This window comes from Streptomyces justiciae (assembly GCF_015163075.1).
Classification (GTDB): domain Bacteria; phylum Actinomycetota; class Actinomycetes; order Streptomycetales; family Streptomycetaceae; genus Streptomyces; species Streptomyces justiciae.
The window spans coordinates 57,672-115,342 of sequence record NZ_JADDXU010000024.1; the positions used below are offsets into that span (position 1 = coordinate 57,672).

A 57,671-nucleotide genomic window follows, 5' to 3' on the forward strand; every position below is an offset into this window, starting at 1 on the left:
GAGCGGCCCACAAGGATCCCAGCAGTTCATCAATCTCGGTATGTACACCGACTCGCGTAACGGGCTTCCTGTACCTGTCGCAGGAATGCCGTGATGGAGAGTGGAAAGGAGGAGGGCTCATGGAGGGCCAACCGCTGATCGTCCAGCTGCGGGACCTCATGCCGCCGCACGAAGGTGCCGGAGACTCGATCGACTGGGAAGAAGCCGAGCGCGCCTGGGGAGCCGGATTCCCCCAGGACTACAAGGAGTTCGTTGCCCAGTACGGCGACGGTGAGGTCGACGCTTTTCTCACCTTCCTCGTTCCCGAGTGGACCGAGGGTTCCGTTCCCTGCGGCGCTATGGCGGAGGAGACGGCCGAGGCGCGGCGAATGTGGCTGGAGAAGCCTCCGGCGGGCTACGGCTCGCCGGCCACACCACCGGTCGTCGCCTGGGGCGTGAACGCGCGTGCGGACCTGCTGTGCTGGATGACCGGTGAGCAGGATCCCGGGCTGTGGCCGGTCGCCGTATGGAGTCGCGGCACTCTTGCCTGGGACGTCCACGACTGCGGCATGCTGGAGTACCTCGTGCGTCTCTTCCGCGGAGAGATCGACACCATGTGGGCGGACGACGGGGTACGGCGCTTCGTGCACGTGAGGGAGGCTCAACGTCTCCTCGCGGCCGGCATTAACCCGGACACGGGAGAGCCCAATCCATACGCGGGCATGTTCGGCCCGCCGCCCGGGCGGTCCCAGAACGAATGACGGGACCCGTCCTCGGCGATAGCTGACCGGCCGGTCAATCTGCCTGGACGACCCCGTTCGCCGAGCTCAACGCACACCACCGCCGGACTTGTCCGGCGGTGGTGTGCGCCTGTCCCACCGGAATGTGACCCGTCTCGACCCGCACATGATCAGGCCCTCAGTCGTAAGCACATGACATTCGCAGCTATTTGTCCACCTAGTGGCCCATGCAACCCGCGCTGCTGTATAACGGCGCCGCGTCGTGATCTCCAGGGAGTGTGCGCATGAAAGCCCGTGTCTCTGTGGCCGCGCTGACGGTCCCCCTCCAACTGCTTCTTTCCGTCTCGCTGGCCGGGTGCTCCGAGCGTGAGGCCACAGACGTGGTGGGCCAGGCGACGCCGACGGGGTCCAAGGCCAGCGAGGAGCCGCGGGGAGCGGACAAGAGCGGGCAGACGACACCGGTGAAGCCCAGGACGGCAGAAGAGTTCCTCGCGGCGGCCAAGGCCACGATGGCAGGAGAGAAAGGCTGGACGTTCAACGTGAGGGGGAGCGAAGACCTGGTCCTGCAGGGAGAGAAGAACACCGCGCTCTACACGGCCACTGTGCGGCGGGCGATGAGGGAGCCGAGGGCGCTCCACTCCACCGGCACGATCTACACCGACGGGATAGGCAAGCCCGAAGAGATCTTCGTCCTCGACGACACGGGTTACGTCAAGGAGGGCGGATCAGGCGCCGCCTGGAAACATGGACCCCTCACCGACCCTGAGATCGGAAACAAGGTGGAGGACCCGGTCGCCGCGCTCGACGCGTTCGAGGCGTACGCCAAGGACGGGGGAGCCGGCGGGGGGATCTCCCTCATCAAGTCGGCTGATCAGGTCGAACTCCAAGTCAGTACGTCCTCCAGCAAGTTGGCCGCCGTTCGGGAGCTGGGCGTCGTCAAGAAGGCCGTGCGCGAGCTGAATCCGACCCTGAAGAGGTTGCGTGCGGCGGGAGTCACAGCTTCCGAGAATCAGATCACCGTGAAGCGCGTCATAGAGTCGGTCGTCCTCGACGCGTCGACGCATCGGATCAACGCGCACAGCTTCCAGTTCACCTTCCTCATCCCCTACAGCGGGCAGAGCATTCGTTACAGCCAGATGGTGACGGAGTCGACCGAGGGGGCATTCGAGGGCGCCATCACGCTGCCAGCGGGCGTGAAGTAGCAGCGGAGCGGAGATTGGTGCTCGTCGACCGCTCAGCTCAAGCCCTCACGATCCGGAGTACCGACGCGATCAGCAGGACGGGCGAGAGCCCCGCCCCGATGATGATCAGCGGCATGGCCACCCACAGGAGTGGGTGATCACCGGCCTCGTAGGGCATGTCCTCTTGCACGATCATGAACCACACCAGGTTCAGGGCCGTGCCCGCCATCAAGGTGATCCAGTACAGGCCGATCCCGGCCGACCACAGCCGGACCCTGACGGACGGCACGGTCATCAGCCGCTTGCGGTAGATGTGGAGCCAGGCCATCGCGCCGAAGAGCAGGAGCGTCACGGGGAAGCGCGACCAGGGACGGCTGAAAGCACAGCACCCGCCCGGGCGGGCGGGTGCTGGACGGCGGGCGAAGTCAGTCAAGTCCGCGACGGTGAGCTTCCCGACGGATCCACGCCGCCTGGCGGCCCGCCTGCTCTGCCCGGTCACGTGCCTCTCCGGACAGATGATCGGGAATCGGCCTGGGCTCGCCGTTCGGCTCAAGCAGCAGGTGCGCTTTGTGAGGCAGAGGCAGCAAGTCCGCGCTGGCGTAGCAGTCCGTCCAGCCGATGTTGTGGCCTGACGGTGGGCACACCGAGTCTGCATGAGCGGTGGCCAGCAGGTGGTGAGCGGCCTCGCTGCCAAGTTCCGTCTCATGCGGTTCTGGCAGAAGGCGAGCGATGAACTTTGCGGCGTTGACGCGGCCTATAGACACGAGTTCTCCTGAACCGTCCAGCGGTCGCACCCCGACCGCGTAGGCCCCGCGCCTACCGATCAAGCTAACACTTCGGGGCCATCCACGGCGACGGGAATCGGCAGCCTCGTGTAGCTGCGTACGCTGACCGGTGTGACGGTCGAACCGCAGTGCTTGGCCGATGAATTGACCGCAGACGGGTTGGTGACAGAGCCTCAAGTGAGCCGTGCTGACGGCGGCTCCGATCAGCCAAGCGTGTGACTCACTCGACAGGGGCAGTCGGCGTAGGGGCGGGTACGCTGATCCGGCGTACGAGTTGTGCGCGCAACAGCGAAGGGCCCGCCTCGGTCGCACCCGTGGTCAGGCCCCCGCCGTGCAGTTAGTGAGCCCGGCCGCCTACATTCCGGCCGGGCTCACTGCGTGAGTCACCAACCGTACGTCCGGTTCCACGTGTGGGCGCCCTAGCGGGCGAACTGCCCCACACTTGTGGCGATCGCCACAAGAAGGCCGCCGGCTGCCAGCCAGACTTGCCACTTATCCGGGCTGGTCCACTTCTTGCCGGGCTTCTCGTTTCGATTCACCTATGCCACCTCCGTTCCTTCAGCGACCCCGTACTTCGGGATCGAGACCGCCGAACTCAGCAAAGAGATCGACGAGTTGGAGGAGAAGGAACGGGCGAAGCGAGATTCACCTTACGAGGAGGGGAAGGCCTGCGCGACCATCAGAAGACGTCCGTAACACAGCGTGATCTACGCGCCACTTGAGGCCCCGGCGCTGGACATAATCGGGCGTGGCCAGGCGGGTTGAGCGGTGTGTCTGTTACGCAGCGTCATCCTCCCTGAATGGCGTATATACCAAAAGGTCCACTAGTGCACGAGTGTCCCCAAGGCCGATTGGTCCGATATGCCTGTTATATCGACAGGGTCGAGAGCAAACTCACATGGAAGTGACGCCGATCACCTCGTCGCACGATGAGATGTGCCGATTAAACACAGCAACGTTGCTGGCTTCGGTGATCTCACCTGTGCACACTGTCGCGACGACGCCACCAATGACGACGGCGTCGAACTAGGCCTGACTACCCGCGCCGCCTGGACGTCGTAGGGCAGCTGAGGCACGCACGCCCGGACATCACCGTCCACGACTCCCTGCAGGCCACAGTGCACGCCGCAGCCGAGCTCCTTCCCATTCCCCCCGTTCCCCAGTCCTGACACCGACGGCGGCAGGAGCCGGTGAAAGCCTCGGCTCGCCGCGCACAGCCAAGGCTGTGGTGCCACACTGGCTGCGTGCCCGTCAGGCTCCCCCGTCTTGGCGGGCACAGCCGCGCTCCGGCCGGGCGGGCTGGGTGCTCAGTTGCCTTCAGCGAGCTGGGGCGGAACTGCGGGCCACCGGCGGGTAGTGAGCCCAGCCCGAGGAGTTCGCCGGCGACGTCCCTCCGCACAGTGCGAGTCGACAGCGGGTGGCTTCCTCGATGGTTGGCAGAGGCCAAGATCTTTTCCCCAAGTAGGGCCAGGACACGGTGCGGCCGTTCGAAGTCGGCGTCCGGCCTCTGGTTTGGCCCGGGGCACGGCGGGAGACTGGGGAATTCGGTGTCGCTTGATCGGGGGATCAATCCATGGACATGGCCAGTCAGATTCTCCCGCTCGCCGGTGTCGTTGTCGGTGCTGCCATGTCATTTCTGGTGACGAGCCTGAATGAGCGGGCCAAGTGGCGGCGCGAGCAATCCGTGCGGTGGGACGGACAACGTCTGACGGCTTATGCCGAATACGCGCATGCCGTCAAGGATCTCGCCTACCAGTACAGGCGGATCGCGGTTGCCCGGGGGCTGACTGACGGTCCTCACCCGCTGGAGCCCACTGCCGTGGTGCTTGACCGACTGGGGGACGCGGAAGTCCACCGCACTGCCCTGTCCGAAACACTGCTCCTCCTGGCAGACAGGAACACCATCGCCGCGATGAAACGGATGAACCAGGGTTTGTGGCTACTGGAGGCACTGGCCCGGGCGACTCCCGGCCAGGACCACAGTGGCAGCTGGGACCAGGCCTATGTGGACTATCGCGCCGCGCGACAGGAGTACATCGAGCAGGCACGCCGGAACCTCGGCGTGATGGGATCCGTGCAGCCCCTGCCGGGGTGACCTGATGGGTCTATCGCCCGTCAAGAATGTGCTGGAACCGTCCAGCATGTCCCGACGCCAAAGTGTCCAGGATGTCACCGGACCTCACACCGACAGTGCATGATGACGCCAGCCTTGCGGCAGCTGCGTCTCGCGGCGCCGCGTCCGGGTGGCACGTTGGCGTCACGCCGTTCCGAACAGGGGCACGTCGCCTGGCTCCATGTCGGTGCTGATACGGGTAGCCCGTACCGGATGGCGCCACCGTCCCGCCTGGTCTCTGGCGACGTCCACGGCGACCTCCGCCACGACGTCCGGCACGACCAGGCGCACCGACAGGTGCTCCCGCGATCCCCATCCCACGCTGAAGGTGCGCCCCGTCCAGGGGTGGCCGGCGTCTGCGGTGCGCAGCTGGTCGGCGAGGCCATGCCGTACGGCTGCGTTCAAGGTGGTGGTGCGGCCGGTGTACCGGAAAGCGCCCCTCGTCGTCGTAGCGGCCCAGCAACGCGGTCGTAGGGGCGTGCAGGCTGCCGGTGACCGCGCCGACGATCGACTCTCGTTCCCCAAGCGCTTCGCAACCATGAGCGCCCTCCGTTATGACGTCTATCAGTCGACGGATCAAGGTCTGACGCGTGCTGGTCTCTGCTGTGTGATTCTCACATTCGAACCGACGGCCGTCTGACGTCGGAACGTCAGACGGCCGGATCAGTCAGCTCTCCTCGTCAGCCTCCTCGGACGCCTGGGCACCCCTATGGTGCCGGCGGTCACGAAGGAAGCGGAAGATTTCGGCCCCGAGGGCGCAGGCTGCTGCGGCTGCCCCAAGAGCCGCGCTGAGTACGTTCACTACTGGGTCCCTCCTCCGGGACCCTGGCCATGCCGCCATCAGGAGGACATGTCTAAGGCCCCGGCATGTATGCACATACCTGGTCTTAGCCACGTCCTGTCCGAGGTGGTTAGAGGGGAGGTTAATGTCCGGACCCCGCCGCTACAAGGCCGCCCAGTAGCGCCAACCTCCTGGCCTGGTCAGGGACTTGCGGGATCAGACTGCTGATGTGGCACCGCGCTGTTGGCGCTAGGCCCCGGACGGGGCACGGCCGACTGCAAGACGCTGGTCACCTCAGGGAGCTGCGCGGCGGAGAACTTCAAGATCAGGGCTGCCTGGAGCTGGGCCTTGAGTGCCGGATCGTCAACGTTCTCTAGAAGCCGAATCGCCTGACCTGCGTCACGCTCCACCTTCATGTCCTGTCGGAGCGACTGGGTTTGTGCCTCCATGTGCTTCAGCGCCAGGTCCGCCCGCCTGTGGAACAAGGTGCCGATGACCGTCATCACGAGACCCGCCACGCTCGCCGTGACGGAGGCGTACTGATCTCCTGTGCTCTCGGCCCTGAGAATCGCCATGCCGACGCCGGAGATCAGGACAAGACCGCCCAGGATCGAGCAGGTCAGGCTGACACCGAAGCTCCGGCGGGCCTGGGTGAGTCCGTAGGCGTAGTACTCGATGAGGAGCTTGGCGAAGTGCGTCTCGGCCTGCTCTTCCACGTTGGCACGGGAACCGACGTCTGAGTCTTCCTGCCTATCGACGCTTGCTTGCGTCTTCTCGCCGAGAACTTCGGCTTGGAGGCGCCGCCGCTCTCGTTTGACCATCCAGCTCTCACTTGCTTGGCCGGCCAGCGTCAAAAGCGCACCCGCGACAAACAGGGGGAGCGTTGCAAAGAAATCAGACACCACCCCGCCCCCTTCCCAGAGGTCCCAACCCAGCATGGGCAAGATGCCCAAGAGCCTGGCCAATCACCCTTCACCACGCGAGGGTGAGGGGTGAGCCAGCCAAGGAGAAACGCCGCTGGTGTCGACAGTCATCTGACTTACGCGGGCTCGTCGAGGGCCTTCTCCAGGCTCAGTTGCTTCTGTGCTGCGTTGGACTGCACAGCTTCGATCCTGCCGTGCTGACCGTCCCCGAAGTCGTAGTGTCCTAGGGTCCAGTAGTCGGACCAGTCGGTGAGGGCGTCGAAGTTCATGAACGTCGCGACCACGACCTTGGCCCCCTGCAGGGCCGAACGGTGACGGGGACTTCCATCATGGTGACGACGTCACCCAGCTCTGCTGGTGGTTGGCGGGAGACACGTGTCTGAGCCGTGAGAGCTATCATCCGAACCAGATCGGCACCAGCGCCTACGCCCAGGCATTCATGACCATCGGCCCCACCCCCGCCGTCAGAGCAAAGGACCAGTGAGCACGGGCATGTCCAACCACGGCACTGTGACGCGGCAGGACCGTGTCACAGTGCCGTCCCCAGGATGCCTCCTCGCCATCATGGCGCCCCTCCTAGCGGTGGTGCTCGCTGCCGCGGTCCTCATGGTCATGTACAACCGCCAGGAGAGCGCGAACGACCGCAACGAGAAAGAGGCCCTGCAAAAGACAGCTACTCAAGCACGGTTATACGCGCACGAAGTGCTGGAGAACGACGAGTATCCCGGCGAGGCAGCCGTGCGGGACATCGCAGAACAACACGACGGACGACTCACCTCCTACACGCGATCAAGTGGCTCACTGACCACCACCGTCCGCTTCTTCGCGGAGTACAAGGACACCAGCATGTTCGGCGTCTCCTACTCCCGAGCCCACCGCTGCTACTCCGTCAAGTTCCGGAAAAACACCGGCGGTGAGCTGCGAGAGACGACTACTCCGCTCGAGAAATGCGGTCCCGCCTGATCGGACGGCAGAGTCGTCGCGAGGCGGCGCATCTGCAAAATCCGCATCCCGCCTACGGGATGCGGGGAGAGCCGCGCTCCTCCTCGAGAGCAACCGCGTGGCACAAGTCGCACTCCGGATCGGTACAAGTCTCGACGTGCTCATTAATCTCGGTATCCATCTCGTGCTTGCAATCAAGGCACACAGCTTTCCCCAATGAGCTATTGGAATGAGCCTGGGGAGTACTCCCTCGCGAGCAGGGCTCATGCGTTGGTCGTGTGGCGCCATTGCGTGGACTACCCGTGATAGGAAGGCGGTTCTCATCGCCTGCCAGTCTGCCGAACCGGGCAGTGATCCGCTGCGGTGCGTGGACAAACGTTTGGAATCCACCGCGCGCAGGCCCGGCCGCCGGCCTTGCGGCCCTCCCGGCAGACTCCGGCAAGTTCGTGGCGCCCGCACCGTGCCGCCCATCACGCTGATCCCCGGCAGATGAAGACCCGGGACGCCACCACGGCGCCCCGGGCCCGCCCATGCGAACTTCCGGTGCACCCTGAAGAGTTATAGGTACCTCCTCTGCGGCAGGCTCACTACGGTGGCCGCGGTTGTCAGACCACACCGACCACGCGCAGTAGTAACAGGGGGAGGACCCTCATGGGTAAACGCATCGTCACCGTCCTCGGCATTCTCGCGACAGCCTTCATGCTCGCCATCACGCCGGCTTCCGCGCGTACCATCGGCCCCGGCGACACGATCTACGACGACGTCCCCGGTCACTTCTACTACGAGCGTTCGTGCGAGACCTACTACAGCCTGACCATCTCCCGTACGAAGGCCGTGGCCGGCAAGGACATCTACTCTGGCCACTGCGCGGGCCACGTCTGGCTCCGCATGATGGGCGACAGTCTGGGCGAGTGGAGCAACGACCCGACGTCGATCACTCGGACCAGCCCCAAGGGCAAGTTCCGCTGGGCGTACATCAAGGGCTGCGCTGACTGCTTCGCCTACATCGTGTACCCGTAGGTCCTCTCCCCGCGAGCGGTTGACCAGCGTCGCCCCGGAAGAAACAGGCGGCCCGTGCGGAGCTGTGCATGGACACGATCAAGCTCCGCGAGGACGCCGAACTGGCAGTCGACTCTGGTGAACCTTTGGAGGCCGCCGTGGCGCTGGTCAACGCGATCGACGGGCGGGCGGTCCAGCTGCGAGACCGGGTGGCGTTGAGACGGTTTGGCGGGCGGTGACCGTTCGCGCAGTGGCCGAGTTTCTTGGTCAGCGCGGTCTTCTCCGCTGGGTCGGCCGCCTGCCGTACGGCATCACCAAGTCGTTCGCGGACATCATGGACCTCGACGCCGGCATCCTGGCCATCGCTTCGGGCATCCTCAACATCAACGGAAAGGAAGGCATCATCGCGGCTCCCGGCAAGCTCCTCGGAAACTCCCCGCCTAAGACCTCCGAGCTCACGGCCGAGAACCAGACGATCCTGCCCACCGACATCTACAACCCCACCCGGCCCGCAACCGAGCAAGTCGGTGTGAAGGGCACCGCCGCCGACGACGATAACCAGGACTGAGCACGCTGACGGCTGACATAGGCCGCGGACACCCGCCACCGCCGTGCGGAGACGGAGGTCGTCTGCCCAGCGGGCAACGCTGACACAGCTCGGCCATCCGGCTGGCTCCGCCGACGGCCCGCCTCTCCCGATAGGGGCGGGCCACCACCCGCGCCATTCGCTTCACCCCCGGACGCCGCACGGCAGAGTCATAGGGATAGACCCGTAGTGAAGCCGGCAGCCGAACTTTTCGCCAGCGCATCCCCAAGTCGGTCAGTGCCTGGTGTCGTTCGGGGTGAGCTGGGTGGCGCGGCAGCGGGTGTTGGAGATGAACGACCCTAACGAGCTCGTGCATGGTTGGCGGTGGCACGTCGAGACCTTGATCGTTGATCATGGTTTGTGTGGTGGGGAACCGGACGCGTGCAGCGGTCATTCGCAATCAGCAGATCACCGGACTGAGTCCAGAGGTGATCGCCGAACTCGTGGCGGAGATCGGCCCGTTGAGGCAGCAGAGGCACCAGGCGGCACTCGCCTCGCGTCCACGGCGGAGAGCTGTCGGCGCCGGCGCCAAGCACAAGCTCGTCTTCGTCGACCGGCTGTTGGCCACGCTGGTTCACCTCCGCCATGGCGCCACCCACGACGTGCTGGCCTGCTGGTTCGGTGTGGACCGCTCCACCATCACGCGTGCGATCGGTGAAGTACGGCCGCTGCTGGCCCAGCGGGGCTGCACCATCGCTTCCGGCCTTCGACTGCGCACGCTCGCCGAGGTGATCGACCACCTCGGCGAGAACGGGAGGAGCGGAATCATCGACGGCACCGAGATCCGCGTCCGTCGCCCGGCCGCCGGACGCAAGGACCGGGACAAGTTCATCTCGGGCAAGAACAAGCAGAACGCCGTCAAATCCATGGTCTTCACGGACGCGGACGGCCGCCTGCTGTACTGCAGCCCGGCTGAGCCCGCGAGCTGCGCGGACATCACCCACGCCCGCAAGTTAGGGCTGGTCAGACTCCTGTCCGGCGGTCCTGCGGTGGAGATCCTGGCGGATGCCGGCTACCAGGGCCTGGGCGCCCAGACCGGTGGACGCGTGGTGACGCCGCCACACCGCAAGTTCAAGAAGAACGCCCCGGACTGGTACGAGGAGATCCATGAACAACGGCGCAAGGCCCACTCCGCGCGCCGCATCCGTGTCGAGCACGGCATTGCTCATCTCAAGAACTGGCGAGCCCTCGCCCGCCACCACGGTCGGCGTGAGCACATGAGCGACATCATCCAAGCGGTCGCCGCGCTGCTCTCTCACCAGCAGTCGGCCATCCTCACGACCGATGAACGAGTGTGAACACAGGCCAGTTCGCACCCCTCGACGTGCCACCGCCAACCATGCACGAGCTCGTTAGTCCGAGCAGTTCGCCGTCGACGTCTTCGCGGTGCTGGCGCGGTACTCGGAGGTGGCCTTCGCAGGCATAAAACTGGCGGGCTGCGGTCATGTTCCGCTCCCACTGCTCCTGGCGGGCGGGCGGTCACGCTGCTTTGGTGAAGATGCGTCCCGTGTCATCGATCCAGACATGGAGGCGGAGCGTCTGGTCGTGCATGGCGGTTCCGCTGATCCCGGCCGCCACGCCGGCCACCCCGACCGCACCGCCGGCGGTGGCAGCCGCGGTACCCCCAGTAAAGACAGCCGCGCCCGCCGCGATCATGGGGAGTCCGATGAAGGCGCCGATGATCGTAAGAGTCAGCAGCGCACCGAAGATGATCATTCCGATTCCGCTCAGCACGCCCAGGAGACCGACCCCGCCGGCCGTCGCACCGGCGGCGACACCGGTGGCACCCACCGCGACAGCTGCAGCACCGTCGGTGCGCTGAATCTGGGCGAGGAGTACGGCGCCCGGCATGCGGTGGACCTCGGTCCACCCTCGTGCCGCCATATAGCCGACGAACCGCGTCAGCTCCGCTTCCCGCTGCTCAGCCTCGATCGGCCTGCCGTACCCCGGGAACACCACCCGGGCCGGAGCCTGAGCACCCCACTGGGGCGCCTTCCGCTCCTCAGCGCTACACTATCCGGCCCCGGGGGACGCTGCACGCAGTCACTCATGGCTCTGCTCTCCGCCCGGACCACCTATCACCTCCCATTACACACCCACCCGACAGCACAGGCCTGCGAGCTGCCGAGCAGAAGATCAGCACCTTGGAGCGTCAACAGGCGGCCACAAGGCAGAAGCCGCTCGGAGCCGCCCCTGTGTCGGCGGCGGGTCCTCCGCGCACCCCGCTGGCGCCGGTGCGGGAGGTCAATGGGGCGGGGCGGTGGTCAGGCCTCCCCGAAGTCCTCCTCAGACTCCTCCGGGTGGAGGACCCGGTTCGCTTTCCTCACGAACGCATCCAGTGCCTCCTGCATGGGCAGCAGCCCGCGCAAGACTCTTTCCCGAGGATCATCCTCCTCGGCCCATGTCACCGCGTACGTGCTGATCTTCGAGGCGTCCTGAGAGGTCAGGTAACCGGCCTGGACGGCGGTATTGAGCGGCGCGGCGGGGTCGACATGATCCCTGAGCAGGCTGACCAGTGTGGCCACGTCCTCAAAAGTGGGTGCACCCCCGGGCAACCTGTCGCGCTCCTCCTGCCAGCGCGCCCGCAGGTCGGTATTGGCATTGCGTGCCCACCCGCGCGCCTGCGAGCGCCAGTCCTGCGGTAGGGCCCGGGCTGCGCGCCGGATCTGATCCATCTCCTGTCTCAGGGCTAGGACCGCGTGCAGCTGATCGCCGTCGCCGGTCAGCATCAACGCGTCGAGCTTGTTGAACGCGGCCACCACACTTGAGTGCCAGCTTTCCCTTACCCGGCACGCTATGGCCTGGTCAATGAACAGCTTGGCCGCCTCCCGAACGGATTGCGGGCCCTCAATCGACACGACGTCATACGACCACCGCGCCCGGTCCAACACCTGGGTGTAGGCTGCCGTGTCGGCATCCAGGGCAGGCCCGTCGGCCATGACGTACTGGTGCACCCCGTCCGCCAAGGCACGGGCGTCGCGGGCGAACTCCGCATAGACCACGCGGCGTGCGTTGATAGCACCCTGATCCGCGATTCCTTGGTTCTGTGTCTGCGCGGCGGCCACTGCGCTTTTTCCACCCGCGCGGCCACCCCAGTAGGCGGCCAGAAGGGCGCCCACCAGGGCTATTACCGCCGCCGCAGCTTCCGGGGATGTCAGCGCAGCCCACATCACGCCCCACCTTCCAGCACTGCCCACTTCAGACCGAGCGCGGCCAGTTCCGAGCGCCGCTCTGCAGACAGCTTTCCAGCCCGGCGGCGGGCGTTGTCGAGGAACGCGCCGATCTTGACTGGCGCCCTGTCCACGGTCTCGATCCGCTGCGTGAGTAAAGCCCGCACCAGCCTTGGACGGAGGACTGCGAAGCCAGGTCCGGGCAGGCTCCCGCCCCCATACGCTGGTCTATCCAGTACGAGCAGCGTGGTGTCGGGGGACAACGATGGGCACGGGTGTAGGGGCGTCTGACCGTGCGTCGGGCACGGTGTGGTTTATCAGTCATGCGGGTGCGGATCGGGCGTGGGCGGAGTGGATCGCCTGGCAGCTCCTCGATGCCGGCCTCGAGGTGGAGTTGGACTGCTGGGACTGGGGTGCGGGCGAGAACTTCGTGCTGAAGATGAACGCCGCTCTCGAGCGCGGCCGGTTCCTTGCCCTGTTTTCGCCCGCGTATTTCGAGCCGGAGCGGTTCACGACTCCGGAGTGGACGGCGATGGTGGCCCGGCAGGAGAGGATCACTCCGGTTCGGATCGCTCAGGCGCCCACACCGCCGATCCTGAGTCCCTTGATCGTCACCGATCTGTTTGGCCTGGACGACCATGCCGCCCGCGAGGCCTTGCTGCGTGCGGTGAACGGGCTTGCCCGCCCTACCCGGGCGCCGGGGCGGCCGCCGGGGATGTTGTCGAGGGTGGGTGGGAGTGGGCCGCGGTTGCCGGGGAGTCTGCCGCGGGTGTGGTACGTGCCAGCCCGTAACGCTGCTTTCACCGGCCGCGACGCCATGCTGGTCCACACACGCGAAGCACTGGCGGCGAACAGCCGGGTGGCGGTGCAGGCCCTGCACGGCCGCGGTGGGGTGGGGAAAACCCAGTTGGCGATCGAGTACGCGCACCGGTTCGCCGGGGAGTACGAGCTGGTCTGGTGGATCACATCGGAGGATCCCGCGCTCATCCCCGACCAGCTCGCAGCCCTCGCCGTCCACACCGGTGCAGCACCCGCGGGCACGCCCTCCGCCGAAGCAGTCTCAGCCGTCCTTGCCGAACTACGCACCCGCTCACGCTGGCTGCTGATCTTCGACAACGCCGAAACCCCCGACGCTCTCGCTCCGTTCCTGCCCGGCGGGCCGGGGCATGTGCTGATCACCTCCCGCAACCCGCACTGGACCAGCTACGCCGTTCCCGTCGACGTCGACACCCTCTCCCGCAGCGAGTCCATGGCCCTGCTGCGCGCCCGCGGCGCGGTACTGACCGACGCGGACGCCGACGACATTGCCGCCACTCTGGACGACCTTCCGCTCGCCCTCGCCCAGGCCGCAGCCCTCCTGGTACGAGGACTGTCGGCGGAGGACCTGAAGGAGGAGCTGGCGGTGAACCTGGTCGAGGTGATGGCGCACTATGCTCCGCCCGGCTACCCGAAGGGGCTGGCTGCGCAGATCCGCCTGACCCACTCGAGCCTGAAGGCCGAGCATCCCGGCGCGGCCGCGGTGGTGGATGTCCTGGCTCTGCTGGCGCCCGAACCCTTTCCCCTGACCACCTGCGCCGGCCATCTCCCCGAGCAGGCTTCCGCTCTCCTGACGGAGACGGTGGGTTCGCGGCTGGCAGCGGGCAGCGCGGTGGAGGCGATCGCCCGGCACGGTCTGGCCCGCGTCCAGGACGGCACTGTTCAACTGCACCGCCTCACCCAGGACATGCTCGCGCAGCTGATGACCGGTCAGGAGCACGCCCTGGCGGTGGCGGATGCGGAGGCCCTCCTTACCGCGGCCTTCCCCGGCGACTCAGCCGAGCCGCGGTGGTGGCCGGCCTGGCAGGTCCTGCTCCCCCACGCCCTCGCCCTCGACCCCGCACAGCTCACCACCAGCAGGGGACGCAAGGTGGTGGAGGATGCGTGCTGGTATCTGATGGACCGTGGTCAGGCCCGCCCCGCCCGGGAACGCTTGCAACGGCTGTATGACAGCTGTCTGCAGCAGCTGGGCCCTGACCACGCCGACACCCTGCGCGCCACCCATTATCTGGCTCGCGCCTACGGCGACACCCAGGACCATGAGCGTGCCCGCGCCCTGGACGAAGACACTCTCGCCCGCCGCCGACGCCTTCACGGCGATGACCACCGCCACACCCTGGACAGCGCCCACAACCTTGCCATTCGGTTGCGGGAGTTGGGACGAGATGAGGAAGCCCTTGCCCTGGACGAGAAGACCCTGGAGACACTGCGTCGGGTGTTGGGTGGGGAGCATCCGGACACGCTTGCCACGGCGTCCAACCTGGCTGTCGATCTGGCGGCGGTGGGTCGGGTAGACGAGGCGGTGGTGCTGGGGGAGGAGACGCTGGCGGTGCAGCGTCGGGTGCTGGGACCAGAGCATCCGGACACGCTGCTTACGGCGTCCCAACTGGCTGCTGATCTGGCGGAGGTGGGTGGGGTGGACGAGGCGGTGGTGTTGGAGGAGGAGACGCTGGCGGTGCAGCGTCGGGTGTTGGGTGGGGAGCATCCGGACACGCTGCGCACGGCGTCCAACCTGACCTTCGATCTGGTGGCGGTGGGTCGGGTAGACGAGGCGGTGGTGCTGGGGGAGGAGACGCTGGAGGTGCAGCGTCGGGTGCTGGGTGAGGAGCATCCGCACACGCTGAACACTGCCAACAACCTGGCGGTGTATTTCCGGCATGCAGGTCGGGTGGACGAGGCGGTGGTGTTGGGGGAGGAGACGCTGGCGGCGCGGCGGCGGGTGCTGGGTGAGGAACACCCTGAGACTCGCCGTACGGCCGGCTGGCTGGCGGAGTTGGGTGAGGAGCAGGAAGAGCCGGGTGCGAGTATTTGAAAATGATGTCGTCTACTGCCGCTATGCACCCTCTGTCAGCGAGTGAACCCGGTACGCGGGTCCCTCACCGCCCCAGTCGTTTACCAGCGCATCCCCAACTCATCGAGGGCGTCGCGTCGTTCGGTGCTGAGCTTGTCGGCGTGGCGGCGGGCGTTGGAGATGCATGACCCCAGCCCGAGCCATTCGCCGTCACGTCCTCGTGGTGGTGTTGGGGTACGCACAGGTGGCCTTCGCGGGCGTAAACCTGGCGGGCGGCGGCCATGTTCCGCTCTCTGAACGACGATCTGGTACCGCGCCAGCTGCAGGGGGTTGGCGGAGGCCGCGAGCGTGGTCGCGCCGGTGGGTAGGCCCGGGCACGTCGCCGCCTCCCGCGGAAACTGACGCGGGCCCACGCCCTGGGGCGGCTACCGTGTCCACCATGAGCATGTCCGGCCTGAGCGCCGACCCGATCCCCCTGCACATCGATGGCGAACTCCCGGCGCCCCCGGCCCCCGACGTGATCGGCACGTCCGCCGGGGCGGGCCGGCGTCCCGCCCCGGCGGTGCGGCTGGGACGGGTGGACTGGGCGGCGCTTGGGGTGGAGCCACGGTGGAAAGGGCAGGAGACGGGCGACTGCCCGGCCGTTTTTTCCCCCGTCCGCGGACCCGCCACCGGCCTTGAACCCTACAAGCGCTACGCCGCGGGAGCTCGGCAGCGCGGTGAGACCGCCCTCGTCGTCGCCTGCATCGGTGCGGGCGAACGCAGGCACAACGTCTTCTCCGGCACCGTCGCTCCTGGCATCCACCTGCCCCACCGCTACGGCTCGATCTCCGCCAATCCGCTGCCCCTCGGCGTGAGTCCCGCACTCGGAGACGGCCTCGACCACGCCGAGCACGACCTCGGCGCTCGGCTGCTCAACCGTCCCCCGGGCACCTGGTTCCGCCTGACCTACCGCAGGGAGTCCGGGTTCTCGCGCCCCGGAGTTGCCAGGGTGTGGCCGCCGCCGGGGGAGGGGGAGCTACGCCCGATCCTGGTCGATGGCCTTGGCGACCCGGTAGCGGGGGTGTGGGTGCCGGAGGGCGGCGGTGCCCGGTGGTTCGTGGTTCCCCACGGCACCGACCAGCGACTGCTGGTGGAGTGGCTGGTCCAGCGCGCGCTGCCCGCGTACGTGCCGGGCGCGCTGACCCGCGCCCGCTCGACCCTGGTGCGCGATCCAGCGTTCGCCACCGACGCCGAAGCCCGGCTGGTCGAGGCGATCGACGAGGAACAGCGAGCCCACGAGCGGCGCCAGACCGAGATGCAGCAGCAGCTCGCCGCGCTGCGGGCCGTGGCCGATCCGCTGCGCGACGGTCTGCTGTTCGGCACCGGCCGCCCGCTGGAGGACGCGGTGCACGACGTCCTCGTGGCGGCCGGCGCCACAGTGACCCGCCTCGACGACGTGTTCGGCACCAAGTCGGCGGACCTGCTGGCCGAGTACGGAGGCCGCCGAGTCCTGGTCGAGGTGAAATCGGCGAACAACCGGCCACCCCAGAGCCTGCCCGACAAACTGCTCAAGCACCTGAACACCTGGCCCGGTCTGACCGGGACCGAACCCGTTGACGGTGGCGTCCTGGTGGTGAACCACCAGATCAAGCTCCCACCCGCGCAGCGGGACACCGAGGTCTACACCGACCGCGCGTTCGCCGACGCACTGACCGTGCCCGTGGTCGGCAGCGTCCGTCTCTTCAACTGGTGGCGCCACGAAGACTGGGAGGCCGTGCGAAATGCCGTCTTCGGCGACACCGACGTCGCGCAGGCTCACGAGATCGCCGAGCCGGACGCCGATCCGAAGGCGTCCGGGCGGCCCCACCTGCTCCGGTAGCTTGCAGGCGCCGGAGCACAACGCCTCGTCCGGAGCACCATCCGGACGGCGCGTCACAACAGGGCGAACGTAGGTTGGGTGGCACTAGCTGGTCCGACGGTCGATTTCGTTTTGCACGGTTGCGATGGCTGTGAGAGCTCCTGTGATGGCGGCGCCTTGCTGGCGTGAGCAGTCCAGAAGGTCGTCCAGTGGGATGCGTTTTGTGCTGAGTTTGCGCCGGAAGTCGTCGGGGAGGGCGGTCTTCCTGTAGGCGTCTACGTGGGCGACGACGGTACCGAGCGGTAGGTCAGGGAAGCGGCGTTCTGCCTGTTTGATCCGGCTGAGGAGCTCGCTGAGGATGGTCAGATTGGCTTTCTGTGCGGCGGTTCCGGCCAGCTTGTCGAGGACGACGACGGTTTCGTTGAGTAGTTCGTAGTCGGCCTGGAAGCGCTTGGCCTGCTTGGTGCGCCGGCTCTTGCGGACCTGATCGACAGAGAAGTAGGTGGTGACGGCCAGGGTGGCGAGGCTGATGACGGCCGCCCAGGTCCAGGAGCTGGTGAAGGTGTCCTGAGTGGCATCGCTTCCGAGCATTAGGTGGAAGCAGGGGGGCAGCCGCGTTTCCGTCGTGGTGGATGCTGCGCAGTGCATCATCGGGCCTTAGAGGTCGTATCAGTTGGTGAGGCGGCGGTGACAGATGAGGGCTGCAGCTATGCCGACGAAAGCAAGAAAGTGCTCTGCCTTGCGTTCGTAGCGGCGGTGGAGACGACGGCAGCCGGCAAGCCAGGACACGGTTCTCTCGACGACCCACCGGTGGCATCCGAGCCGTTGTGAGGACTCGATGCCCTTGCGGGCGATGCGGTGGCGGATGCCACGCTCGCGGAGCCAACGGCGCAGGTGGATGTAGTCGTATCCCTTGTCTGCGTGGAGTTTCGCGGGCCGTCGTCGAGGTCCGCGGCGAGAACGGATGGGCGGGATCCCGCGCACGAGCGGCTCCCAGCCGAGGCTGTCGTGCATGTTGGCGCCCGAGACACCCAGCGAGAGAGGAAGTCCGTTCCGGTCGGTGATGAGGTGAATTTTCGATCCCAGTTTGCCGCGGTCGGTCGGATTCGGTCCGGTCAGCGGCCCCCTTTTGCCGCCCGCAGGCTCACCGAGTCGATCGCACACCGGGACCAGTCCAGCTCTCCTCGGGCGCCCAATTCGTCGAGGACAAGGCGGTGGAGCTTGGCCCAAACGCGGGCTTCGGTCCAGTGGGTGAACCGACGATGGGCGGTCTGCCACGATGCCCCGAACAGAGGTGGGAGCTGCCGCCATGTGCAGCCAGAGGTGGCAACGAACAGAATTGCGGCCAGAACTCCGCGGTCGTCAGCCCTCCGACGTCCACCGCCCTGTGGACGTACCGGTACCTCGGGCATCACTCGGAGGAAAAGCTCCCACAACCTGTCTGGCACCAGCCGCCGCACCATCTCCATGCCATCACAACGAGGACCCCGGCCAACCGTCGACAAGCGGGCTGTTCGATGCTGGCACAAACGATTCCGGAAGCGTCTTCGAGGGACATGACCGCCATGACCGACTACCTGCAGGCCGTCTTCGCCATGCTCGGCCCAGGAGAGGAGCGCTACGCCGACCCCGCGGCCTGGCTCAGCCTGGAAGAGGCACTCGGCAGGACCTTTCCGGCGGACTACAAACAGATCGTCGACGCCTACGCGCCCGTGCAGATCAACGGGCACCTCACCCTGTCGCACCCAGCATCAGGCTGGTGGAACCTGGGCGAGGAGATCCGCTCGACATCGGAAGTCTGGGCCGACAGCAAATGGGACTCCTACATCACTGGGCCAGACGACGATCCGCGCGTCTTCTGCCAACTTCCCCAGCTCAGCTTCGGCACCACCGAAGGCCTCATACCCATCGCCGCCACCGATCAAGGAGCTACGGTCTTCGTAGCCCCGTGGGTTCACGCGTTCCCCAATGGTGTGGTGGTACAAGGGTCGGAGGGCGACTGGGTCGGACACCCCATGACCTTCGCTGAGTGGTTGTACCGCTACCTCATCGGCGAGGAGATGGCCGGCTGGGACAGCAAAGCCTTCTATCCCGGTCCCGTGTGGCTGGAGTACCCACCCGCAGGACCAGGCCAACCCACTCGCGAGGCATACGGCCCAGACCGCGGCATGTGACTCCCGCACCAACTGAGACGACCTCTTACCGAGTCACGGTTTTTGCCTCGCCCAGCTCATCACAACCGGGTCACTAGAGAGAGCAGGCGGCAGTTGCGTTGCTGTTGTGAAGTGCGCCAACCTAATTTGCTCCTTGGTGAGTCCGATGGCTTCGCTGAGATCGGCACCGTCCAGGCGCGCTCCAGCCAAGCTGGCCCCACGAAAATCTGCCGGTTTCCCCCTCAAGGCAAGACTTGACGCGGAAACGCTCAATCCGGATAAATTTGCAGCTTCTAGGTCGGCATTCCGAAAACTGACAAATGGTAGAGAAAGATTTACGAGTGATGCATTCTTGAGGGATGTGTTGCTGAAATTCATTGACTGGAAGACCGTACCGTTAGCAACTCGATCAACCTTGAATCCATCCAGTTGTGCACCAGTCAGGTCCCAGTTAGAAATATAGCAATCGCCTGATAGATGTACGTCCACCATCCAAGCATTCTGAAAGTTCACGTGCTCCATGTTGACGTCATGTAGCGATGCGCCCTCTAGGTTGATGCCACGCATGTCTCCGCTGAGTGTGACAGCGGACAGGTGTGACCGCGACAGATCAGCTTCGGCAAGGAAAGCATTCTTCATACTTGCGTCCACGATTGAGCAACGCGACCAATTAACCTGCGATTCATCGCCCACGCCTTTCTTCCTGTTGGCAATTACTGAAGCGGCGGCCTTTAGGTCTTCCGGCGTCGTTGTCTCCTCTAGTTGTTTTGACCTCACGCAGTGTGTGTGCATATAGGACGAAAGCACGCTGGTGATTGTTGGTTGATCGCGTGGCGAGTCGCGCATTATGCGTTCGAGCGCGTAAATGCCACCGAGTCGGACATCGAGCGAACTGTTGCCGAGCTGTTCAACGGCTGCCGTGTATCGCTCAGTAACTTGTCCTTGCTCGCTGATGTCAAGCTCGCGTTGGCGATTTTTGAGCTCGTCGCGTGCTTGCCTGGAAGAAATTCCAGTGAAGAGGAGGGCGGCAATGGCCGCAAGTGCGGTTGCAGCCGTAGCAGTGTGATTTATGCGACTTGCCCATACCCCCTGTCCGGCCGTTTCCCCAATGAGGGATGACGTAGAGGGTGATCTTGATTGAGACCTTCTTGCCTTCTGTGGGGCTGCAGCGCCTCGTGCGGCGCGTCGTAGCTGCTGAATGCGCTGTGTACGGCTACCTAGCTGGGCCATTCCATTATTAGAGCGGTCAAGCCTGACGGAAGAAGTAGTTCCGGCATGGTTCCCGTGGTTGCAGATTTGAACTATTTCTTGATCTTGATTGAGGGCCATGCGGCAGCACTTCATGGCCTCATCGATCACCACGCATGGTGGGGATGCCAAGGGCCACAGCCGTATGCTGTCGGTGGCCCCGATCGAGCTGGCTGAGCTTCTCCTCGGCGCCAGCCAGGCTGATCTGTAGACCTTCAACCTCGCCGAGCCAGCCTTCCGTCTCGGCTTCGGCGATTCGGGCAATCCAGCCGGGCGCGCAGTGCGCGCAACTGGGGACAAGCGTGGCGGCCGATGTACTGCACAAAGCGCGTTTGAAGCTGCTCGACCACCTCCTGGTCGCCGACGCGACAAGGTGCGAGAGCTGCGGCGCGGAACCCGGTCAGGTGTGCCGAACCACCTCGGGGAAGGACGCCACTGCGCCCCACGCCGCTCGCGTCCGCGCCGCAGCAGCCTTGAACGCGGCAGCACGAGACAGTCAGAACCGGTAACGAGTCCGTCGCCCGGCGGCGCGAACGCCCTGCCCAACAGAGCCTGACCAAGAGCGACCTTCGCCCGCGCTGGGTGGTCCCCCGAACGAGGGACGGACCGGGCCCTCGAATCTGGTTAGTCTCAGGGGAAGTTGAGCGCCTGCTGCGCACCGTCGACGAGCGGAGAGCATCATGTCGGCCACGGCTGCAGTCAGTGAACACGACCTGCGGGCCATGCTGGCCCATCGCAGCGGCCTGGAACCGGATGCCCTCTGGGCGCCCGTCTATGACGTGCCCCGCGCTTTCGGACTGTCCTGGCCGCTGACCAGGGACCAGAGTGAGCAGGTCCTGACGGACCTGCTCGACACCTTGCGCCGCGTCCTGCCGGCACCCTGGCCAGATCAGGACGAGGAGCTCGGGCAGCGGTACAGGTACCTGGCGGAGATCACCGACCGCTATGAGCGGTACGACACCCGCCGCATCCTCGAGCGCATTCAGCACGCCGGGATCACGCCCGCCAGCGCGGCCTTCGGAGGCGACGACTACGACCCGAGCCTCGCCACCGAAGGTGAGACGGCGTCGTGGGCTCGCGCCGTACGTGCTGCCGGACCCAGACCGTGTTACCGGATGCCCGACCCCTACGTGGGAGAGGGCGAACCGCCGGTGGACCGCGCCCTGGGGCTGAGGGAGAGCACCGCAGACCCGGCCGCCTACCACACAGCCCTGCGTGCTGCCGTGCGCGAGGACCCACGGCAGATCGACTGCTGGGCACACCTGGGCATTGAGGCCTTCGAGCGGGCCGGCACGGACGCTGACGCGTTGGCTGAGGCGCTCGGCTACTACCAAACCGGTGTTGCCGTCGCCGAGTTGTCGCTGCCACCCGCCTTCACCGGCGTCCTGACCTGGGGCGAACTCGACAACCGGCCCTTCCACCGGGCACTGCACGGACTCGGGCTCACGTGGTGGCGGCTGGGTGAAAACGCCAAGGCGGCCGCCGTGTTCGGCAACAGCCTGTGGATCAACCCCGACGACAACCAGGGCATCCGCACCCTGATCGGCCAGGTGCTGGCGGATGCTCCGTGGCGCGGCGAACCCTGACCGAGGGAAGTCAACTACCGCGAACGGGCGTATGAGACGTCGAGGTAGCCGGAAACTGACCGTTGATGTCCGCCTCCGCAGTGTCGACGGCCAGTTGCCACCGGGTCTTGATGGTGATCCAGTCAGTGGCGTAGGTGCAGCGGTCAGTCTGCTTCGGCTTGGAGTGCCAGTACCGCGTCGCCGAGTCGCACGTCCCAGCCACGGCGCGCGGGCACCGCTTGGGCGCCGGTGATCCCGGCCTGGGGATCGGTCAGCGCCAGGGCGACGTCCTCGTGGAAGGGGAAGCTGTTCCACGTCAGTTCCCACCGGTTTCCTTGGCCCCACAGACGTCGGCCCGTCCGGCTCCACGCCAGCGTGCGATCCAGAGGGTCCATGAACCAGTTACCCAGGGCCCATCGCTGATTGGGATCGCGCAGCCCGATCCGCGAGGTCAGCCCCGACAGGAGTACCAGCGCCTCCTGCGTCATGGGCGGCACGTCGGCCAGGGCCTCGAACTCCCGGCCCGTCAGGGCGTGGTGCACGCTCCACACCCGGTGGTCCTCTTCGAAGTCTCCTGCGAAGGCAGGGGTGGGAGGACGATCGGTGAGCGTCATGCGGGCGCCGGTGATGAGATGGCGAAGGACGAAGGCGTCAGCTTTTGCCTCCTGCAGGCGCAGGCCGGGAACACCTCCCCACCTGCCTCGCGGCACCAGGTACTTGAGCACATTGCACGGCGTGGGTGTGATCACGACGAGGTCATCGCGCCGGGGCGAGAAGGTCAGGTCGTAGTGGGTCAGTGACGCCATGCCCCATGCACCGGGCCACTGCTGCAACGGGTCTGTGTTGAAGATGCCCAGGGCAAGCAGCGCGCGAAGGTGCATCTGTCCCGGGTCGGGGCTGTCGAAGCCCAGGTGGCTGCACCCGCGGGGAACTGCCAGGGCGGCCGCCTGGTTGTGCTCGCCGGAGAAGGCACGGCGGAGAGCAGCTGTGGAGCGGCGAGGAGAGTGAGGCGTGCGAGAGTCCTTTGAAGCCGCCCGGCCGGCAGACAGAGTCACGCATCGCTGATCACGCGGAAATCAGGCGACGTGGGCGCCCCACACCCTCAACGCGTATCCGGGACAGCCGGGCACCACGGACATGCATGCCGGGTCGTCGCAACCGGCAGAAAGCACACTCTATCCACGAACAGTCGTGTACTCGCGACATTGAGACCGACGCGTCGCCACCGCTGCTTGCTTGGCGAGGCGATCCCTGGCCGTTGGCTGCCTAACTTGCCTCGGCCCCGGCTGCATCATCAGGTCGCTCGTCATGCCCTCTCGCCAGGCGAACGCGGCACGGTTCAACTCGGCCGTGGTCGTAGGGGGGCGGTCATCGAGGGTGCGGCCCCACTTGAGGTTGGAGTACCACACGGGCCGTCTGGTGGCTGGGTCCCAGAATTCGAGTGCACGTTGATGCTGACCGGTCTGTTCGGGCGTGTAGATGGCGGAGAGCGGTGTACACCGAGGTCTTCATGCGACCGCGGCCGCGCCACAGGGTTCATGGGGGTGCAGCGGGCGGGGCGGTGATGGAAGTGGCTGGGGGCGGATCGGTGATCGCTACGCCGGTGGCGGGTGGTGCGTTGGTTTGTACGCGCTCAAGGTGTCCCAGGCCGGCATTCGGGTCGGTGATCTCGTCGAGGAGTCTGTCGGTCTGTCGGCGGTGCATGGATGCCGTGCGGAAGGCGGAGATGCCGGTGAGGATCTCGTTGATGCCCCGTGCCGTGGCCGTGAGCGCGGGCGGGAGGGCGATGGCGAGGGCCACCCAGAGGGGGGCGTCGCCGAGTGCCGTCAGGCCGGCGGCGGTCATGGTGAGCAGGTCGGGGATGCTGGGCGAGGTCATTGGAAGGGCTCCGACGTTCGGTCCCGGGGCAGGCCAGGGCAGAAGAGCGCGGTGGGTGGTTGTACTTGTTGGCGGCACTGTGACGGGGCGCGGTGTTAGCGGCGCAAGTCCGGTGCTGGGCGGTCACTTTGACCAGTCGCGTCGCTTAGCTGCGGCCGCCCTGTGCGACAGCACTCTCCTGCTCTGCGTGGTGGCGGCCGTCCGCCGGAGGTGCCGGGCGCGCTGAGCGGCGGCTGCGGATGTGGTGACGGCAGTACCAGCGAGCTGGGCCGGAACCTCAGCGATGAGTCCGTGGAGGATCAGGTGAAGGGCCTGCTGAAGTGGATCTGGCATCGGTAGGGTCTCCCAAACAGGCGTGCGATCGCGACGTGTTGGCCCTGGACGGGGTATGGGCGGTGGGCGCTTCACACGGTGCCCGGGCTGGCAGGGGCGGCTCCAGTTGTCCGGCGTCCGGGCTGGACAGGGCTGGATAGGCCACTGGAGATGAGGAGTGGAAGGTTGTCCGACGCAGGCCGGCGCACCAAACAGTGGGGTCCGTTGAAAGGCCCTACCAAGCAGGCGAACGCCACGGCCGCTCTGTTACGGAGCTGGCTGGACAATGCGCGGCTGCGCCTCGACGATGTCAGGCCGCTGCTGACACCTGAGCACTTCAGCAACAATCGCGTTCCCAGCCGTTCGACCATCGGTGAGCGGCTTGCGGGGGTGCGCCTGGAGGAGGACTTCGTCCAGGCGATCGCTGATGTCTGCTCCGGAGACGACGCCGCGCTCAGGGAGCAGCTGTTGCAGGAAGCTGCCGCTGTTGCCGCCCGGGAGCATGGCATCCGGCCGCCCCACGGCGCCGCGCGGAACCTGGACGCCGCGGTGCCGGCGAGTGAGCTGGTGGCCGAGCAGCGGCGGTCGCTGGCCTTGCAGGACCGACTGCTGCGCGCCATGGAGCGGGCTGTTGAGCTGGAGCATGAGCGCACCGGCGCCCACCGCATGGTCTGCGTGCTGCTGACCATGGTCGACAAGCTCCAGCGCGACATCGCCGCCCTGTCCGTCAAGCGCGACAAGCTGCAGGGGCGTGCAGACGAGCACCATCAGCTGGACACGGTGCGCAGGCAGCTGGCGCGCAGCGAAGAACAGCGGCGGACGGCAGAGGCGTCCCTGCAGCGAGCCCAGGACGAACGCAGCAAAGCCGACCGTCTCGCCGCGGAAGCCGCCGAGCAGATCCGCACTCTCACCGCGGAACTCGAACAGCTTCGTCAACAGGCCGCTGGACAACCGGATAACTCCCCGCCGCTCACCATCTCCGATCCCGCGGACCCGATCGCGCAGGACATGGAAGCGGCAGCAGACGACATCGACGATGCGCTGGTCAAAGCATCCCGGCACCTGGACGACGGAGCCCGGCGTCTCGATGACCTGGCGCGCGAACTGCACCAGGACAACCCGCCGGATAACTCGACCGGCCCGGCCAGTGCGGGCGAGGAGACCGCGGAGCCCGATGCCAAGGCGGACGTAGACGTCCTGGCACAGGACATCCTGCAGATGCTGCGACGCATGAGGGAGGGCAACTCCAGCTTCGTCGACCTCGCCCTCACTGCGGCAGCAGACTTCATCGTCGGGTTGATGGATGTTGTCCTGCGCTACGGAAAGGACGAAGAGGACTGGGACATGGCGTACGGCCTCCTGGAGGTCGCAGCAGCCAAGGCAACGCCGGCCCACATCTGTGCCCTCATCACCGAGCTGCACGCCAGGGGCGGAGAGATGTACGCTCACCGGCTGCTCAGCGTGATCGCCACACAACGCCTGCCCCTGCACATCGTCGACATTGTGGCCGCCCTGCGCGAGTCACAGCAGCCCGCAGCCGCCTATCAGTTGCTGTCCGCCGTGGGCCGGGACCGTCCCGCCTGGTACATCCAGCCCATCTTGTGGCGTCTGAGCAGCTCAGACGCCACATGGCTGCTCGACGCAGTGACAGCCGAACGCACGCCCTTCGACATCGCCCAGCTCCGCGCGATCCTGCGCAACAGCGGGCCCGAGCAGTACGCCGAACTGCTCCCCGATCTCACGTTGGGCCAAGCCTGGGCAATGCCCAGCATCCCCTACCGCTCCGCCACGCGGCAGCTCGTCACCTGACGCCTGATTCCGGAACGCTGTGACACGCGGGACCGACGCTGTCAACCTCATCGCGTCTGCCGGTGGAACGTGTGCTGGTAGCGCTGGCAGAGCTGATAGGGACGATTCCCCGACTGGAATCGGTTGGTGGGATGCTGATGCGCATCGGGCCCTGCTCCTTCGTTGATAGCCGCGGGTTGGTAGGCAGACCGACCAGCGGCATTGACTGTGTGTCAGGTGAAGGACAGGGCCAGGAATGTGCCTCGCCTGGAGCGTCACGGTTGGCCGAGGTAGTGGACAGGAAGGCGGGCGCCGACGAACTGTCCAGCTGCCGCGGCTTCCCGCATGAGGCGCTGTTTGGCCCTCTGGTCGTCATGCGACTGAAACGATCACATTGCGCATGAACCAGGCGACAGTTGCATCACTGCGGACGAGAACCGCCCGTATTGAGTCACGGGTAGGTCGTAGCACGACCCGGAACGTGAAATTGCACGATCAGAAAAGGTCATAGATATATGCCGCCCACCGGGCCGGGGCGGGCCAGCGACTGTGCCTTGCAGCGTTCCCATCGGCTGTCCGTCGTGTCCAGACAACTCAATCCGAGCCGCACCTGCCCCCGCGCACTCCGCGTCCGTGGGCAAGGCGACCGATCCGCGGTGACCGGCCTATGCCCGGCGCCACGATCTCGACCCAACCCGGCCGGTCCAGTGGGAAGTTGAGGTCCTCGACCTCGATGTCCTTGATGTCGTCGACCAGCACACCGACCGCGCCGCCCTGGCCGCCGTCCTCGGGGAGGCACTCCGGCGGTCGGCGGCTGTCGGGGTGAATGGGCGCATCTGTGCGAGCGGGGTGTCGTTGGGCCCCGGGTGGGCCTGCCCGGGGCCCGCCTTGGCGACGACAAAGGATGCATCGTGTACGTGAAGAAGATGTGGGGTGCGAGTGTCACCGCGCTGGCTGCCCTGGCCCTGCTGACCGGCGCTGCGGACACCTCGGCGCTGACCGCACCGGCCGACCCTGATGATCCTTTCGCGGGTTTCATGGAGTTCACGGAGGATGGCCCGTTCGTTGCGCCCGACGACGCCACCGCTTTCACTGTGCATCTATGGGGGGCGGGTGGCGGCGGAGCTGGAGGAGGCGGCGTCGGTCAGGGAGGCCGCAGCCTGTGGGGAGGTGGTGGCGGCGGGGCCGCCGGTGGAGGCGGCGGAGGCGGCGGCTACTACGTCGAGTGCCGGCTGACGGGAGTCAGGCCGGGCACCGAGTTCGATGTCCACGTCGGCCGAGGCGGCAACACCGCCGATTCCCCGGACGGGGACGACCTGGTGCCCACCGCCGGCGGCGATTCATGGGTCACCGTCGGCGGTCGCACCGTCGTTCTCGCCCGGGGCGGTTTCGCCGCCGCTCCTGCCGCCAAGGGCGGGGATGCCGTCGGTCGGCGCCACGGCGTCGGGGGCAAGGGGGCAGCGGGCGGGTATCTCGGGCCCGGCGCGAACTGCACCTCCACTGCCGGGATCGACGCTGACCGCCTCGCTTCGCGGGACGGGGGAAGCGGCACCGCGGGCGGCGACGGCACCGACGGCGGCGTAGGCAGCGCGGGCCGGGGCGGCAACGGCGGCCAAGGCGGCAACGGCGGTGCCGGCTTCAACGGCCACGGCGGCGGAGGCGCGGGCATGGGCGGGAACTGGGGTATCGGTGGCCAGCCCCTGTACGGCAGCACGCCGAACGGGGTCGCGGGGACCAACGGCACCGCCGGAGCCGGGGCGCTATTGCATCAGGGAGCCAAGGGCTACGCAACGATCACCTGGTAGAAGGGCACAGGGCCGAACCCGGGCGCACCGGCAGGCCGAGCCGCAGCCCCGGTGCCCCGGATCCTCTATGGCTCTGCCCGACCTTTGGTGCCACACTGATCGAGTGCCCGCCAGGCTCCCCCGTCTTGGCGGGCACAGCCGTGCTCCGGGCCGGGCGCGCGAGGTCGTGCTCATGGCACGAAACCCCGGCCGTCCCCATGACAAGCCGGCCGGGTGCACTTCGTTGATCAGCCGGTCCAACGAGTGACGGACGGCTGGCGTCACGCGGTTCCGAACAGAGGCACGTCACCTGGTCCCATGCCGGTGCGGATACGGGTCGCCCGTACCGGATGGCGCCACCGTCCGGCCTGGTCTCTGGCGACGTCCACGGCGACCTCGGCGACGACGTCGGGCACGACCAGGCGCACCGACAGATGCTCCCGCGACCCCCATCCCACGCTGAAGGTGTGCCCTGTCCATGGGTGGCCGGCGTCTGCGGCGTGCAGCTGGTCGGCGAGGTGATGCCGTACGGCCGTGTTCAGCGTGGTGGTGCGGCCGGTGTACCGGAAGTGCCCTTCATCGTCGTAGCGGCCGAGCAAGGCGGTGGTGGGGGAGTGGAGGCTGCCGGTGACCGCGCCGACGATCGCCTCGCTGGTGTGCCGAGCCTTGTACTTGGTCCCCCCGCGCCAGCCCGCCACGTACCTGGACTCCAGAGGCCGGAACACCAGACCCTCGATGCCGACCGCCGGATAATCGGCCAGCCATCGGGCCGCCTGCTCGGGGTCGGTCGTGGTCGGGCACAACGACCACGGCGCCCCCAGACCTTCCTCGAGGAACATCGCCTCCAGCGCGGCGTAGCGTTCGCTGAAGGGGCGGCCGGTCATGTCCCGGCCGCGCAGACGAAGCAGGTCGAACGCGACCAGGTGCGCCGGGAACTCGACAGCCGCGCGGGCCGCGCCCGCACCGCGCTGGTGCATGCGCTGCTGGAGCCGCTCGAACGCGAGCCGGCCCGCCTCCCACACGATCAGCTCGCAATCGACCGCCGTATCGTCCGGCAGCCGGCGCACCGCCTGCTCGATCTCCGGGAAGGCCCGGGTGAGATCGGTGCCGTTCCGACTCTGCACGGCGACACCACCATCGCCCCACTTGCCGGCGAGTGCGCGGTAGCCGTCCCACTTGGCCTGAGCCGCCCACCCCTGGGGCAGGGCCGGGTCGTTGACCGGCACGGCGCGCATCGGCTCGGGCAGCGACCAGCGGGGCGGCGAAGACGAAGACATGGTCGACGCCTTCCACACCCGAGCCCGGTACCAGTCCCGGCTCCCCCGGACGGGCGACGGCTTCGCCTGTGGGGCTGGCTGCGGCCGCGAGTTCGGTGGAGTGGCCGGAGGGGCTCGTGAGGAAGATCACGACAGTAGAGTGGCGGCACCGGTGATCGAGGTGGGTGATGGCAGTGCAATGGCGGGAATTCGCCGAGGAGATGGCCCAGCTCGCGCGGAACCTGCTGGCGCAGGAGTCGGTGCAGGGAACGCTGGACGAGATCGCGGCGTCCGCGGTGCGGCTGGTGGAGGGCTGCGACGCGGCCGGGATCCTGGCCCTGCGCAAGGGCCGGGCGGTCACCCTGTCCTCCTGCGGGCAGATGGTCACAGCGGCCGACCGGCTGCAGGGCGAGCTGAGCGAAGGACCGTGCTTCGACCTCGCCCGCGGCGCGAAGTCGGGCGGTGAGCGGGTCTACCGCATCGCGGATGTGACCCAGCCGCAGCCGACCTGGCCGCGGTTCGCCGCCGCGGCCCGCGATCTCGGCATCGGCAGCATGACCGGGGTGCTGCTCTACACCCACGACCAGGACTTCGGCGCGCTGAATCTGTACTCCCGCCATCCCGGCGCCTTCGGCAAGGACATCGAGACCGCCGGCTGGCTGCTGGCCTCGCACGCCGCCGTGGCCCTGGCCGACGCCCGCACCATCGACCAGCTCGAGGACGCCATGAAGACCCGGCACGCCATCGGCGAGGCCATGGGCATCCTGATGGAACGCCACAAGCTGAGCGAGGACGACGCCTTCGACGTGCTGCGCCGCATCTCGCAGCAGCACAACATCAAGCTGCGCGACGTCGCCCAGCGGGTCCGCACCGACCGCAGCGAGAACTGAGCACCCGGCACAGCTCCCCCGGTGACGGTCGCGGTCCGGGTCCTGCCCGGCGCTACTTCTACCGGGTAGAAGTCGCTGGCCTTCTTGAACGCGCGCCCAGCCTGAGGGAGCAGGGCAGGGCGGCGACCGAGGGGAGCGCTCGAGGCCAGCAGCTGGGGATAGCGCCCCTGGCCCGCAATATGTCCGGGGTTGGAGTCTCGTGCGCTGTTCGAAATCGGGAAGCCCGCGTTGCCGTCGGCCCGTAGGATCCGGATCATGGGTGCGCAAATCGCCAAAGAGCACCATCTGGTCCCGAAGTTCTGGCTACGGGCCTTCGCTGAGGAAGGTCACATAACCGGGCTTCACCGCGACGGACGGGAACACCGGACACCGGTCAAGAGTGCGGCCAAGGCCAGGAACTTCAACACCGACCCGCTGGTTCAGGGCATGCAGCGGGTCGCCCTGGAGACGTACCTCGCGGAGAAGGTCGACGATCATGCCGCGCCCGTAGTGCGTGCAGTGCGCAGCGGGACCTGGCCCTTGGACGCAGAGCGTCTGCAGGTTCTGCGGCGGACGCTGGCTTGGCAACTGGTGCGCACGCAGATGTTCAGGTCATGGAACGCCCAGGTGGGCGCGCACTTGGCGCCGGTGGTATGGGCACACGAGATCATTTCCCTCTACCAGCGTCGGCTGGGTCGGCCGTTGACGGATGAAGAGGGCGTCGCGGTCTTTTGGGACGCATATCACCGGGCCCCAGATCCCAGACTCTTCAACGACGACCGCTGGCATCTCCGCGCACCCATTCAGGGGTTGAGCTTCGCGATGGACTACCTGGAGGCCCCAGAGCGGCACCTGGTTCTGGTGCAGGCCGAGACCCCCTGCCTGATCCTGGGAGACACCGGTGTCGTCATCCGCCGTACCAGCGGCACATACAGCATCGCACCACCTCTGCTGGGGGCGGCCACCGAGCTGTTCGCCCCGCTGTCCCCCACGCATCTGCTGATCTCCACCCGGGCGCCGGAGCGATATCAGGATGGTGTCCTCACCGCGGCGCTCGCCCGTCAAGCCAATAGGGGCGCGGCGGCATGGTGCCAGAATGCGGTCTACCGTCTCGCCTCGATGAGGTGGCCCCGATACCTGCGGCTGGCGCCGGAGCCTCCCGCAATACCGGCTCCACGCATCGCGGCAGCCCCATCGACTGGCCGAGAGCACAGCAGCGGCGCCCGTCGGCCCGTGCTGAAGGACCCGGAACTGCTGGCCTTGCTGGCACAGTTCAGCGCACCGACCTAAGGCAACTAGTGCGCGTTCGGGTTCACTCTGCAGAGTCCATCGCGTCGCGCGAGCCCGGCCGCGCTGCGCGACCGGGCCCTGGAGTGACCTGTGGTGTTCTCGACTTTCTGCTGACTATCCCGCCGAACCGCCCAGCTGGGGGCCCGATCACACCGCGGCGGCTTCCTTCTCCTGCCTCCTGGCCTTCACCAGAGCGGCGAGCGGGGACCGCTGGCCCTTTCCGGCTCCTCGGCCCACGTCACCGCGTACGTGCTGATCTTCGAGGCGTCCTGAGGTAACCGGCCTGGACGGCGGCATTCAGCGGCGCGGCGGGGTCGCCGTGATCCCTGAGCAGGCTGACCAGTGTGGCCACGTCCTCAAAAGTGGGTGCACCCTCGGGCAACCTGTCGCGCTCCTCCTGCCAGTGCGCCCGCAGGTCGGGAGAGGCATTGCCTGCCCACCCCCGTGCCTGCGAGCGCCAGTCCTGCGGTAGGGCCCGGGCCGCGCGCCGGATCTGATCCATCTCCTGTCCCAGGGCCAGGACTGCGCGCAGCTGATCGCCATCACTGGTCAGCATCAACGCGTCGAGCTTGTTGAACGCGGCCACCACACTTGAGTGCCAGCTTTCCCTTCCCCGGCACTCCACTGCCTGGTCAATGAACAGCTTGGCCGCCTCCCGAACGGACCGCGGGCCCTCAATCGACACCACGTCACACGATCACCGTGCCCGGTCCAGCACCTGGGTATAGGCTGCCGTGTCGGCATCCAGGGCAGGCCCGTCGGCCATGACGTACTGGTGCACCCCGTCCGCCAAGGCACGGGCATCGCGGGCGAACTCCGCATAGACCACGCGGCGTGCATTGATAGCACCCTGGTCCGCGATTCCGAAGCGTTGCTCAGGCTCGTTTGCTGCCCCATCACTGATCGGCAGCTCAGGGCGTGCAGCTCAGGGGGTTGCGTTGGCACTGGAACTGCTGGGCGCTGCCTGGATGTCCGTGGCTCATGCCATGATCCGGCCTCATGGGTGACCGATCGCTTTCGTCTGCCTGGCTGGCCTCGTGGACAGACAGGGTCTCTGGGGCTCTCGCGGCCATGACAGGTGAGTTCGAGCGTCGGCACGGCTTTCCTCCTGGTTCCAACCAGGTCCGGCCGGCCGACCATGACGGTCAAGCCGCGGCTCGCATGCTCGCCCAAGTCACCGCTGCGCCAGCTGATCTGGTCACTTTCTACGGGAGCGTCGGCGGTGTGAGCTGGGAGGACGTGGGCAACGGCTACTTCCTCGATCGGGCCGGTGATGTCCTGCTGCGGCTCCTGGAGTACGGCGTCGTCGACGTCGGTACGGACCAAGAGGCCTCTGGCCTGGTCGTCGGCTCGAACGGCGGTGGCCAGATGTACGTCGTGGGGCCCGATGGAGTTGTCTACCGGACGCGGACGGCGTCGCTGGACAACCCGGAGTTCGACAAGGTGGCCGATGACCTCCGCCAGTTCCTGGAGTTACTGGAGCGCTCCCTGACAGGGTTCAACGCCGGCGGCGATCCGGGATACCTGTAAGCACGGGCCCCAACGCCCATTCTGTTAGGTGCTGTTAGTCAGTAATTGCAGTATTCGTTTATCTATGTTCGGAGTGTCGTGATATCGACGTTGTCAGGCAAGGTAATTGGGCGGGCGCAGAGATTTCTGGAGCCTGGTGAGCAGGTCCGGCGGGTGGTGTTGGCTCAGGGCGGGATCGATCCTCGACTTCGGATGGTGTTCTTCATGGTCGGGCTGGTCGGGGTGCGGGTACTTTTCACTGCGATGGGGGCGGCTGAAGGTGCTGCCGGTTATCTTGCCGGTTTCCTGGGCGGGCTCGCCGGGGTGCTCCTTGCCAACGGGTTCACCACTCGGCGCGGGGTGCTTGTGACGGACCGGAACGTTGTTGTGCTGGAGTACGGGCGGTTCGGTGGTGTGAAGCCGATCCGGGTGATTGCCCGACTGCCGCAGGGGACGCGGATCGGTCCGATGTCCGGGACTTGGGCCCCCATCGAGCTGGCCGGTGAGCGGCTCTGGGTGCACAAGAAGTGGCAGGGGGACGCGGCCGCGTTCACACCCGCGCAGTTGGGGTAGCGCCGGGCTGGGAACAACAAGACTTCCCACCATGCAGGCGTGGAACTGCTGCGAGCTGCGGCATGTTCCGCTCCTGCAGTTCGTCCTGGCACCGCCGCACCGCCGCACCGCCGCACCGCCGCACCGCCGCACCTGTCGTGTGGTGCCGGGGGGCCGACGCCGAGGCTTTCCAGGAGGTCAGCTCTTCTCCCGCCCGGCTTCCTGCCCGTCGACCTACACCAGGTCGGTGTTAGTTCGATCGTCCGATGCCATCCAGTACGGACGTCGCCCCGAGGCGGCCACGGACGCGAGGTGACGACAAGCCTGCCGGTGTGACAACCGTCGTGCTTGGGCTCATCTGGTTCACCCGCGTTGCCGGGCAGGCTGCCGCCGGCCTGGATGTGCGGTGCTGGCATCGGCTCGGATCAGGCGATGGGGGTTGCCTGGTGTGCCGCTAGGCTCCCTGCGAACTCGAGCCCTGGCATATGCCGGGGCTGTTGATGCGGGTGCGCCCGGAGGCGGGCACCTGGGGGAGGTGTGGATGATGCGAGGGTTTGCGCTCGGAAGACGGGTTGTTGCGGTGGCGGGTGTGGCGGCGCTGCTGGTGCTGGCTGGCGCGTGCGGCAAGGCCGGCGGGGACGACGATGGGGGAGGGGCGAAGCCCGGGTCCGGCGTGCCAGCGGGTGCGGCGTCGCAGGGGGCTTCGGGGGTGTCGGCTTCTGAGGGGGAACGGGGCTCGGTCAGAAGGCCCTGGACCGTCTGGCGCTGAGCGGGCAGGACGTCCCTGGTTATGGCGTCACCGCGGTCTCGGGCAAGGGCCATCCGGTGGACCGTGGCAGTGTGACGGCCTCCCGTGCCGCTACGCCCGCGCCGTGCCGGCCTGTGTATGCGGCCGCGCAGCTGGGCAGTCTGCACGACTTCAGCGCGCAGGTCGTCCAGGACGTGGTGTCCGACTCGGATGGACTGGGGCAGCATGCGAGTGTGAGCCTGGCGTCCTACACCCGTGCCGACGCCCGGTCGGTGATGAGCGAGCTGCGGGCGGCGCTCGCGCAGTGCACGAGTGCCGACATGCGCCCCTCACCGGCGCATCCCGATGCCGGGCTGGGATTTACCGGTGCCCAGTCCCGCCCGGTTTCTGGCTACGGCGATGAGGTTGTGGCTTTTGACGCGACCCAGGTGATTGTCGGCAGCGGCGCCGGGCCCAAGATTCCTGTGACCGTCCTGGTCGTTCGCCAGGACGCCACGATCGCCACCTTCCTGTCCCTCAATCCCGTCCAGCCGCCAGCCATCCCCCAGGACGTCCTGGATGCACAGCTGAAGAAGCTCGCCTGACCTGAGGTGAGCAGGAAGGGCAATGGGGTCTGAGCCCTGGTCGGGGCCCAGCCCCCCGTTACTCCTGAAGCGACATGGTGATGCGCCGGGCGCTTCGTGTGTGTCAGGCAGCGGATGTCGTCTGATGGCATCAGGCCGCGAGGTGCAGACGCTGTCAGGTCTGGTTGCAGGGGGGCGTGCGGCGGGCGGCGTTTCGCCTGGAACCTCCCGGCTGGCGGTCACTGTGGGTCTGTGACCTGGGGTTGTGTGGTTGTGATCAGGGTCACGGGTGGGGAGGGGAACCGTCCGTTTGGTCCCCTGTTCACAGGATGTTCATGGCAGTTACTGTCTCGCTTCACTGATCAACTTTCGGGTCTGGGCGGCGTCAGCGTGCTGGGGAGCACGGCCGTCCGGACCTGGTGATCGGGTATTTCTCATTGGTCTGCGGCTTGCGCACTCGTGTGCGGGGCTGCGTGGGGCGGGGGTTCGAGTGGCTGCTCGGCGTGCGCGTTGGTTGTCCGTGACGATTGCGGGCGCCGTGATGGCGGGCTTGTTGTCGACCGGGACGGTGCTGTCTCCGCCGTCGGCGGTCGCGGACTCGGGGAGCTCCACGCCCCTGGTGCCGTCGCAGTCACTGGGGACGGTTCCGGCTCAGAAGGCCGAGGAGGCGGGCAAGGCGCTGCCGGAGCCGAGCTGGCCGGCTGCGGCTCAGGTGACGGTGGATCTGTCGCAGGCCGCACCCGGAGAGCCGGGCACCGTCACACCGGAGCCCTCTGCCTCCGCCACGCCCAGCCAGGACGCCGCCACCGAGGTCGCCGACATCGTCGAGGTGGCACCACTGCTGGAAGGCGAACAAGCCACGACCCAGCTTGCCAGGACCCGGCTTGCCGCGGAGGAGACACCGTCCGCCACCACCCAGCCCAGCGCGTCGGAGAGCGCCGAGGCGACGGCCGCGCCCGCCAGCGGCGAGCCCAGCTCCGATCCGTCGTCGCAGCCGTCGCCGTCGGCGTCGGATGGTGCAGGCGAGCCAGCCGGGGATGCGGTGTCGCCGGAGCAGGTCGATGTGCGGGTGCTGGACCGTGAGGAGGTCGCTCCGGCCGGCGGTGTCGGTCTGGGCGTGCAGGTCACCCGCACCGACGGGGTCCCTTCGGCCGGCCAGGTGCAGATCGCGATCGACTACTCGGGCTTCAAGTACGCCTACGGCGGTGACTTCGCCTCCCGGCTGCGGCTGGTGAAGGTGCCGGACTGCGCCCTGCAGACACCGGACGCGGAGGGCTGCAGGGAGCGGGAGTTCGTCCCCGTCGACAACGACACCGCCGCGGGCACGTTGACCGCGACGGTGACGGCCGAGCCGGACGGTGACGGCCTGTCCACGCAGTTGGGCGCCGACTCCGGCTCCACGTTCCTGCTGAACACGGGCTCGTCGTCGGACAAGGGCGACTACCGCGCCTCCACCCTGTCCCCGACCGGCTCGTGGGAGGTGGCCACCGGGTCGGGTGCGTTCACCTACAACCTTCCCGTCAGCCTGCCGAAGCCGGCGATGGGTTCGGCGCCGTCGCTGGCGATGACGTACAACTCGCAGTCGGTGGACGGCCGTACCTCGGCCACGAACAACCAGGCGTCCTGGGTCGGCATGGGCTGGGACCTGAACGTCGGTTTCATCGAGCGCCGCTACCGCAACTGCAGCCAGGACGGCCTGTCCACGATCGGTGACCTGTGCTGGGAATCGCCCAACACGGCTGCCGAGCCGGACGGTGCGGTGTATGTCATCAACCTCAACGGCGTGTCCTCGACGCTGGTGCAGGACAACACCGGCACCGGCTCCTACCACCTGCAGGACGATCCGGGCTGGCGGGTGCAGCACCTGGACGGCGGGCACGGCGCGGACGACGAGTACTGGGTGATCTCCACCCCGGACGGCACGCACTACTACTTCGGCTGGGGCCGCTCGGAGCGCACGAGCGCGGCCACCGGCTCCGTCTTCACGGTGCCGGTCGTCGGCAACGATGCGGGGGAGCCCTGCCACGACCAGTTCCCCGAGCCGTGCACGCAGGCCTGGCGGTGGAGCCTGGACCGCACGGTAGACGCCAACGAGGTCGAGTCGGTCTACTTCTACGACAAGGAGAGCAACTACTACCGCTCGGTCGCCACCACCGACAAGGCCCGCTCCTACACCGCGGGCGGCTACCTGAAGGCCATCGAGTACGGCTGGCCCACCCAGATCACCGGGTCCAAGCCGACCGGCCGGGTCGAACTGACGCATGTGGGCCGGTGTGTGGAGCGCATGTCGGACGCTGATCCGCTGCGCAACGAGCCGGGCGCCTGCCCCTCGATCGCCTCCAAGCCGACCTCGTACCCGGACGTGCCGATCGACCTGATGTGTGACGGCACCTCGGCGGACTACTACTGCGCGGGCAAAACCTACTATCCGACGTTCTTCAGCAAGGACATGCTGTGGGACATCAAGACGTTCGTGCTGAACACGGACATGAACGGCTGGGATCTGGTGCAGCAGTACCAGACCAAGCACGCTCTGCCCAACCCCGACGGCACGATCGGTAAGACGCTGTGGCTGGACTACGTCCAGCGCAAGTCCTACGGCAGCGGCACGGACATCGTGCTGCCGGTCATCAACTTCAACGGCGTCGACCTGGACAACAAGGTCGGCTCCACCGAGCTCAACTTCCGCCGGGTGAACGAGATCCACGGTGATCTGGGCGCCACGACGAAGGTCGACTACGGCTCGCCCAACGCGTGCAGCATCGATGCGCTGCCGAGCGAGGCCTCCAATACCAAGGACTGCTTCAGGCAGAAGTGGACTCCGGAGGGCGAGACCGAGGCGAAGACCGGCTGGTTCAAGAAGTTCCTGGTCATGTCGGTGACTGTCGACCCGACGGTCAGCACGAGCCAGGACGGCGCTCCGGAGATGACCACCAGCTACGACTACCAGGGTGGTGCCGGATGGCGCTTTGCCAACGACCCTCTGACCAAGGACGCCGACGAGTCCTGGACGGACTGGCGCGGCTACCAGAAGGTCGAGGTCACCTCCGGCACCGGCAAGGTCAAGCACTCCACGTTCCACTGGCTCTACCGCGGCCTGGACGGCGACCGCACCGCCAAGGACACCTCCACCACCCGCTCCGTGAAGGTCTACGACGGCGAAGGCACCGCCTACACCGACTCGCCCTGGCTGCAGGGCAAGACCATCGAAACCTCCAAGCGCGACGACACCGGCAGCTCCCAGCAGAGGGTCTTCCACCATTACTGGGATCACGTCACCTCCACCTATGAGGGTCTGCCCGACGCCCGCTTCGTCCGCGAGGACGAGACCACCACCCTGAGCAAGATCTCCACCGGCTGGCGCACCCACGTCGTCCAGAACGAGTACGACGCCGCCGAAGCAGCCTCCGGTACCTACGGCCTGCCGCTGCGCACTGACGACCAGGGCGAGGCCAGCGTCTCCGACAATCAGTGCACGACCTTCGGCCGCGCCTACAACACCGACTACTACGACGGCAGCAAGATCCAGCGCTGGATGGTCCTGACCGACGAGACCCGCCACTATGCGGTCGGCTGCACCGACCGGGCGGCGGCCAACCAGGACGCCTACACGGTCTCCCTGTACGACAACGCCGCCGACGTGGCCAGCAACAAGCCGGTCGACGGCAACACCACCCAGACTCGCACCTACACCACCGCCAGCGCCTACCAGTTCGCGAAGGCGGGCTACGACGACGCGGGCCGCCTCACCTGGACCGAGGACGCCGACCGCAACCGCACCACCACCGCCTACAGCCCGGCCAACACCTGGCCGGTGGACGGCGTCACCATCACCACGCCCAAGCCCAGCAGCGACCCCACCGACCTGCGCCCGGCGCTGTCCAGCACGGTGTGGACGTCCCGGTTCTGGGGCGTGCTGTACCAGACCAAAGACCCGAACGGGAAGATCACCAAAATCAGCCTGGACGCGGCGGGCCGTCCCACCGAGGTGTGGAAGCCGACCGAGACCGGCACCACCCCGTCGCTGAAGTTCAGCTACAGCATCCCCACCGCCACCAGCAACGGCATCCCCGACTCCGTCAACGGCTACCCGAAGGTGGCCACCCACACCCTGCAGTCCGGCACCACCTACCTGTCGGCCTACGCCTATACCGACGGCCTCGGCCGCGCCCGCGAAACACAGACACCCCTCCCCGACGGCAATATGGGAACGCCGAACCGGCAGGTGGCGGTCACCCGCTACGACACGGCCGGCAACGTCACCGGCACCTCGGCCGTCTTCGCCAACGTGGGCACCGCCGGCTCCGGCGGCCCGGTCAGCCCCAAGGTCGAGGACCTGCCCTCCTACACCGACCTGACCCTCGACTGGGCCGGCCGCACCACGCTCTCGCAGATCCTCGTCGGCAACGGATCCACCACCACGAGCACGATGCACGGACAGGTGGCAACGGACTACTTCGGCGACTACACCACCGTCACGCCCGCAGTGGCCGACCCCACCGACACCTACACCAATGTCTTCGGGCAGACCTCCAAGGTCGTCGAGCACAACAGCACGTCGACGTTCACCACCCAGTACGGCTACGACGCCAAGGGCAACCTCGAGACGATCACCGACCCGCGAGGCAACACCACCACCTACACCTACGACTGGGCCGGACAGCGCATCACGACCACCGACCCGGACGCAGGCAGATCCACCACCAAGTACGACGCCAACGGCCGGATCAGCGAGACCCACAGCAACTTCGCGAACACTGCTGATCCTGACTGGGCGGCCAGGGCCATCCTCACTTACGGCTACGACAAGCTCGGCCGCAAAACCTCGGTAACCAGCGGCAGCACCGAGCTCGCCTCCTGGAAATGGGACGAGCTTTACGTCACCGGCGGCAAGGGCCAGATCACCTCAACAACCAGCCGGGACACCGAAGGCAGGACCTACACCACCAGGACAGGCGGCTTCGACGACCGCGGCCGCCCGCTGAGCACCACCGTCACCATCCCCACCGAAGTCACCGGGCTGGCAGGCGACTACACCACCACCTACGGCTACGACGCGGCCGACCATCTCACCTCGGTCACCTATCCCAAGGCGGGCGGCCTCGACGCGGAGACCGTCACCGCCGGCTACGACGACTACGGCCGGCCCCACACCCTCATCTCGCCTCTGCAGACCTATGTCCGGGACACGGACTACGACGCCTACGGACGCCTGACCAGCCGCTACTACGGCCCCACCCTCACCAGCAACACGGCCGCTCGAGCCCAGCGCACCTACGGCTACTACGACGACAACGGCACCCGCCGTCTGCAGAGCATCACCACGACCACGGCCTCCGGCCCCGCCGTCACTCCCACCACCCTGGAGCGGCAGCAGGACACCTACACCTACGACTTCGACGGCAAACTCACCCAGCTCCGCGAGCAGGCCACCGGGCAGACCGCGCAGTCGCAGTGCTTCCTGTACGACCGGCAGGGCCGCCTAAAGGACGCCCACACCCGCTCCACCGGAAGCGCGTGTGCCTTGGGCGTCTCCGACTTCACCGGCCCCGACCCCTACGAGACGGACTACACCTACGACCGCCTGGGCAACCTGCAGTCCGTCACCGACACGAACCAGGCCGGCACCGCCACCACGCGCGACTACCTCTACCCCGGCTACGACGACGCCGGCACCTGGACCACCGCCAACGCCGCACGGCCGCACGGCATCCGCAAGATCAACACCATCAGCGCCGGCACCACCACCGGAACCGAAACCCTCACCTACGACAACGCCGGCCAGATGGACACACGCGTCGCCCCGGGCAAGACCACCGACTACGACTGGACCAAACTCGGCCAGCTCGCCACCGTCAAGACCACCACCAGCGCCGGCAGCGAACTGACCCGCTACGCCTACGACGCCGACGGCAACCTCCTGCTCCGCACCACCCCGCAGGAAACCGTGGCCTCCCTCGGCGGCATGGATCTGCGCACCACCGACGGCAAGACGGTGACCGCGACCCGCTACTACACCAGCGGCGGCGCAACCGTCGCCATGCGCACCACGGAAGGCACCACCGCGGCCGGCGGCAAGGTCACCTACCTCATGGCCGACATCCAGGCCTCCACCCAGCTCGCCGTCGACGCCACCACCGGTACCACCACCCGCCGCCGCTACACCCCCTTCGGCGATGAACGCGGCGGCACCCTGCCCACCGGGACTGACAACGGCTTCCTCGGAAAAACCGAAGACACCAGTACTGGCCTCTCCCTTCTCGGTGCCCGTGCTTACGACCCTCTCCTCGGCCGCTTCCTCAGCCCCGACCCCCTCAGCACCCCCTACGACCCGCAGAATCTGTCCGCCTACAGCTACAGCGGTAACGACCCCGTCAACTACTCAGACCCCACCGGACTACTCACCGAACTCGATGGTCTCGGCGGTGGTGGCGGCGATACTGACGGTGACGACAGCAGCGGATCTGAGGGCGATGAGGACACTTCCTCCACCTCAACGACCGGCACAGGCACGGGAACTGACTGCTCACAGTACGGATACATGGTTCGGGACTCCTGCCTCGCAGCCCAGTCACGCACCGAAGATCACGATCACACGGGGTTCTGGGCAGGCGTCGCAGGCGTAGTAGTGGAAGCTTTCGGCTTCTCTGCATGTGAGACCTTCGCCGTAGGAGCAGCTGGACCAGCTGGCGTAGCAGCCACATACGCATGCTACGGAGCAGCCGGCGCTGCTGGCGCCGCCACATCAGACGCCCTGGACGGGGACGAAGAGTCCACGACCGAAGCTCTCACCCACCAGGCTGAAGGCGCCGCTTTTGGCGTTCTCTATGGGGCCGTCATCCGAACGGCGAAGGCGCTCGGGAAGCAGGCGGCAAATGCGTGTTCTAACAGTTTCCTTCCCGAAGCACGCATCCTCATGGCCGATGGGACTGCAAAGGAAATTCAGGACATCAAAGTAGGCGACAAAATAATCGCCACCAGCCCTGAAACCGGAAAGACGGAAGCGCGTGCCGTTCTCGCCACCATCATCACCAAGGGTGATAAGGACTTCACGGAAGTAGTAGTCAAGGCAAGTGACGCTACTGCCGAAATCATCGCAACCAATCACCATCCCTTCTGGTCGCCTTCAGAACGCGCCTGGGTCAACGCGGTCGACCTGAAGAGCGGTATGACGCTGCGCACGGACGACGGCACGGTCATCGCAGTCGACGCAACTCACTCGTTCCATCGCAAGCAGGAAACACGCAACCTAACAGTCGAAGGCCTCCACACGTACTATGTTCTTGCAGGTGCGACGCCGGTCCTGGTGCACAATGCACCAGGGTGCACCACCGCCATCAATCTTGGGCCGCGCCCCGCTGGCGTGGGTGACGATTGGGTGGGGCGGGTCGCTGATAATGGGAAGGGAACTGTGTGGCAGAGGCCCGGGGCAGTCGGAAACCGTGACATGATTCGGGTGATGGATCCGACCAGCAGATACTCGGATGGCTATGTGCGCTTCTATAACCAGGGTGGTCAACCGATTGGACTGGACGGGAAACCCGGCCCGAACGCACATACCCATATCCCGATGAATCCCGATGGCACTTATCCACTTCCTGCAGGGTGGTAGGCATGAACCTGAACCTTCGGGGTCAAGCAGTTACCCGCGTTTGCTTCGACGCGGCCCTCACGGTCCTGACTAGCGGGGATTGTGAAATTCGTATCGAGACCGAGTCTGTTCTTCGTGTCTCGAATGAGGATCATGTGTCATTTCATCCAGAATCCCCGGACGCTGTGTCCTCCTATCTTGTCCGCTTGGCTCGCGATGTGATTGTTGAAGCCGAAGTGGGAAGGTGTGGGGATCTAATGATCGAATTTGAAAGCGGCATGAAACTGACTGTCCGGCCGGATGAGGAGTATGAGGCTTGGGGGTTGGTCGGGCCTGAAGGGAGGCGGGTAACCTGTCTGCCCGGAGGTGATATTGCGGTGTGGAGCGGTGAGTGATATCCGGCCGTAATCGAGAAGTCTGGCTTTCGCGGCGTACCTGCATGTAGAAATAAGATTCTGTGGTCCCGTCGGAATTTCACGACGGGACCACGGAGTAGCGGGAGAAGAAGAGGCGGCCTTCCTTCGGCATGTCGAAGGGCATCGTTCTGTGCGCGACGCAGTTGGCTGGCGTCACAGGGGCCTGATCGTGGAAGACGGGAGGGTCTGCGGTCGAGGCGCGGGCCGTTGCGGCGGCCATGGTGATGGGACTCGCACACGACTTCCACGAGGTACGCGTCGACGTGACCTGGGGTTCGCACCGGGAATCCGGGTACTGGACCGCCCAGGTCAGGTCACCTCGCCGGACGCCAACCGCGGCACGTCAGGTGACGTCTTCGACATCACCTGCACCCGACGGCACCACCACCCGACGGTGCGGTCCTCGAACCAGCCTGGGCTGGATGGCTGTGTACGCGAGAACCGGATCCGTCACGAACCGGCCGCAGGCCGGCTTCCAGATCCGGTGCCGTGGGGTGGCACCCGCAGCAGCGCACTACCTATGGCCTGGTGAAGACCGGGCCCTGGCAAGGGGGCCGACCTCTACGCTGAAGGCGGTACGAGCGCGTGGTTTCGGGGGGACACGATGGGCGCGATAGAGGCACCTGGCAGCGCGTCTGACAGAGCGTCGGATGGAGTCTGGTTCATCAGTCATGCGGGTGCGGACAGGGCCTGGGCGGAGTGGATTGCTTGGCAGCTCCTGGACGCAGGCCTCGAGGTGGAGTTGGACTGCTGGGACTGGGGCGTTGGCGACAACTTCGTGCTGAAGATGAACGCCGCTCTCGAGCGCGGCCGGTTCCTTGCCCTGTTTTCGCCCGCGTATTTCGAGCCGGAGCGGTTCACGACTCCGGAGTGGACGGCGATGGTGGCCCGGCAGGAGATGATCACTCCGGTCCGGATCGCGCAGACTCCCACACCGCCGATCCTGAGTCCTCTGATCGTCACCGACCTGTTCGGCCTGGACGACCAGGCAGCCCGTGAGGCCTTGCTGCGTGCGGTGAACGGGCCTGCCCGCCCTACCCGGGCGCCGGGGCGGCCGCCGGGGATGTTGTCGCGGGTCGGTGGGAGTGGGCCGCGGTTGCCGGGGAGTCTGCCACGGGTGTGGAACGTGCCGGCCCGTAACGCTGCTTTCACCGGCCGCGACGCCATGCTGGTCCACACACGCGAAGCGCTCGCGTCAGGGCAGCGGGTTGCGGTTCAGGCCCTGTACGGCCGCGGCGGGGTGGGGAAAACCCAGTTGGCGATCGAGTACGCGCACCGGTTCGCCAGCGAGTACGACCTGGTCTGGTGGATCACGTCGGAGGACCCCGCCCTCATCCCCGACCAGCTCGCAGCCCTCGCCCTCCACACCGGTGCGGCACCCGCGGGCACGCCCTCTGCCGAAGCAGTCTCGGCCGTGCTCGCCGAACTGCGCACCCGCTCGCGCTGGCTGCTGGTGTTCGACAACGCCGAAGACCCCGACGCTCTCGCGGCGTTCCTGCCTGGCGGCCCCGGGCATGTGCTGATCACCTCCCGCAACCCCCTCTGGAACAGCTACGCCGTGCCTGTGGACGTCGACACCCTCTCCCGCACAGAATCCGTGGCCTTGTTGCGCGCCCAAGGCGCGATCCTTGGTGACGCGGACGCCGACTCCATTGCCGCGACCTTAGACGATCTGCCGCTGGCGCTTGCTCAGGCGGCCGCGTTGCTGACCAGGGGCCTGTCGCCGATGGATCTACAGGCAGAGCTGGCTGCGAGCCTGGTGGAGGTGATGAGTCAGGGACGCCCGCCCGGTTACCCATCAGCCCTGGCGGCACAGGTCCGTCTAACTCGCACGAGCCTGCAGGCCGCGCATCCCGGGGCGGCTGCGGTGGTTGATGCGCTCGCACTGCTGGCTCCCGAGCCCTTTCCCCTCACCTCCTGCGCCGGCCGTCTCCCTGGCCAGGCCTCCGACCTTCTGAAGGAGACGATTGGTTCGCGGCTGTCGGCGACGGTGATCGGAATGGAGGCGGGTATCCGACACGGTCTGGCCCGTGTCCAGGACGGCGCGGTGCAGGTACACCGGCTGACGCAGATTGTGCTAGCCGACCAGTTAACCCCCGACCAGTTGCAGCAGGCGGCCCGGGATGCCGATTGTCTCCTGGCCGCCGCCTACCCCGGCGACGTCACCCAGCCCTCGACATGGCCGAGCTGGCGGGTGCTGCTGCCCCACCTTCTCGCTGTTGACCCCGCCCGCATCACCACGGCGGCGGGACGGGGGGCGCTCGTCAGCGCCTGCTGGTATCTGATGGATCGCGGGCTGGCCCGTCCAGCCCGGGACCGCTTGCAGCAGGTGTATGACACCTGGTCCGCGGACCTCGACCCGGACCACGAAGACATCCTGAACACCGCCTTCTGTCTGGCCCGCGCCTATGACGACACCCAGGACCACGAGCGGGCGCGCGCCTTGGACGCGGACACTCTGGAGCGGCGCCGCCGGCTCCTGGGCGAAGAGCACCCCACCACCCTGACCACGGCAGCTAGCCTGGCGATTCGGTTGGCGGCATTGGGTCGGGTGGAGGAGGCGCTCGTGCTGGATGAGCAGACGTTGTCCCGGCGGCGTCGGGTGTTGGGTGAGGACCACCCTGACACCCTGGGCACGGCGTCCAACCAGGCGCTTTGGTTGGAGTATGTCGGTCGGCTGGGGGAGGCGGTGGAGCTGGGTGAGGAGACGCTTGCCCGTCAGCGTCGGGTGTTGGGTGAGGACCATCCCATGACCCTGACCACGGCGTCCAACCAGGCGCGTAGGTTGGGGGAGGAGGGTCGCGTGGAAGAGTCGGTGGCGCTGGGTGAGGACACTCTGTCTCGGCGGCGTCGGGTGTTGGGTGAGGACCACCCCATGACCCTGACCACGGCGTCCAACCAAGCGGTTCAGCTGGCGGTTGCGGGTCGGGTAGTGGAGTCGGTGGGGCTGGGTGAGGACACTCTGTCTCGGCGGCGGCGGGTGGTGGGTGTGGACCATCCGGAGACGCTGCGGACGGCGTCCAACCTGGCGCGTAGGTTGGGGGAGATAGGTCGGGTGGAGGAGGCGCTGGTGCTGGCTGAGGACACGCTCGCCCGGCGGCGACGGGCGGTGGGTGAGGAGCATCCCGACACTCTGAGGTCTGTTGAGGCGCTGGATTGGATCAAAGGGCGGCAAGCCGAAGATCCGGGGCGTCCGGCCGCAGGGGAGTGACCCCGCCACCTTTTCTGCGGCAGCCCGCTTCCCGTTCCCCCCGGGTGTCTACCAGCGCATCCCCAAGTCGGTCAGGGCGTCGCGTCGTTCGGGGCTGAGTTTGTCGGCGCGCCTTCGGGCGTTGGAGATGAACGAGCCCAGGCCGAGCAGTTCGCCGTCGACGTGTTCGCGGTGCTGGCGGGGTACGCGCAGGTGTCCTTCGCGGGCGTGGAACTGGCGGGCGGCGGTCATGTTGCGTTCCCACAGTTCGTCCTGGGACCGCCGGACCGGCCGTACCTCTGGTCCTGCGGCGTCGGGGTCCACCCCGAGGCTTTCCAGGAGGTATTGCTGTGCCGGGGCCAGCTTGTCCCATCCGGCGGTCTGTCCGGCGATCCATACGGCGAGGTCTTCGCCCTGCACCACCAGTTCACCGGCCCTGCCGGGCAGGGCTCCGTCTGCCTGGACGTGCGCGAGGAGAAGTCGGTAGCAGCGCTGCCAGCCGATCTCCCACCCGTCCGGGGCCCACCCGGGATCGATCTCGTTGAGCGCCTCCATACGGCTCTGCGGCAGCTCACCGGCATAGGAGATGCCGGTCTCTCCGTTCGCGCGGCGTGCGGCGTTGTCTCGGGCCTTCTTGGCCGCCTGACGAGCGTTCTTGAGGTAGACCCCCAGAGCGAACCCGTCCCACACCACGGAGGAAGCGGGCAGGAGATGGCCATGCACCCGCGCGTAGTCGCGGGCCACGGCGAGGCCGGCCTCCCACGCGGAGGCGTGCACGGACCAGACCATGCCCAGGTTCTCCAGCTCCGCCACGCGCTTGGCGTCCAGGGTTCCGGCCGTGTAGTAGCGGCGTTGATCTGCCACCCACACCCCCAGCGGATGGCCGCCGATGCCCCCGGGCCAGTCCTCCGGGGTGACGTATGTGAAGGGCACCCGCAGTTCGCTGTTGCCGGTCTCGCGCAGCCAGCGGGTGGCGGCCTGGATGCCGCGCCGCCAGTACGCCTTTTCGGGGTCGATGACCCGCAGCCGTACGAACTGGGTGAGGGCGGCCGGGTCGCGTTCCTCGGTGAACCCCAGCACTCCCGCCGCCGCGGCCCCGACCGGCGGAACGAGATCCGCCTCCTGGCCGTCCTCCCCGTCAGCGTCCTGCGCCAGGCCCTCGCCGTCGACGTCCTTGTCCTCAGAACGCCAACTGCCGCTGCGCACACGGGGGTCGGCGAGGGCCTCGATCGTCTCCAAGTCGTGCGCCCGCAGGGCTCCGAGGACCTTGCTGAGGGTGCCATAGGCATTCGAGGTGAGCCTCATTCGGATCTTCGTCCGGCCCGAGGAATACCGGAACGATCAGCGTGGCCAGTTTCCCGCGCCCCGGATGCAGCCGCAGAGCCCGCCCCACCATCTGCACGATATCCACCATCGAGCCACGCGCATCCGCAAATAGCACTGCATCACACTCGGCGGTATCAATTATCTATAGGTGGGGGAGTGCGGGGGACCTTTGCTCTGCTTGCCCAACAGGTGGTAGTGACTCCGCATTGTCGACGCTGTGCAATCAGCTTTCAGTAGTGCGGTTGTTGAGACGTCGAATGGTGTCTGCGGCTGTACTGCCGAGGCCAGGGTGGTCACGGTAGAGGGCGAGCAGTTGGGGGGAGGAATGATCTCCCACGCGAGCGAGTAGGCGCAGCACGGTGGCGGTGCGGTCGTCGGGCTGGGGGTGCGGGAAAAGCGAGGTGAGGTGCTCCGGGGCGCTCAGGCCATGGTGCAGAACGGTGCGAATTTGTCCTGGGAAGGAATCGACGATGAGGCCGAGCGCGCTGGTACGGATGTCTTGGGCGAACATGGCAACAGACTGGAACTGCTGGATCGGGTCAACGGCGGCGTCCAGGAGAGAAGTCGTGAGCTGCTCCCACAGAGGCATGCAGCGGGAATATCGGTCATCTGAGGTGAGGTTCGGGCGGTGAAGCCAGAACAAGATCTGTCCGTAGCAGCGCCATGCTTCTGCGTCGGCGCCTTCGTGGCTGCCCAGCATCGGGGGAGGGATCTCCAAGTGTGAGGCGCAGCCTTCGATGCCGAGCAAGTGGCAACTGATCGCATTCTGGCGGAATGGATCGGACACGTTTATATGTGACGCCCAGTAGCGGAAAGCTGGCAGTGCGGCCGGGTCCCTCGCACGTATTAACTCCTTGAGGACAACGTCTGTGAACAGGCTGGCGTCCCCTTCCCGCACTGCGAGGACAAGCAGCGCGCGGCGTGCGGTCGCCTCAAGAGCATCGACGGCCTCGATAAACGGTGCAGAGATCACTTCCTCGAACTGACACTCCACGATTCTTTGAGCACGGGCATGGGCGTCGGGCTGATGAGGCCTGGCGAGGATAGAAGAGATCTCCGCGGTGATGTCGTCAACTGCGTAGGGCGAACTGAGCTGCCCGTAGACGTGTAAGGCGTCGACAAGCATCGTGGAAACCCACACACTCTCCGTGTCCACGTCGTTCAGCAGCTCGATCACTCGGGTCTCGGTGACCTCGTCCACGGTGGTGCGGATGGAGGTGAGCAGGTCGAGGCCCGCGAAGCGCAGGTGGCTGGCCTCGGTGGCCCACGCGTGGCCGAACAGCGCCGGCGCCAAGGCAGCTACTTCACTGTCGTCCGTCCAGCGCAGCAGGAGGCACAGCAGCATGGCCAGCCCGATGTCGTCAGCCTCCAGCGAAGCGGCCCATCTCTGGAGATCGGCTGCTCCTGCCGGCTGATGCTGGTGGTGCCCTCGCCTCGGCCACGCCAGCCGGAGCGCATGCGTAATCACCGCTGCAGGCAGCCGTGTGCCGCCCTTGGACGTGGTGGGCCCGTTCAAAGCCTGAGCAATCAGCCCAGCTACGCGAGAGTGTGTTGGGCTCCATCCCGTACCGCGCCGGAAGGCCTGGTCAGTCTCGCGCATGAGCCTGGCCAGCGGCCCCAACAGCCGTCCGTCGCGAGCGGTGGTGCCGAGAGCCGTGAACATCGCCTGCTCGTACTTGCTCCAGCAGCGGCTCGGCTCAATGGCGTATCTGAAGTCGGAAGTGCATTCGACCCTGCTGGCGGCCATGGCCTCGACCGCCTCTTCCAAGCAGCGCTGGGCCTCTGCCAACGCGACGCTGTCAGCCACCGGTCCCAATCGCCCGCAGAGCGCTTCGATGAGCACCTCTGTGTCGGACAGTCCCTGCAGCAGGCTGCGTACTTCCCACGGGTCGCTGAGCAGCGCAACGGCCCAGACTGCCAGCTCACGGCGATGCGGTCGCCGCAGCTCACCGGCCAGCTCCATAGCGCTCTCACGGGACCACATCAGGGCTTCTGCAGCGAGCAGTTGTTGGTACCACTCATGCCGGAATTCGACCCGCCGATGGCGAACCTGCACCGCAGACGATCTCAATGCTTCGTCCACCACGCCCACCGCGCCACCGAGCGCAACCAGTAACTGGGCAGCGCTGCGCTGAGCTTCCGCCAGCGGCAACCATCCCGCCAGCCGCTCGTCCATCAGCATCGCCCAGCGGTGCAGCACCTGCCGTAGAGCCGTCGGCTGCGACGCTCGCTGCAACTGTTCACCCAGGTAGGCGTCCAAGAGTGCAGCGCGTCCCGCGCCTGTCGGCAGACGCCGTGTCAGCTGCGCTGCCATCGACAGCTCGAAGGCGGTTCCGAACGCTTTGCACTCTTCCTCGACGACCTCTTCCTGTTGAGGACCTACCCCGTAGCACCGCAAAAGCGCCGCGCGCTGCTGTGCGGTTGGATTGACCGTCCTCAGCTGTGCACAGCCGATCACTGCGGGCACGTTGACGAACTCGTGGCTGGTGGACACCAAGGTGGCCTCGGCGCGGCGACACCACGAACTGAGCTGCAGCATCAGCCGATCCTGGAGTCGGCTGGGACATTCGTTGATCGCATCCACAAGCAAGACGACCGGAAGCCCCTTCACCCGAGCGGCCTGCACCAGGCAGTCCGCGGATTGCGAGGTGAACGGGGCCACGCTCTCGTCGAGGCTGTCCTCTACCCGTCCTTCGTATACGCCCGCTCGGAGCAGGATGGGCAGCCAGCCGACCTGCACCAACCTCAGGGCGGCGTGAGTCAGGGTATGGCTCTTTCCCGTTCCCGAGCTGCCGACAACCTGGACGTGACGCCCGGGCCGCAGCCAGGCTGCCAACTCCGTTGACAGCACACCTTCTGCCCCGTCTTGCTCTTCCAGAGTCAGCCCAACCTGGCCATGTAACCCCTCGCTCAGGTACGAACCGAGGTGGGCTAGGTAGTCCTCCAGCTCCTTCCCCTTGCACGCGTCACTGATGTCGGCCTGTATCTCCCGGTCGAGCATGGGACGGCAGAACACTCGCACCGTGTCCTCACCGAAAAACCGTCGTACCAAGTCCGGCAACACAAACAGCATGTCGGACAACTGCTGTCGGCCCCACAGATCAACAACCAGATCCTGGTGCTGTTCGCGTAGCCGAGTCAGCTCCAGGTCGACCTTTGTGTCACGGACATCCGCCGTGGTGACGATCACCAAACGGTGAGCGTCGAAGGGTCGGCTTCCATCGGCATATACAGCCACTGCCTTGCGGAGATCGGCAGCGGTGAACTTCTCGTACCTCTTGGCTTGATACACCGTAGGTGGCTGTGAGGTGAAGAAGGCGACCACGTCGACCCCGTCCTGGGCCTGGCCGCCACGCCCGAAAGGTCGAGACTCCAGAGCATGGTCGGCTTGGACCGCCAACGCCACCACGAGATGCTCCAGCGCCTCCCAAGACAGCTCATGCGTACGAAGCAGTAAAGGCGCCGTGACCGTCAAGGGCGGCTGCTCCGGCAGTTCCCCGCCGCTCTGGCCTGTGCTGCTCATGCGTCGTTTTGGCTGTCGTCGTGCTCATCGGCGTCATGGTCGGCGAGGGCGGCCATTGCTTCCCACATGGCTTCGTCGTCGTAGTCCGGCATCACCAGGTCAGGTGTCAGGTCGTTGCTGTCAGGATCCAGGTCCTCGGACTGGGCCAGCACCTCGAGCAGGAACCGCCGCGCGGCCTTCAGGAGGCCGGGATCATCCAGCCACAGGCCGAACTCTAGGCTGCGGCGAGAGCTCCCCGTGCCGTTGGCGCTGCCCAGCCACAGCCGGTGCGGCGTGAAGCCGGTGACATCTGCCATGCCCCCCAGCGCGTCCTCGTCGTGCCACCACAGCTCACCCAGCAGGAGCATCTTGGTGTGCAGAATCGGGACGAGATGGTTCCCGGCCTTGCGGTAGCCCAGGGTGCGCATGGCCGGGAGACGGATGCGTTCCTGCGGAGAGCTGGGACCCAGCACGGGTGTCTTGCCGTCTTGGTGGAAGCGCAGCTCTTCCAGCTCGTGGAAAGCCCAGGCTGGGAGGCCAGCCGCATCCTTCACAGCCTCTGCAACTTTCCGCAACCGCTCTGTGTGGTATTTGCCCCGCGGCTGCTTGCTCACCACTACGCACGTGGAGGGGAACTCGGCGATGCGCTGGAGCAGCTCGGCATCGTCCACCCACAAGAAGGCCCCGAGCATCGCAGGCCCCAGACTTCTCGACCGTCGTTGCTGTTCAAGATCACGCCGGAACTCGTCAATCCCGTCGATGAGACCAGCCAACACGTTCGTCCCGAACTGGGCGGGATGGGCCCCGCCCTCCAGGACTTCCTGTACGTCGAACTGCTTGGAAAACGACAGATCCATATGCCCCCCTGTGCCGCCAGCATTATGACGCGACACCACACTGCCGGGCGCTGAGCAGCAGCGAGGAGCGCGGGCGCCTTGCCCCCTGGCGCAAGGCCGAGATAACTGCCCGCGCCGACGCGTATCTGACCGGCGCAAAGAAGGCGGCTGCAGGGTCCTATCGAAAGTACGTTGCGCAAGGCTGTGTTTCGGCAGGTCAGGGGCTGTGATCGCGGCTTTCTGGTCATGATGCGAGGGCGAGGTTGTGCATCTGGGCGACGGCCTGGACCGCGTGGTGGAGGCCGTCGCCCCGCTGCCGGCAGTCGCGGAGGATCTTGTAGTTCTTCATCCGGCAGATCACATGCTCCACCCGGGCACGTACCTTGCGGTGGGCGGCGTTGTCGTCTTCCTCACTTCGCCGCCATGCTCGATGCCCAAGACGCCGCACCGCTGCCGGACTGGCTGGAGAGGCTCACCACGTCGCAACTCGCTTGTGTGTTCCCATCCCTGCCGTCAATCAGAGCTCCTCCGGGAGCGACACAACCGCGGCCGGGTGCAATTTATGTAGTGGTGATTTCGCGTCAGGAGCGCGCCACGGCCTGCCCGCTCGTGCTAACCGATCGGCCAGTGCCCGATCCCGTGGACCAGGGCGTGCAGGGCCGTTCTTGAGAAGAGCAGCGGCTGGCGTTGGGTGTCCTTGGAGTCGCGTATCGCGATGCGTCCCGGCAGTTCCGCGATCTCGATGCAGTCGTTCGCGCCTCCGCTGTAGGAGCTCTTGCGCCACCGCGCGTGTGAGAGTTCGGTGTCGTGGGATGGTGCGGTGTTGCGGGGCGTGCTCACGCTTCGAGCTCCTTGCTGATCTGTGCGATGCGGGTGCGGGTTTCCGTGGGACCGAGGGCGCAGGCTCTCAACTGGTCGAAGATGTCTGTGTAGTTGTCGACGTCCTCGGGGGACTCGAGATACACGGAGTTCTTGGGGTTCTCCAGCCACACCAGGTTCGGTGTGGGGTGGGGGAAGGTCAGGATGACGAACGGGCCGTACAGCCCTGGGTGCGCGCCGAGTGCGAAGGGCAGCAGTTGCACGGTGATGTTCGGCTGCTCGCTGATCTCCACCAGCTTGCGCAGCTGCTCGCGCATCACCTCGGCCGAGCCAATGGTCCTGCGCAGCGCGGCTTCGTCGAGAATCGCCCAGAACTTCGCGGGCTGTTCGCCGCCCAAGCGGCTGTTCTGACGTTCCATGCGGACCTTGACCAGGGACTCGACCTGCGGCGGGGGCAGTTCCATCCGCATCTGGGAGATCACGGCGCGCGCGTAGTCCTCTGTCTGCAGCAGGCCCGGTACCAGCATGGGCTGGTAGTTGGCGAGGTGGGTCGCGCCGGCTTCCAGGGCGAGGTATCCGTCGTAGCGGGTGGCGGTCAGCACGGTCGAGTACTTCCGCCACCAGGGCTTTTGTTGTTCCTTGTCGGCCCGTACGAGGTCGAGGACGTCGGCCCGCAGGGTCTCGTCTGTGACGCCGTACAGATCCAGGAGTGCCCGCACGAGGATCGGCGTCGTGCCACGCTCGCCGTTCTCGATGCGGCTCAGTGACCCTTGGTTGATCTCGAGCCGCTCGGTGACCTCGGTGAGGGTGAGGCCGGTCCCGTCACGCAACTCCTTCAGGCGGGCTGCGAGTTGTCGGCGGTACACGGACTGCGGTACCAGACTCCTCTTCAAGGCCATGCCGGAAGTCTCTCCGCAATGACACCATCCCTACAACCCGTTCGAGTCAACTTCACCAGACATATTGCCTAGTTAGTGGTTGCGTCGGCATGCTGACATGACGGCGTACACCGCACGGTGTGGCCGCAGCCGACCAAAGGGCATCACGCCCTCTCCGTTCTTCGGCGTCCCCCTGCACGTCGGCCCCGATCGCCGCACCAGGAGGGTGTGCCATGCCACGGACGACGTTGTTCCGCCGGTTGCTCCAGCAGCGGCATCTGACGACGTACGCAGCCTTCTCGGCGAGGTTCGAGCGGACCGCTGCCCGGCTGGCTGACCTAGATGGCGATCCCCGCTTGGCGTCCGTCCAGGTCTCTGCGCGCCAGTTCGACCGCTGGTACGGCGGAGAGTTGCAGACCCTGCCGCGCCCGGACGCCTGCCGGGTGCTTGAGCACATGCTGGGCAGGCCCGTGTCTGAGCTGTTCTCCGCGGTCGACGACCATGACCAGCAGCACGACCGCGACAGCCAGATTCCCGGCCGGAGCCCACGCGTACCAGGCTTGCACCCCACGCAGCCGGGATGGGTGCTCAAGCGCGCAGCCGACGACGAGAACCCCCTGGACATCGTCGCCCGCACCCAGCACCTGACCACCGGCAACGCCGACGAGACGACACTGGCCTTCCTCCACTCGTCCCTGGAAGGCATCACGGCCCGCTACGAGGTCGACGGACCCCATGTCCTGCGCCCCCAGACCCGTCACCTGCGCCAGCTTGCCCACACCCTTCTCGACGGCCGCCAGCCACCGGGCCCGCGCCGGGAGTTGTTCCGGCTTGCTGCCCGGGCCTCCGGTCTGCTCGGCTACATGGCGGTCAACACCGGTGACTTCGCTCTTGCCGAGGCGTACTGCACGGAGGCGCGTGAACTCAGCCACGCAATCGGTGATCTGGACACCGAGCTGTGGGCGGACGGCACGCTGTCCTTCGGTCTGTACTACGCGGGGTGCTACGCCGATGCCGACGCCTGCGCCGCCGCAGCTGTGGAGCGGGCACCGCGCAGCGCCCAGACCATCCGGCTCCTGGCCAACGGTCGTGCCCGGGCCCTGGCGAAGCTGAGCCGAGGGCAGGCGGCGGCTCGGGCCATCGGAGAGGCGTTGGAGCTGTCGGACCTGCATGACGTGCCGGCCGGCGTCACCTCCTGCATCTCCTTCGAGCCGTACGGGCAAGCCAGGACCCTGGCCAACGCTGTTACCGCCCACGTCTCCCTCGGCCATGCCAATCGGGTGCTGAGCGACGCCCGGCAGATCGACGACCTCGTCGAGCACTCCGACTCGGCGTGGAGCCGTTCGCTGGTACGGCTCGACGTGTCCACGGCCCTGTTGCAGCAGCCGTCACCCGATCTCGAGCATGCAATGACCCTGGGCAGACAGGCGCTCGCGTTGTGCGGTGACGCACCCATTAGGTCAGTGTGGCAGCGTGCGCGGGACCTGTACGAGCAGGCTATGCCATGGCAGGAGCAGCCGAGCGTAGGGGAGTATGGCGAGGAGTTCCGTGCCTGGAACTCCCAGCCAGCAGCCCTGGCCATGTCTCATACCAGGGCCATGTGATGCCGAAGGAGCGCGCCGCGTGCCCCTGCTCAGCGCCGATCCCGCCGCGTTTCCCACCGACCCTCCGGCGGATCCGGACGACCTCAGGTGCATCACGGGGCACGACTGGGCCGCCTTCAGCGTCCTGCGGGAGATGACCGATCACTGGTCGAGGCCGGGATGGCCAGACGGTGCCAGGGCGTACTACTGGATGCTGACGTTCTCCGACATGCCGGCGCTCACCGACCTCGCCGTGCGCTGCCAGGAGGCGCTGGCACCGCTCGGGCTTGATCCGGTCCCCGCCGACGGCGGTCTGCACATCACGCTCGCCCGCGCCGCAGGCCGCGACGCCGTCACCCGCGACCGGCTGGGCGCGCTCACCCGCACCGCGGCTCGGCTTGTGCCACAGGCCGTGACCGCCTTTACGCTGCAGGCGGCGCCGCTGGCCGGCTCCCGTGGCGCGGTTCGCTTCTCGGTCGGCCCGTGGACGCCGCTGGTACGGCTGAACACCGCGCTGGCGGAGGCCGGACGGACCGAGGGGCTCCCGCCGTCGAAGCCGACGGCCCACTTCCGGCCCCACCTCAGCATCGCCTACAACGACCGGCGCCGTGACGCTCGCCCCGTGGTGAACGCCGTTGCCGCTCTGCGCGAGCTTGCCGCCGTCGCCGTCGAAGTCACCGACGTCCAGCTCGTAGAGCTGCGCCGCGACGGGTGCACGTACCGGTGGGACGTCCTGGAGAGCCTTCCGCTCACCGCGCCGGTTCGCGTCGGGCAGGTGCGGCAGTAGCCGTGTCCGTCAGGCCGATCTCGGCCACCACGGCCTTGCCCTCCGCGGTGGGCCACACCAGCCATCTGTCGGCGAGAGCGGCAACGAGTTGGAGGCCTCGACCATCCTCCGGGAGGTCGAGCACCGAACTGCCCCCGCCGTTCGCGCACATGCTGGGCCGGACGGCGCCCACGTCCTTGTCGCCGTCGTGGACCCACAGCAGCGCGGTGTCCTCGTAGACGTCCATGGCCAGGCCGGTCGGCCCGCTCCTGGTATGCCGTAGCGCGTTGGTGACCAGCTCGACGGCGACAACCGCCGAGTCGTCGACACGCGGCCGGACGGCGCGACCGCCGAGGGCGTCACGTACCTGCTCGCGGACGAGCACGAGCGGTTCCTCGACGCCACGCAGATCCACCCAGCGGTGATGCACGCGTTCGTCGGCGAAGTGGTGGGCTGTGACCTGGCCCGTGTGTGAGCGGAACACCCTGTGCCTCATTCCCGGTAGCTGCTGACGTGCCTCACCAGCGTCGACAGACAACACAGGCATCGGCACGCCAGGGCAGACGCCGCTTCCTCGCCGTCTGCCGACCGCACAGCGGCGGAGAAACGGCGGACGGACGGCGTATCGCCGCCTCGCTCACCCGGCGATCGTCGTCATGGGCCGCTTCCGCCATCCCCTCTCACCCATGCCCGGCGAAAGCGGCCCCCCGTGCCGGCTCAGGGCTGCCTGCTCCCTCGGCCGGCACGGGGCAACCGCCCCGACTCGCGCACCGGAGGTCGCCCGTGCTCAGCAACCCCCCGCTCCCGGGGAGCGAATCCTGCCCCGAGCTGATGCTCTTCGACCTGGACGGCGTCTTGATGGATTCCCTGCCGGCGATGCGGGCAGCCTGGGAGGCCGTGACGGCCGAGCTGGGGGTTCCGGTCCCCTTCGCGGCTTACGCCCAGCACCTGGGCAGGCCGTTCGGTGACATCCTGGCGCTGTTTGACCTGGGCAAGGGCGAGGAGGGCGGCGCGGGGTTCGCCGAGGCGTACGAGAGCGCGGCTGTCCGCTTCGCGCACCTCGCACGGCCGTTTCCCGGAGTCGAACAGGCCCTGCAGGACATCGTCGCCGCAGATTGCCGGCTCGGGGTCGTGACATCCAAGTCCGCCGCCCGCGCACAGCCGATGCTGGCCGTCCTCGGCGCTCCGTTCGCCGTCCTGCGCACCCCGGACCAGGGCCGCGGCAAGCCGTCCCCCGACACGCTGCTGCTGGCACTGGTGGAGGCCGCGACCGACCCTGCGGACGCCCTCTATGTCGGCGACATGCCCGTCGATCAGGAGGCAGCGCAGCGAGCCGGACTGCGCTACGCCCACGCGGCCTGGGGATACGGGGCACCCACCAAGCCGCTGCCGCTCATCCTCCAAGAGCCCTCCCAGCTCGTCGACTTGGCCCGCGGACTGCCTTCGAGGGGGACGGCATGACCACGACGGAGGCCCTGCACCGCGAGGTCGACGCAGTGATGGCCGCGCTGGAGGACGCCTACGCAGACGCGGCACTCACCCCGGGCGGGGTGGGCTGGCTGCGGGTCCACTACGTTCCCGTCCGCCGCCTGGTCGCACGCCTGGCCAGGCGCCTGCTGGCAATGCACGATCCCACGGCTCCGTGCGGCGGGCCACAGCCCTTGGGCGTGGCCCACGACAGCGCGGCGATCGGCTACGTCTCGTACGACGTGACAGACGCCGGCGTCGCGTACGTACTGGGACTGGGGGACGAGGATCCACCGAACGGGCCTGACAGCACCCGGCCCCAGGATGCACGGCTGCCTTCCGGCATGCGGAGCACACCGGTGTGCGCCCTGTCGTGGTCGTCCCGTCATGCCGCGACCCTGCTGCCGGTGCTCGCCGAACTGGCCGACCGAGGAATCGCCACCACCGTCGTGGACGCGTCCACCGACCCGGCACAGCGGTTTCCCGAACCCCATACACCACAGATCACCGTCGTACCAATTCCCGACACGCTCTTCGCGCACCACGGAGGACCGCCGCTCAAGCCACCGAGCGTGCACCCGAAGGGACCGACCGCGACCGTCGGCCGGCATGAGGTTTCGCTCGGCCGCCTCGCTCACCTCGTCTCGCAGGTTCTCGTGCACAGCACGGATTGCACCCAGCCCTCCTGGTCGTCAGTGCTCATGGCCGAGCGCTGGCTCCACGCCGCCCTCGCCACCCTCCGCCCCGACGTGCTGCTGTGCAGCAACGACACCAGCCCCCTCGGAGTCCTGGCCGTCGCCGCCGCAGAACGCGCCGGCGCGAGCACCGTCTACGTCCAGCACGGAGCCTGGACCGACGGACAGGTCGGCTGGCGGGCACAGCACTGCCGCCACGTAGCCGTGATGGGCTCGCGTGA

49 protein-coding genes and 2 pseudogenes (2 of these 51 cut by a window edge) are annotated in these 57,671 nt (G+C 67.0%); 28 read left to right on the plus strand and 23 right to left on the minus strand.

Annotated elements, in window-relative coordinates:
• The 3 genes from IQ210_RS41600 to IQ210_RS41610 form a co-directional block, all read left to right on the plus strand.
• Positions 1–94, plus strand: partial view of a golvesin C-terminal-like domain-containing protein gene (locus tag IQ210_RS41600; protein WP_194084446.1) — the 3' end only. Its footprint begins 8,606 nt before the window's first position; 94 of the gene's 8,700 nt are visible here — the last part of the coding sequence; its start codon lies beyond the left edge, outside the window; it ends in the stop codon at positions 92–94.
• A gap of 25 nt (positions 95–119) precedes the next feature.
• Positions 120–740, plus strand: coding sequence for an SMI1/KNR4 family protein (locus IQ210_RS41605; protein WP_194084447.1), 621 nt, complete (start codon positions 120–122; stop codon positions 738–740).
• 263 nt (positions 741–1,003) lie between these two features.
• Entirely contained in the window at positions 1,004–1,921 is a 918-nt protein-coding gene (locus tag IQ210_RS41610) for a hypothetical protein (RefSeq protein ID WP_194084448.1), read from the plus strand.
• 37 nt (positions 1,922–1,958) lie between these two features.
• Here IQ210_RS41610 and IQ210_RS41615 read toward each other — a convergent pair whose 3' ends face one another.
• Entirely contained in the window at positions 1,959–2,252 is a 294-nt protein-coding gene (locus IQ210_RS41615) for a hypothetical protein (protein WP_194084449.1), read from the minus strand.
• A gap of 2,006 nt (positions 2,253–4,258) precedes the next feature.
• On the opposite strand from IQ210_RS41615, the gene IQ210_RS41620 reads away from it, so the two are divergent.
• Positions 4,259–4,780, plus strand: a complete 522-nt coding sequence (locus IQ210_RS41620; protein ID WP_194084450.1) for a hypothetical protein — start codon at positions 4,259–4,261, stop codon at positions 4,778–4,780.
• Positions 4,781–4,942: 162 nt separating this feature from the next.
• Here the strand turns inward: IQ210_RS41620 and IQ210_RS41625 are convergent, their stop codons facing one another.
• The 3 genes from IQ210_RS41625 to IQ210_RS41635 all read right to left on the minus strand — a co-directional run bounded on the left by IQ210_RS41625 (position 4,943) and on the right by IQ210_RS41635 (position 6,786).
• Complete coding sequence (locus IQ210_RS41625) at positions 4,943–5,203, minus strand: hypothetical protein (RefSeq protein WP_228049425.1); 261 nt, start codon at positions 5,201–5,203, stop codon at positions 4,943–4,945.
• Positions 5,204–5,779: 576 nt separating this feature from the next.
• Positions 5,780–6,481 (minus strand): TRADD-N-associated membrane domain-containing protein, encoded by a 702-nt coding sequence (locus IQ210_RS41630; RefSeq protein WP_194084451.1) that lies wholly within the window; start codon positions 6,479–6,481, stop codon positions 5,780–5,782.
• 137 nt (positions 6,482–6,618) lie between these two features.
• Positions 6,619–6,786, minus strand: a complete 168-nt coding sequence (locus IQ210_RS41635; RefSeq protein ID WP_194084452.1) for a hypothetical protein — start codon at positions 6,784–6,786, stop codon at positions 6,619–6,621.
• Between the two features lie 208 nt (positions 6,787–6,994).
• Here IQ210_RS41635 and IQ210_RS41640 point away from each other — a divergent pair, with 208 nt between their 5' ends.
• From IQ210_RS41640 to IQ210_RS41660, 5 genes are all read left to right on the plus strand, one after another.
• Positions 6,995–7,465 carry a hypothetical protein gene (locus IQ210_RS41640; RefSeq protein ID WP_194084453.1) on the plus strand — a complete coding sequence of 157 codons (471 nt, stop codon included), beginning with the start codon at positions 6,995–6,997 and terminating at the stop codon, positions 7,463–7,465.
• Between the two features lie 630 nt (positions 7,466–8,095).
• The gene (locus IQ210_RS41645) at positions 8,096–8,464 is read left to right on the plus strand and encodes a hypothetical protein (RefSeq protein ID WP_194084454.1); all 369 of its coding nucleotides are present in this window, start codon (positions 8,096–8,098) and stop codon (positions 8,462–8,464) included.
• Positions 8,465–8,532: 68 nt separating this feature from the next.
• A complete protein-coding gene (locus tag IQ210_RS41650) occupies positions 8,533–8,682 on the plus strand; it encodes a hypothetical protein (protein WP_194084455.1) in 150 nt (49 codons plus the stop codon).
• A gap of 11 nt (positions 8,683–8,693) precedes the next feature.
• Positions 8,694–9,011: a hypothetical protein gene (locus IQ210_RS41655; RefSeq protein WP_194084456.1), complete on the plus strand. Its 318-nt coding sequence runs from the start codon at positions 8,694–8,696 to the stop codon at positions 9,009–9,011.
• A gap of 446 nt (positions 9,012–9,457) precedes the next feature.
• The gene (locus IQ210_RS41660; RefSeq protein ID WP_322658092.1) at positions 9,458–10,327 is read left to right on the plus strand and encodes a transposase family protein; all 870 of its coding nucleotides are present in this window, start codon (positions 9,458–9,460) and stop codon (positions 10,325–10,327) included.
• Here IQ210_RS41660 and IQ210_RS48565 read toward each other — a convergent pair.
• The 4 genes and pseudogenes from IQ210_RS48565 to IQ210_RS41675 all read right to left on the minus strand — a co-directional run.
• Positions 10,305–10,484, minus strand: a pseudogene (locus IQ210_RS48565) (hypothetical protein); the annotation flags it as partial. The gene IQ210_RS41660 and the pseudogene IQ210_RS48565 sit on opposite strands and share 23 nt — an antisense overlap.
• 24 nt (positions 10,485–10,508) lie before the next feature.
• The gene (locus IQ210_RS41665) at positions 10,509–10,880 is read right to left on the minus strand and encodes a hypothetical protein (protein ID WP_194084458.1); all 372 of its coding nucleotides are present in this window, start codon (positions 10,878–10,880) and stop codon (positions 10,509–10,511) included.
• Positions 10,881–11,293: 413 nt separating this feature from the next.
• Complete coding sequence (locus IQ210_RS41670; protein WP_194084459.1) at positions 11,294–12,199, minus strand: hypothetical protein; 906 nt, start codon at positions 12,197–12,199, stop codon at positions 11,294–11,296.
• Positions 12,199–12,333: a helicase gene (locus IQ210_RS41675; protein WP_194084460.1), complete on the minus strand. Its 135-nt coding sequence runs from the start codon at positions 12,331–12,333 to the stop codon at positions 12,199–12,201. The genes IQ210_RS41670 and IQ210_RS41675 overlap by 1 nt, the downstream gene beginning before the upstream one ends.
• 131 nt (positions 12,334–12,464) lie before the next feature.
• Between IQ210_RS41675 and fxsT (IQ210_RS41680) the strand changes: the two genes are divergently transcribed.
• Together fxsT (IQ210_RS41680) and IQ210_RS41685 are read left to right on the plus strand one after the other, a co-directional pair.
• A complete protein-coding gene (fxsT, locus tag IQ210_RS41680; RefSeq protein ID WP_194084461.1) occupies positions 12,465–15,047 on the plus strand; it encodes an FxSxx-COOH system tetratricopeptide repeat protein in 2,583 nt (860 codons plus the stop codon).
• A gap of 418 nt (positions 15,048–15,465) precedes the next feature.
• Positions 15,466–16,887 (plus strand): hypothetical protein, encoded by a 1,422-nt coding sequence (locus IQ210_RS41685; protein ID WP_194084462.1) that lies wholly within the window; start codon positions 15,466–15,468, stop codon positions 16,885–16,887.
• Positions 16,888–16,971: 84 nt separating this feature from the next.
• On the opposite strand, the gene IQ210_RS41690 is transcribed toward IQ210_RS41685, so the two are convergent.
• Together IQ210_RS41690 and IQ210_RS41695 are read right to left on the minus strand one after the other, a co-directional pair.
• Positions 16,972–17,457: a hypothetical protein gene (locus IQ210_RS41690; protein ID WP_194084463.1), complete on the minus strand. Its 486-nt coding sequence runs from the start codon at positions 17,455–17,457 to the stop codon at positions 16,972–16,974.
• Between the two features lie 78 nt (positions 17,458–17,535).
• A protein-coding gene (locus IQ210_RS41695) for an IS5 family transposase (protein WP_407699744.1) occupies positions 17,536–18,329 on the minus strand; the annotation gives its coding sequence in 2 pieces (ribosomal slippage) (positions 17,536–17,987 and positions 17,987–18,329; 795 coding nt in all).
• A 102-nt stretch (positions 18,330–18,431) separates the two neighbouring features.
• Between IQ210_RS41695 and IQ210_RS41700 the strand changes: the two genes are divergently transcribed.
• On the plus strand, positions 18,432–19,040 hold the full coding sequence (locus IQ210_RS41700) for an SMI1/KNR4 family protein (RefSeq protein WP_228049427.1): 609 nt from the start codon (positions 18,432–18,434) through the stop codon (positions 19,038–19,040).
• A 33-nt stretch (positions 19,041–19,073) separates the two neighbouring features.
• Here IQ210_RS41700 and IQ210_RS48380 read toward each other — a convergent pair whose 3' ends face one another.
• Complete coding sequence (locus IQ210_RS48380; RefSeq protein ID WP_194084465.1) at positions 19,074–20,381, minus strand: pentapeptide repeat-containing protein; 1,308 nt, start codon at positions 20,379–20,381, stop codon at positions 19,074–19,076.
• 11 nt (positions 20,382–20,392) lie between these two features.
• Between IQ210_RS48380 and IQ210_RS48655 the strand changes: the two genes are divergently transcribed.
• Positions 20,393–20,776, plus strand: a complete 384-nt coding sequence (locus IQ210_RS48655) for a zinc finger domain-containing protein (RefSeq protein WP_456115070.1) — start codon at positions 20,393–20,395, stop codon at positions 20,774–20,776.
• Between the two features lie 171 nt (positions 20,777–20,947).
• The gene (locus IQ210_RS41710; RefSeq protein WP_194084466.1) at positions 20,948–21,853 is read left to right on the plus strand and encodes a hypothetical protein; all 906 of its coding nucleotides are present in this window, start codon (positions 20,948–20,950) and stop codon (positions 21,851–21,853) included.
• 143 nt (positions 21,854–21,996) lie between these two features.
• On the opposite strand, the gene IQ210_RS41715 is transcribed toward IQ210_RS41710, so the two are convergent.
• Complete coding sequence (locus IQ210_RS41715) at positions 21,997–22,713, minus strand: hypothetical protein (RefSeq protein ID WP_228049428.1); 717 nt, start codon at positions 22,711–22,713, stop codon at positions 21,997–21,999.
• Positions 22,714–23,368: 655 nt separating this feature from the next.
• A complete protein-coding gene (locus IQ210_RS41720) occupies positions 23,369–23,710 on the minus strand; it encodes a hypothetical protein (RefSeq protein ID WP_194084467.1) in 342 nt (113 codons plus the stop codon).
• A 498-nt stretch (positions 23,711–24,208) separates the two neighbouring features.
• Here IQ210_RS41720 and IQ210_RS41725 point away from each other — a divergent pair, with 498 nt between their 5' ends.
• Positions 24,209–25,831: a hypothetical protein gene (locus tag IQ210_RS41725; RefSeq protein WP_194084468.1), complete on the plus strand. Its 1,623-nt coding sequence runs from the start codon at positions 24,209–24,211 to the stop codon at positions 25,829–25,831.
• A gap of 890 nt (positions 25,832–26,721) precedes the next feature.
• Entirely contained in the window at positions 26,722–27,615 is an 894-nt protein-coding gene (locus tag IQ210_RS41730) for a hypothetical protein (protein WP_194084469.1), read from the plus strand.
• Positions 27,616–27,875: 260 nt separating this feature from the next.
• Here IQ210_RS41730 and IQ210_RS41735 read toward each other — a convergent pair whose 3' ends face one another.
• Entirely contained in the window at positions 27,876–28,871 is a 996-nt protein-coding gene (locus IQ210_RS41735) for an ATP-dependent DNA ligase (RefSeq protein WP_194084470.1), read from the minus strand.
• 167 nt (positions 28,872–29,038) lie between these two features.
• On the opposite strand from IQ210_RS41735, the gene IQ210_RS41740 reads away from it, so the two are divergent.
• Together IQ210_RS41740 and IQ210_RS41745 are read left to right on the plus strand one after the other, a co-directional pair.
• On the plus strand, positions 29,039–29,740 hold the full coding sequence (locus IQ210_RS41740; RefSeq protein WP_194084471.1) for a GAF and ANTAR domain-containing protein: 702 nt from the start codon (positions 29,039–29,041) through the stop codon (positions 29,738–29,740).
• 255 nt (positions 29,741–29,995) lie between these two features.
• Positions 29,996–31,009, plus strand: a complete 1,014-nt coding sequence (locus IQ210_RS41745; RefSeq protein WP_194084472.1) for a DUF4238 domain-containing protein — start codon at positions 29,996–29,998, stop codon at positions 31,007–31,009.
• A 238-nt stretch (positions 31,010–31,247) separates the two neighbouring features.
• On the opposite strand, the gene IQ210_RS41750 is transcribed toward IQ210_RS41745, so the two are convergent.
• Positions 31,248–31,697, minus strand: coding sequence for a hypothetical protein (locus IQ210_RS41750; protein ID WP_194084473.1), 450 nt, complete (start codon positions 31,695–31,697; stop codon positions 31,248–31,250).
• 9 nt (positions 31,698–31,706) lie between these two features.
• A complete protein-coding gene (locus IQ210_RS48070; RefSeq protein ID WP_265584750.1) occupies positions 31,707–31,838 on the minus strand; it encodes a hypothetical protein in 132 nt (43 codons plus the stop codon).
• Between the two features lie 395 nt (positions 31,839–32,233).
• Between IQ210_RS48070 and IQ210_RS41755 the strand changes: the two genes are divergently transcribed.
• The 6 genes from IQ210_RS41755 (at position 32,234) to fxsT (IQ210_RS41780) (ending at position 45,599) form a co-directional block, all read left to right on the plus strand.
• The gene (locus IQ210_RS41755; protein WP_228049429.1) at positions 32,234–32,539 is read left to right on the plus strand and encodes a hypothetical protein; all 306 of its coding nucleotides are present in this window, start codon (positions 32,234–32,236) and stop codon (positions 32,537–32,539) included.
• 78 nt (positions 32,540–32,617) lie between these two features.
• Positions 32,618–33,091 carry a hypothetical protein gene (locus IQ210_RS41760; protein ID WP_194084475.1) on the plus strand — a complete coding sequence of 158 codons (474 nt, stop codon included), beginning with the start codon at positions 32,618–32,620 and terminating at the stop codon, positions 33,089–33,091.
• An 819-nt stretch (positions 33,092–33,910) separates the two neighbouring features.
• Positions 33,911–34,402 carry a hypothetical protein gene (locus IQ210_RS41765; RefSeq protein WP_194084476.1) on the plus strand — a complete coding sequence of 164 codons (492 nt, stop codon included), beginning with the start codon at positions 33,911–33,913 and terminating at the stop codon, positions 34,400–34,402.
• Positions 34,403–34,901: 499 nt separating this feature from the next.
• A complete protein-coding gene (locus IQ210_RS48075; protein ID WP_322658094.1) occupies positions 34,902–41,993 on the plus strand; it encodes an RHS repeat-associated core domain-containing protein in 7,092 nt (2,363 codons plus the stop codon).
• Positions 41,994–41,995: 2 nt separating this feature from the next.
• Positions 41,996–42,367, plus strand: coding sequence for a DUF6188 family protein (locus tag IQ210_RS41775; RefSeq protein WP_194084478.1), 372 nt, complete (start codon positions 41,996–41,998; stop codon positions 42,365–42,367).
• 625 nt (positions 42,368–42,992) lie between these two features.
• Positions 42,993–45,599 carry an FxSxx-COOH system tetratricopeptide repeat protein gene (gene fxsT, locus IQ210_RS41780; RefSeq protein ID WP_194084479.1) on the plus strand — a complete coding sequence of 869 codons (2,607 nt, stop codon included), beginning with the start codon at positions 42,993–42,995 and terminating at the stop codon, positions 45,597–45,599.
• Between the two features lie 48 nt (positions 45,600–45,647).
• On the opposite strand, the gene IQ210_RS41785 is transcribed toward fxsT (IQ210_RS41780), so the two are convergent.
• The 6 genes and pseudogenes from IQ210_RS41785 to IQ210_RS41810 all read right to left on the minus strand — a co-directional run bounded on the left by IQ210_RS41785 (position 45,648) and on the right by IQ210_RS41810 (position 52,960).
• The gene (locus tag IQ210_RS41785; RefSeq protein WP_228049430.1) at positions 45,648–46,883 is read right to left on the minus strand and encodes a helicase associated domain-containing protein; all 1,236 of its coding nucleotides are present in this window, start codon (positions 46,881–46,883) and stop codon (positions 45,648–45,650) included.
• 244 nt (positions 46,884–47,127) lie between these two features.
• Entirely contained in the window at positions 47,128–50,427 is a 3,300-nt protein-coding gene (locus tag IQ210_RS41790; protein WP_194084480.1) for an ATP-binding protein, read from the minus strand.
• Positions 50,424–51,263: a hypothetical protein gene (locus IQ210_RS41795; protein ID WP_194084481.1), complete on the minus strand. Its 840-nt coding sequence runs from the start codon at positions 51,261–51,263 to the stop codon at positions 50,424–50,426. Before IQ210_RS41795 ends, IQ210_RS41790 begins: the two co-directional genes overlap by 4 nt.
• A 223-nt stretch (positions 51,264–51,486) precedes the next feature.
• A pseudogene (locus IQ210_RS41800) lies at positions 51,487–51,633 on the minus strand (IS5/IS1182 family transposase); the annotation flags it as partial.
• 221 nt (positions 51,634–51,854) lie between these two features.
• A complete protein-coding gene (locus IQ210_RS41805; protein ID WP_194084482.1) occupies positions 51,855–52,082 on the minus strand; it encodes a DUF397 domain-containing protein in 228 nt (75 codons plus the stop codon).
• Positions 52,079–52,960, minus strand: coding sequence for a helix-turn-helix domain-containing protein (locus IQ210_RS41810; protein ID WP_194084483.1), 882 nt, complete (start codon positions 52,958–52,960; stop codon positions 52,079–52,081). The genes IQ210_RS41805 and IQ210_RS41810 overlap by 4 nt, the downstream gene beginning before the upstream one ends.
• Before the next feature lie 212 nt (positions 52,961–53,172).
• On the opposite strand from IQ210_RS41810, the gene IQ210_RS41815 reads away from it, so the two are divergent.
• On the plus strand, positions 53,173–54,543 hold the full coding sequence (locus IQ210_RS41815; protein ID WP_194084484.1) for a hypothetical protein: 1,371 nt from the start codon (positions 53,173–53,175) through the stop codon (positions 54,541–54,543).
• A gap of 19 nt (positions 54,544–54,562) precedes the next feature.
• The gene (locus IQ210_RS41820; RefSeq protein WP_322658095.1) at positions 54,563–55,309 is read left to right on the plus strand and encodes a 2'-5' RNA ligase family protein; all 747 of its coding nucleotides are present in this window, start codon (positions 54,563–54,565) and stop codon (positions 55,307–55,309) included.
• On the opposite strand, the gene IQ210_RS41825 is transcribed toward IQ210_RS41820, so the two are convergent.
• Positions 55,272–55,772 carry an ATP-binding protein gene (locus IQ210_RS41825; protein ID WP_194084486.1) on the minus strand — a complete coding sequence of 167 codons (501 nt, stop codon included), beginning with the start codon at positions 55,770–55,772 and terminating at the stop codon, positions 55,272–55,274. The two genes, IQ210_RS41820 and IQ210_RS41825, sit on opposite strands and share 38 nt — an antisense overlap.
• A 299-nt stretch (positions 55,773–56,071) precedes the next feature.
• On the opposite strand from IQ210_RS41825, the gene IQ210_RS41830 reads away from it, so the two are divergent.
• Together IQ210_RS41830 and IQ210_RS41835 are read left to right on the plus strand one after the other, a co-directional pair.
• On the plus strand, positions 56,072–56,749 hold the full coding sequence (locus IQ210_RS41830; RefSeq protein ID WP_194084487.1) for an HAD family hydrolase: 678 nt from the start codon (positions 56,072–56,074) through the stop codon (positions 56,747–56,749).
• Positions 56,746–57,671, plus strand: the 5' portion of a protein-coding gene (locus IQ210_RS41835; protein ID WP_194084488.1) for a glycosyltransferase family protein. It continues 679 nt past the right edge of the window; the window shows 926 of its 1,605 coding nt (coding positions 1–926); the start codon lies at positions 56,746–56,748; its stop codon lies off the right edge, out of view. The genes IQ210_RS41830 and IQ210_RS41835 overlap by 4 nt, the downstream gene beginning before the upstream one ends.

What these genes read in the sequence shown, in the direction of transcription:
- IQ210_RS41605 (WP_194084447.1), top strand. Translation starts at nt 120, where the DNA reads ATGGAGGGCCAACCGCTGATCGTCCAGCTGCGGGACCTCATGCCGCCG.
- IQ210_RS41610 (WP_194084448.1), top strand. Translation starts at nt 1,004, where the DNA reads ATGAAAGCCCGTGTCTCTGTGGCCGCGCTGACGGTCCCCCTCCAACTG.
- IQ210_RS41620 (WP_194084450.1), top strand. Translation starts at nt 4,259, where the DNA reads ATGGACATGGCCAGTCAGATTCTCCCGCTCGCCGGTGTCGTTGTCGGT.
- IQ210_RS41640 (WP_194084453.1), top strand. Translation starts at nt 6,995, where the DNA reads ATGTCCAACCACGGCACTGTGACGCGGCAGGACCGTGTCACAGTGCCG.
- IQ210_RS41645 (WP_194084454.1), top strand. Translation starts at nt 8,096, where the DNA reads ATGGGTAAACGCATCGTCACCGTCCTCGGCATTCTCGCGACAGCCTTC.
- IQ210_RS41650 (WP_194084455.1), top strand. Translation starts at nt 8,533, where the DNA reads ATGGACACGATCAAGCTCCGCGAGGACGCCGAACTGGCAGTCGACTCT.
- IQ210_RS41665 (WP_194084458.1), bottom strand. Translation starts at nt 10,880, where the DNA reads ATGCCGGGCGCCGTACTCCTCGCCCAGATTCAGCGCACCGACGGTGCT.
- IQ210_RS41670 (WP_194084459.1), bottom strand. Translation starts at nt 12,199, where the DNA reads ATGTGGGCTGCGCTGACATCCCCGGAAGCTGCGGCGGCGGTAATAGCC.
- fxsT (WP_194084461.1), top strand. Translation starts at nt 12,465, where the DNA reads ATGGGCACGGGTGTAGGGGCGTCTGACCGTGCGTCGGGCACGGTGTGG.
- IQ210_RS41685 (WP_194084462.1), top strand. Translation starts at nt 15,466, where the DNA reads ATGAGCATGTCCGGCCTGAGCGCCGACCCGATCCCCCTGCACATCGAT.
- IQ210_RS41690 (WP_194084463.1), bottom strand. Translation starts at nt 17,457, where the DNA reads ATGCTCGGAAGCGATGCCACTCAGGACACCTTCACCAGCTCCTGGACC.
- IQ210_RS41700 (WP_228049427.1), top strand. Translation starts at nt 18,432, where the DNA reads ATGACCGACTACCTGCAGGCCGTCTTCGCCATGCTCGGCCCAGGAGAG.
- IQ210_RS48655 (WP_456115070.1), top strand. Translation starts at nt 20,393, where the DNA reads ATGCCAAGGGCCACAGCCGTATGCTGTCGGTGGCCCCGATCGAGCTGG.
- IQ210_RS41710 (WP_194084466.1), top strand. Translation starts at nt 20,948, where the DNA reads ATGTCGGCCACGGCTGCAGTCAGTGAACACGACCTGCGGGCCATGCTG.
- IQ210_RS41715 (WP_228049428.1), bottom strand. Translation starts at nt 22,713, where the DNA reads ATGCACCTTCGCGCGCTGCTTGCCCTGGGCATCTTCAACACAGACCCG.
- IQ210_RS41720 (WP_194084467.1), bottom strand. Translation starts at nt 23,710, where the DNA reads ATGACCTCGCCCAGCATCCCCGACCTGCTCACCATGACCGCCGCCGGC.
- IQ210_RS41735 (WP_194084470.1), bottom strand. Translation starts at nt 28,871, where the DNA reads ATGTCTTCGTCTTCGCCGCCCCGCTGGTCGCTGCCCGAGCCGATGCGC.
- IQ210_RS41740 (WP_194084471.1), top strand. Translation starts at nt 29,039, where the DNA reads ATGGCAGTGCAATGGCGGGAATTCGCCGAGGAGATGGCCCAGCTCGCG.
- IQ210_RS41745 (WP_194084472.1), top strand. Translation starts at nt 29,996, where the DNA reads ATGGGTGCGCAAATCGCCAAAGAGCACCATCTGGTCCCGAAGTTCTGG.
- IQ210_RS41775 (WP_194084478.1), top strand. Translation starts at nt 41,996, where the DNA reads ATGAACCTGAACCTTCGGGGTCAAGCAGTTACCCGCGTTTGCTTCGAC.
- fxsT (WP_194084479.1), top strand. Translation starts at nt 42,993, where the DNA reads ATGGGCGCGATAGAGGCACCTGGCAGCGCGTCTGACAGAGCGTCGGAT.
- IQ210_RS41785 (WP_228049430.1), bottom strand. Translation starts at nt 46,883, where the DNA reads ATGAGGCTCACCTCGAATGCCTATGGCACCCTCAGCAAGGTCCTCGGA.
- IQ210_RS41790 (WP_194084480.1), bottom strand. Translation starts at nt 50,427, where the DNA reads ATGAGCAGCACAGGCCAGAGCGGCGGGGAACTGCCGGAGCAGCCGCCC.
- IQ210_RS41795 (WP_194084481.1), bottom strand. Translation starts at nt 51,263, where the DNA reads ATGGATCTGTCGTTTTCCAAGCAGTTCGACGTACAGGAAGTCCTGGAG.
- IQ210_RS41810 (WP_194084483.1), bottom strand. Translation starts at nt 52,960, where the DNA reads ATGGCCTTGAAGAGGAGTCTGGTACCGCAGTCCGTGTACCGCCGACAA.
- IQ210_RS41815 (WP_194084484.1), top strand. Translation starts at nt 53,173, where the DNA reads ATGCCACGGACGACGTTGTTCCGCCGGTTGCTCCAGCAGCGGCATCTG.